This is a genomic window from Sphingomonas sp. Leaf5, assembly GCF_001421155.1.
Classification (GTDB): Bacteria; Pseudomonadota; Alphaproteobacteria; order Sphingomonadales; family Sphingomonadaceae; genus Sphingomonas.
The window spans coordinates 229,029-283,405 of the sequence record NZ_LMJZ01000001.1; the positions used below are offsets into that span (position 1 = coordinate 229,029).

The 54,377-nt window shown below is 65.2% G+C and carries 63 protein-coding genes and 2 tRNA genes (2 of these 65 cut by a window edge); 50 read left to right on the plus strand and 15 right to left on the minus strand.

The features are described from left to right. Positions 1-815 carry the 3' portion of a dienelactone hydrolase family protein gene (locus ASE50_RS00980; RefSeq protein ID WP_056394549.1) on the plus strand. Its footprint begins 64 nt before the window's first position, so 815 of the gene's 879 nt are visible here — the last part of the coding sequence; the start codon falls outside the window, past its left edge; the stop codon is at positions 813-815. 41 nt (positions 816-856) lie between these two features. Next, positions 857-1,480 (plus strand): glutathione S-transferase family protein, encoded by a 624-nt coding sequence (locus ASE50_RS00985; protein ID WP_056394552.1) that lies wholly within the window; start codon positions 857-859, stop codon positions 1,478-1,480. Between the two features lie 22 nt (positions 1,481-1,502). Here the strand turns inward: ASE50_RS00985 and ASE50_RS00990 are convergent, their stop codons facing one another. Both ASE50_RS00990 and ASE50_RS19330 read right to left on the minus strand, forming a co-directional pair. Next, a complete protein-coding gene (locus ASE50_RS00990) occupies positions 1,503-2,150 on the minus strand; it encodes a peptidylprolyl isomerase (protein WP_056394555.1) in 648 nt (215 codons plus the stop codon). A gap of 184 nt (positions 2,151-2,334) precedes the next feature. Next, complete coding sequence (locus ASE50_RS19330; RefSeq protein WP_321163357.1) at positions 2,335-2,577, minus strand: GFA family protein; 243 nt, start codon at positions 2,575-2,577, stop codon at positions 2,335-2,337. Positions 2,578-2,839: 262 nt separating this feature from the next. Here ASE50_RS19330 and ASE50_RS01000 point away from each other — a divergent pair, with 262 nt between their 5' ends. The 34 genes from ASE50_RS01000 (at position 2,840) to guaA (ending at position 27,712) form a co-directional block, all read left to right on the plus strand. Next, on the plus strand, positions 2,840-3,109 hold the full coding sequence (locus ASE50_RS01000; protein ID WP_056394558.1) for a hypothetical protein: 270 nt from the start codon (positions 2,840-2,842) through the stop codon (positions 3,107-3,109). 285 nt (positions 3,110-3,394) lie between these two features. Then, positions 3,395-3,766, plus strand: a complete 372-nt coding sequence (rpsL, locus tag ASE50_RS01005) for a 30S ribosomal protein S12 (protein WP_055757399.1) — start codon at positions 3,395-3,397, stop codon at positions 3,764-3,766. A gap of 99 nt (positions 3,767-3,865) precedes the next feature. Next, positions 3,866-4,336: a 30S ribosomal protein S7 gene (rpsG, locus tag ASE50_RS01010; RefSeq protein WP_055997235.1), complete on the plus strand. Its 471-nt coding sequence runs from the start codon at positions 3,866-3,868 to the stop codon at positions 4,334-4,336. A gap of 95 nt (positions 4,337-4,431) precedes the next feature. Continuing rightward, positions 4,432-6,525, plus strand: a complete 2,094-nt coding sequence (gene fusA, locus ASE50_RS01015; RefSeq protein WP_055996124.1) for an elongation factor G — start codon at positions 4,432-4,434, stop codon at positions 6,523-6,525. Positions 6,526-6,726: 201 nt separating this feature from the next. After that, positions 6,727-7,920: an elongation factor Tu gene (gene tuf / locus ASE50_RS01020; protein ID WP_055756924.1), complete on the plus strand. Its 1,194-nt coding sequence runs from the start codon at positions 6,727-6,729 to the stop codon at positions 7,918-7,920. A 152-nt stretch (positions 7,921-8,072) separates the two neighbouring features. Beyond that, the gene (rpsJ, locus tag ASE50_RS01025) at positions 8,073-8,381 is read left to right on the plus strand and encodes a 30S ribosomal protein S10 (protein ID WP_033921125.1); all 309 of its coding nucleotides are present in this window, start codon (positions 8,073-8,075) and stop codon (positions 8,379-8,381) included. 322 nt (positions 8,382-8,703) lie between these two features. Further along, positions 8,704-9,429, plus strand: coding sequence for a 50S ribosomal protein L3 (gene rplC / locus ASE50_RS01030; RefSeq protein WP_056395581.1), 726 nt, complete (start codon positions 8,704-8,706; stop codon positions 9,427-9,429). A 2-nt stretch (positions 9,430-9,431) separates the two neighbouring features. Then, complete coding sequence (gene rplD, locus ASE50_RS01035) at positions 9,432-10,058, plus strand: 50S ribosomal protein L4 (RefSeq protein WP_055996119.1); 627 nt, start codon at positions 9,432-9,434, stop codon at positions 10,056-10,058. Beyond that, on the plus strand, positions 10,051-10,368 hold the full coding sequence (locus ASE50_RS01040) for a 50S ribosomal protein L23 (protein ID WP_055996116.1): 318 nt from the start codon (positions 10,051-10,053) through the stop codon (positions 10,366-10,368). The genes rplD and ASE50_RS01040 overlap by 8 nt, the downstream gene beginning before the upstream one ends. A 1-nt stretch (position 10,369) precedes the next feature. Further along, positions 10,370-11,218 carry a 50S ribosomal protein L2 gene (gene rplB, locus ASE50_RS01045; protein WP_055996113.1) on the plus strand — a complete coding sequence of 283 codons (849 nt, stop codon included), beginning with the start codon at positions 10,370-10,372 and terminating at the stop codon, positions 11,216-11,218. A 3-nt stretch (positions 11,219-11,221) separates the two neighbouring features. After that, complete coding sequence (gene rpsS, locus ASE50_RS01050) at positions 11,222-11,500, plus strand: 30S ribosomal protein S19 (RefSeq protein ID WP_055996110.1); 279 nt, start codon at positions 11,222-11,224, stop codon at positions 11,498-11,500. Then, positions 11,500-11,877, plus strand: coding sequence for a 50S ribosomal protein L22 (gene rplV, locus ASE50_RS01055; RefSeq protein ID WP_055996106.1), 378 nt, complete (start codon positions 11,500-11,502; stop codon positions 11,875-11,877). Before rpsS ends, rplV begins: the two co-directional genes overlap by 1 nt. Beyond that, positions 11,877-12,587 carry a 30S ribosomal protein S3 gene (gene rpsC / locus ASE50_RS01060; RefSeq protein ID WP_055996103.1) on the plus strand — a complete coding sequence of 237 codons (711 nt, stop codon included), beginning with the start codon at positions 11,877-11,879 and terminating at the stop codon, positions 12,585-12,587. The genes rplV and rpsC overlap by 1 nt, the downstream gene beginning before the upstream one ends. A gap of 12 nt (positions 12,588-12,599) precedes the next feature. Then, positions 12,600-13,031: a 50S ribosomal protein L16 gene (gene rplP / locus ASE50_RS01065; protein WP_055756910.1), complete on the plus strand. Its 432-nt coding sequence runs from the start codon at positions 12,600-12,602 to the stop codon at positions 13,029-13,031. Positions 13,032-13,033: 2 nt separating this feature from the next. Further along, positions 13,034-13,237 (plus strand): 50S ribosomal protein L29, encoded by a 204-nt coding sequence (rpmC, locus tag ASE50_RS01070; protein ID WP_055996100.1) that lies wholly within the window; start codon positions 13,034-13,036, stop codon positions 13,235-13,237. A gap of 11 nt (positions 13,238-13,248) precedes the next feature. After that, positions 13,249-13,521, plus strand: a complete 273-nt coding sequence (rpsQ, locus tag ASE50_RS01075; protein ID WP_055763313.1) for a 30S ribosomal protein S17 — start codon at positions 13,249-13,251, stop codon at positions 13,519-13,521. A 216-nt stretch (positions 13,522-13,737) separates the two neighbouring features. Further along, positions 13,738-14,106 carry a 50S ribosomal protein L14 gene (gene rplN / locus ASE50_RS01080; RefSeq protein WP_055996097.1) on the plus strand — a complete coding sequence of 123 codons (369 nt, stop codon included), beginning with the start codon at positions 13,738-13,740 and terminating at the stop codon, positions 14,104-14,106. After that, positions 14,106-14,420, plus strand: coding sequence for a 50S ribosomal protein L24 (gene rplX, locus ASE50_RS01085; protein ID WP_055996094.1), 315 nt, complete (start codon positions 14,106-14,108; stop codon positions 14,418-14,420). Before rplN ends, rplX begins: the two co-directional genes overlap by 1 nt. Next, the gene (rplE, locus tag ASE50_RS01090) at positions 14,413-14,997 is read left to right on the plus strand and encodes a 50S ribosomal protein L5 (protein WP_055996091.1); all 585 of its coding nucleotides are present in this window, start codon (positions 14,413-14,415) and stop codon (positions 14,995-14,997) included. The genes rplX and rplE overlap by 8 nt, the downstream gene beginning before the upstream one ends. A gap of 60 nt (positions 14,998-15,057) precedes the next feature. After that, on the plus strand, positions 15,058-15,363 hold the full coding sequence (gene rpsN / locus ASE50_RS01095; RefSeq protein ID WP_055756896.1) for a 30S ribosomal protein S14: 306 nt from the start codon (positions 15,058-15,060) through the stop codon (positions 15,361-15,363). 11 nt (positions 15,364-15,374) lie between these two features. Then, the gene (rpsH, locus tag ASE50_RS01100; protein WP_033921102.1) at positions 15,375-15,770 is read left to right on the plus strand and encodes a 30S ribosomal protein S8; all 396 of its coding nucleotides are present in this window, start codon (positions 15,375-15,377) and stop codon (positions 15,768-15,770) included. Beyond that, a complete protein-coding gene (rplF, locus tag ASE50_RS01105; protein WP_056394562.1) occupies positions 15,770-16,303 on the plus strand; it encodes a 50S ribosomal protein L6 in 534 nt (177 codons plus the stop codon). Before rpsH ends, rplF begins: the two co-directional genes overlap by 1 nt. Beyond that, a complete protein-coding gene (gene rplR, locus ASE50_RS01110; protein ID WP_055996084.1) occupies positions 16,303-16,659 on the plus strand; it encodes a 50S ribosomal protein L18 in 357 nt (118 codons plus the stop codon). The genes rplF and rplR overlap by 1 nt, the downstream gene beginning before the upstream one ends. 3 nt (positions 16,660-16,662) lie before the next feature. Continuing rightward, the gene (gene rpsE, locus ASE50_RS01115; RefSeq protein ID WP_082438708.1) at positions 16,663-17,394 is read left to right on the plus strand and encodes a 30S ribosomal protein S5; all 732 of its coding nucleotides are present in this window, start codon (positions 16,663-16,665) and stop codon (positions 17,392-17,394) included. 6 nt (positions 17,395-17,400) lie between these two features. After that, positions 17,401-17,577 (plus strand): 50S ribosomal protein L30, encoded by a 177-nt coding sequence (gene rpmD / locus ASE50_RS01120; RefSeq protein WP_055996081.1) that lies wholly within the window; start codon positions 17,401-17,403, stop codon positions 17,575-17,577. 97 nt (positions 17,578-17,674) lie between these two features. Continuing rightward, a complete protein-coding gene (rplO, locus tag ASE50_RS01125) occupies positions 17,675-18,205 on the plus strand; it encodes a 50S ribosomal protein L15 (protein ID WP_055996078.1) in 531 nt (176 codons plus the stop codon). Positions 18,206-18,445: 240 nt separating this feature from the next. Next, positions 18,446-19,813 carry a preprotein translocase subunit SecY gene (secY, locus tag ASE50_RS01130; protein WP_055996075.1) on the plus strand — a complete coding sequence of 456 codons (1,368 nt, stop codon included), beginning with the start codon at positions 18,446-18,448 and terminating at the stop codon, positions 19,811-19,813. Between the two features lie 38 nt (positions 19,814-19,851). Further along, a complete protein-coding gene (locus ASE50_RS01135) occupies positions 19,852-20,496 on the plus strand; it encodes an adenylate kinase (protein ID WP_056394565.1) in 645 nt (214 codons plus the stop codon). Between the two features lie 374 nt (positions 20,497-20,870). Continuing rightward, a complete protein-coding gene (gene rpsM / locus ASE50_RS01140; protein WP_055996068.1) occupies positions 20,871-21,239 on the plus strand; it encodes a 30S ribosomal protein S13 in 369 nt (122 codons plus the stop codon). A gap of 111 nt (positions 21,240-21,350) precedes the next feature. Continuing rightward, positions 21,351-21,740, plus strand: coding sequence for a 30S ribosomal protein S11 (gene rpsK, locus ASE50_RS01145; protein ID WP_055996065.1), 390 nt, complete (start codon positions 21,351-21,353; stop codon positions 21,738-21,740). Positions 21,741-21,833: 93 nt separating this feature from the next. Continuing rightward, positions 21,834-22,898: a DNA-directed RNA polymerase subunit alpha gene (locus ASE50_RS01150; RefSeq protein WP_055996062.1), complete on the plus strand. Its 1,065-nt coding sequence runs from the start codon at positions 21,834-21,836 to the stop codon at positions 22,896-22,898. 239 nt (positions 22,899-23,137) lie between these two features. After that, positions 23,138-23,560: a 50S ribosomal protein L17 gene (rplQ, locus tag ASE50_RS01155; RefSeq protein ID WP_056394569.1), complete on the plus strand. Its 423-nt coding sequence runs from the start codon at positions 23,138-23,140 to the stop codon at positions 23,558-23,560. 191 nt (positions 23,561-23,751) lie between these two features. Next, positions 23,752-25,839 (plus strand): prolyl oligopeptidase family serine peptidase, encoded by a 2,088-nt coding sequence (locus ASE50_RS01160; protein ID WP_235512080.1) that lies wholly within the window; start codon positions 23,752-23,754, stop codon positions 25,837-25,839. A gap of 316 nt (positions 25,840-26,155) precedes the next feature. After that, positions 26,156-27,712: a glutamine-hydrolyzing GMP synthase gene (guaA, locus tag ASE50_RS01165; protein ID WP_056394575.1), complete on the plus strand. Its 1,557-nt coding sequence runs from the start codon at positions 26,156-26,158 to the stop codon at positions 27,710-27,712. 94 nt (positions 27,713-27,806) lie between these two features. On the opposite strand, the gene epsC is transcribed toward guaA, so the two are convergent. From epsC to ASE50_RS01180, 3 genes are all read right to left on the minus strand, one after another. Beyond that, positions 27,807-28,727, minus strand: a complete 921-nt coding sequence (gene epsC, locus ASE50_RS01170; protein WP_056394578.1) for a serine O-acetyltransferase EpsC — start codon at positions 28,725-28,727, stop codon at positions 27,807-27,809. A gap of 110 nt (positions 28,728-28,837) precedes the next feature. Next, a complete protein-coding gene (locus tag ASE50_RS01175; protein ID WP_056394581.1) occupies positions 28,838-29,101 on the minus strand; it encodes a hypothetical protein in 264 nt (87 codons plus the stop codon). Between the two features lie 190 nt (positions 29,102-29,291). Further along, a tRNA-Ala gene (locus ASE50_RS01180) sits at positions 29,292-29,367 on the minus strand. Between the two features lie 249 nt (positions 29,368-29,616). Here ASE50_RS01180 and ASE50_RS01185 point away from each other — a divergent pair. Together ASE50_RS01185 and ASE50_RS01190 are read left to right on the plus strand one after the other, a co-directional pair. Continuing rightward, entirely contained in the window at positions 29,617-30,876 is a 1,260-nt protein-coding gene (locus tag ASE50_RS01185) for a DUF2171 domain-containing protein (RefSeq protein WP_082438757.1), read from the plus strand. Between the two features lie 106 nt (positions 30,877-30,982). Then, positions 30,983-31,972, plus strand: coding sequence for an NADP-dependent oxidoreductase (locus tag ASE50_RS01190; RefSeq protein WP_082438709.1), 990 nt, complete (start codon positions 30,983-30,985; stop codon positions 31,970-31,972). 322 nt (positions 31,973-32,294) lie between these two features. Here the strand turns inward: ASE50_RS01190 and ASE50_RS01195 are convergent, their stop codons facing one another. From ASE50_RS01195 to ASE50_RS01210, 4 genes are all read right to left on the minus strand, one after another. Beyond that, on the minus strand, positions 32,295-32,474 hold the full coding sequence (locus tag ASE50_RS01195; protein ID WP_055996041.1) for a hypothetical protein: 180 nt from the start codon (positions 32,472-32,474) through the stop codon (positions 32,295-32,297). Positions 32,475-32,574: 100 nt separating this feature from the next. Further along, entirely contained in the window at positions 32,575-33,024 is a 450-nt protein-coding gene (locus ASE50_RS01200; RefSeq protein ID WP_082438758.1) for a YaiI/YqxD family protein, read from the minus strand. After that, positions 33,024-33,491, minus strand: coding sequence for a GreA/GreB family elongation factor (locus ASE50_RS01205; RefSeq protein ID WP_056394587.1), 468 nt, complete (start codon positions 33,489-33,491; stop codon positions 33,024-33,026). The genes ASE50_RS01200 and ASE50_RS01205 overlap by 1 nt, the downstream gene beginning before the upstream one ends. After that, a complete protein-coding gene (locus ASE50_RS01210) occupies positions 33,491-34,366 on the minus strand; it encodes a neutral zinc metallopeptidase (protein ID WP_056394590.1) in 876 nt (291 codons plus the stop codon). The genes ASE50_RS01205 and ASE50_RS01210 overlap by 1 nt, the downstream gene beginning before the upstream one ends. Positions 34,367-34,494: 128 nt before the next feature. Between ASE50_RS01210 and ASE50_RS01215 the strand changes: the two genes are divergently transcribed. From ASE50_RS01215 to ASE50_RS01225, 3 genes are read left to right on the plus strand one after another with little or no spacing between them, the layout of a single operon-like run. Then, positions 34,495-35,655: a patatin-like phospholipase family protein gene (locus ASE50_RS01215; RefSeq protein WP_056394593.1), complete on the plus strand. Its 1,161-nt coding sequence runs from the start codon at positions 34,495-34,497 to the stop codon at positions 35,653-35,655. A 3-nt stretch (positions 35,656-35,658) separates the two neighbouring features. Next, a complete protein-coding gene (locus tag ASE50_RS01220) occupies positions 35,659-36,444 on the plus strand; it encodes a 3-hydroxybutyrate dehydrogenase (RefSeq protein WP_056394594.1) in 786 nt (261 codons plus the stop codon). 7 nt (positions 36,445-36,451) lie between these two features. Next, the gene (locus ASE50_RS01225; protein WP_056394597.1) at positions 36,452-37,093 is read left to right on the plus strand and encodes a DUF4893 domain-containing protein; all 642 of its coding nucleotides are present in this window, start codon (positions 36,452-36,454) and stop codon (positions 37,091-37,093) included. 60 nt (positions 37,094-37,153) lie between these two features. Here ASE50_RS01225 and ASE50_RS01230 read toward each other — a convergent pair whose 3' ends face one another. Next, positions 37,154-37,618: a hypothetical protein gene (locus ASE50_RS01230; RefSeq protein ID WP_056394601.1), complete on the minus strand. Its 465-nt coding sequence runs from the start codon at positions 37,616-37,618 to the stop codon at positions 37,154-37,156. Between the two features lie 167 nt (positions 37,619-37,785). Here ASE50_RS01230 and ASE50_RS01235 point away from each other — a divergent pair, with 167 nt between their 5' ends. From ASE50_RS01235 to ASE50_RS01250, 4 genes are all read left to right on the plus strand, one after another. Continuing rightward, a complete protein-coding gene (locus tag ASE50_RS01235) occupies positions 37,786-39,858 on the plus strand; it encodes a M3 family metallopeptidase (RefSeq protein ID WP_235512082.1) in 2,073 nt (690 codons plus the stop codon). Positions 39,859-40,138: 280 nt separating this feature from the next. After that, positions 40,139-41,431, plus strand: coding sequence for a 3-methyl-2-oxobutanoate dehydrogenase (2-methylpropanoyl-transferring) subunit alpha (locus ASE50_RS01240; protein WP_056394607.1), 1,293 nt, complete (start codon positions 40,139-40,141; stop codon positions 41,429-41,431). Positions 41,432-41,441: 10 nt separating this feature from the next. Then, positions 41,442-42,446 (plus strand): alpha-ketoacid dehydrogenase subunit beta, encoded by a 1,005-nt coding sequence (locus ASE50_RS01245; RefSeq protein WP_055997223.1) that lies wholly within the window; start codon positions 41,442-41,444, stop codon positions 42,444-42,446. 6 nt (positions 42,447-42,452) lie between these two features. Beyond that, entirely contained in the window at positions 42,453-43,781 is a 1,329-nt protein-coding gene (locus ASE50_RS01250; protein WP_055996012.1) for a dihydrolipoamide acetyltransferase family protein, read from the plus strand. A gap of 181 nt (positions 43,782-43,962) precedes the next feature. On the opposite strand, the gene ASE50_RS01255 is transcribed toward ASE50_RS01250, so the two are convergent. Together ASE50_RS01255 and ASE50_RS01260 are read right to left on the minus strand one after the other, a co-directional pair. After that, positions 43,963-45,732, minus strand: coding sequence for a DUF885 domain-containing protein (locus ASE50_RS01255; RefSeq protein WP_056394608.1), 1,770 nt, complete (start codon positions 45,730-45,732; stop codon positions 43,963-43,965). Positions 45,733-45,797: 65 nt separating this feature from the next. Further along, positions 45,798-46,517, minus strand: a complete 720-nt coding sequence (locus tag ASE50_RS01260) for a uracil-DNA glycosylase (protein ID WP_082438710.1) — start codon at positions 46,515-46,517, stop codon at positions 45,798-45,800. Positions 46,518-46,539: 22 nt separating this feature from the next. On the opposite strand from ASE50_RS01260, the gene folK reads away from it, so the two are divergent. Both folK and ASE50_RS01270 read left to right on the plus strand, forming a co-directional pair. Next, positions 46,540-47,016 carry a 2-amino-4-hydroxy-6-hydroxymethyldihydropteridine diphosphokinase gene (gene folK / locus ASE50_RS01265; RefSeq protein ID WP_056394611.1) on the plus strand — a complete coding sequence of 159 codons (477 nt, stop codon included), beginning with the start codon at positions 46,540-46,542 and terminating at the stop codon, positions 47,014-47,016. Between the two features lie 15 nt (positions 47,017-47,031). Next, a tRNA-Lys gene (locus ASE50_RS01270) sits at positions 47,032-47,107 on the plus strand. A gap of 8 nt (positions 47,108-47,115) precedes the next feature. On the opposite strand, the gene ASE50_RS01275 is transcribed toward ASE50_RS01270, so the two are convergent. Then, positions 47,116-49,566, minus strand: a complete 2,451-nt coding sequence (locus ASE50_RS01275; RefSeq protein WP_056394614.1) for a TonB-dependent receptor domain-containing protein — start codon at positions 49,564-49,566, stop codon at positions 47,116-47,118. Between the two features lie 279 nt (positions 49,567-49,845). On the opposite strand from ASE50_RS01275, the gene ASE50_RS01280 reads away from it, so the two are divergent. From ASE50_RS01280 to ASE50_RS01290, 3 genes are all read left to right on the plus strand, one after another. Further along, positions 49,846-51,672 (plus strand): methyl-accepting chemotaxis protein, encoded by a 1,827-nt coding sequence (locus ASE50_RS01280; RefSeq protein ID WP_056394616.1) that lies wholly within the window; start codon positions 49,846-49,848, stop codon positions 51,670-51,672. A 37-nt stretch (positions 51,673-51,709) separates the two neighbouring features. Beyond that, positions 51,710-52,411, plus strand: coding sequence for a phosphatase PAP2 family protein (locus ASE50_RS01285; RefSeq protein WP_056394619.1), 702 nt, complete (start codon positions 51,710-51,712; stop codon positions 52,409-52,411). Positions 52,412-52,497: 86 nt separating this feature from the next. Then, complete coding sequence (locus ASE50_RS01290; RefSeq protein ID WP_156347241.1) at positions 52,498-52,947, plus strand: hypothetical protein; 450 nt, start codon at positions 52,498-52,500, stop codon at positions 52,945-52,947. A 45-nt stretch (positions 52,948-52,992) separates the two neighbouring features. Here the strand turns inward: ASE50_RS01290 and rnc are convergent, their stop codons facing one another. Further along, complete coding sequence (rnc, locus tag ASE50_RS01295) at positions 52,993-53,709, minus strand: ribonuclease III (protein WP_082438713.1); 717 nt, start codon at positions 53,707-53,709, stop codon at positions 52,993-52,995. Next, positions 53,658-54,377, minus strand: partial view of a signal peptidase I gene (gene lepB / locus ASE50_RS01300; protein WP_055995995.1) — the 3' portion only. Its footprint extends 102 nt past the window's final position; 720 of the gene's 822 nt are visible here — the last part of the coding sequence; the start codon falls outside the window, past its right edge; it ends in the stop codon at positions 53,658-53,660. Before lepB ends, rnc begins: the two co-directional genes overlap by 52 nt.

Sequence of the window (54,377 nt, forward strand, 5' to 3'; positions counted from 1 at the left end):
GGCGGGCCTTCATGGCCGAGATGGTGGCGCTGGCGGGGTCTGTCGCCGCTGCTGAAACGCTGATCGCGGGTATCGCCGCGTCGCCCGCCGCCGCGCAGCAGATCGAGTCGACCGATGCCCGGCTCGATACCGCCAAACGCAGCGGTACTGAGGCCGGGCAGCCGGCCACCGCCTATTTCGCGGCACCGAAGGGTATGAAGCAGCCGCTGCCGATCGTGCTGGTCATCCATGAAAATCGCGGGCTGAACGCGCATATCGAGGATGTCGCCCGTCGCGTCGCACTGGCGGGGTTCCGCGCGATCGCGCCCGATTTCCTTGCGCCACAGGGCGGCACCCCCGCCGATGAGGATCGCGCCCGTGCGCTGATCGGGACGATCGATTACGATCTTGCGCTGGCACAGGCCAAATCCTTCCTCGCAAAGGCGCGCGGCCAGCGCGGCGGGTCGCACACCGGCGCGGTCGGCTTTTGCTGGGGCGGGGCGTTCGTCAACCGGCTGGCGGTGGCCGATCCGGCGCTGACCGCCGGGGTCAGCTATTACGGCCCGGCCCCCGATCCGGCAGAGGCGACGAAGGTCCGCGCGGCGTTGCTGCTGCAACTCGCCGAAAAGGATGCGCGGGTGAATGCGACGGCGCTGCCATGGGGGGAGGCGCTGCGTAAGGCGGGCAGGAACGCGACGACCCATGTCTATCCGGGCGTCGATCATGCGTTCAACAACGACACCTCGGCGATGCGCTACGACGCGGCGGCGGCGAAGCTGGCGTGGGAACGGACCACGGCGTTCCTGCATCACGAACTTGACGCGAAACGCGGATAAGTTCCATCTTTGTTCCTGACGAATCGCAGGGGAGATGCAGCATGACCGGACTGACGCTTTACACCAACCCGATGTCGCGTGGCCGGATCGCCCGCTGGATGCTGGAGGAGGTCGGTGCCGAGTATGACGTTGAGGTGCTCGGCTATGGCGGCTCGATGAAGGCGGACGCCTATCTCGCGCTGAACCCGATGGGGAAGGTGCCGGCGATCGTCCATGACGGTCGCGTCGTCACCGAATGTGCGGCGATCTGCGCCTATCTGGCCGACGCTTTTCCGGCGGCCGGCGTCGCGCCGACGGCGGAGGAGCGCGCCGATTATTATCGCTGGATGTTCTTCGCCGCCGGGCCGCTGGAACAGGCGATCACCAACCGGTCGCTGGGGGTGACGCCGAGCGAGGATCAGCAGCGCATGGTCGGCTATGGCGATTACGACCGCGTCGTCGCGGTGCTGGAGCAGGCGGTGTCGGCGCATGACTATATCGCCGGCGACCGCTTTACCGCCGCCGATGTCTATGTCGGGTCGCATGTGATGTGGGGCACGCAGTTCGGGACGCTGCCCAAGCTGGACCCCTTCATGGCCTATATCGGGCGGCTTGCGGCTCGCCCGGCGCATGTCCGGGCCAGCGAACTGGACGATGCGGCCGTGGCCGAGATGCAGGCGGCGTAACAGGTGACGGGGCAGGTGCGATCTATCGCGGCACGTCGATCAGCCAGACCTTCGGCCCGCCGGTCGGCTTCGGCGTCCCGTCCAGCCGGCGGGCGCGCAGGATGCGGACCGGGTCGAGGATCATCTGCCCCTTCATCGCATCCGATCCGCCGCCGGTCGGCTTGGCAAGGATGCGCTTGACCGTCGCCATGCCGCCGACCACCCGCCCGAAGGCGGCATAGCCGGGGAAGTCGCCTTTCGCGTCCATGCTCGGCATCGCGCCGACCAGCAGCACGAAATTGCCGCCCGCCGAATTGGGTTCGGGCCGCCGCGCCATCGAGATCCCGCCGTCGACATGCTTGACGCCGGTCCGGTCGGTCCGTTCGTGGGGGAAGGGGGGCAGGATGCGTCGCGCATCGGTGCGGATGCCGCCCTGCACGAAACCCAGCGACGGATCGGCCTTGCGCCGCGCCGACCGGTAGAAGATCGTGCCGTCGAACCGGCCGTCATCGACATAGGCGAGGAAATTTTTCGACGTCGCGGGTGCCCGCCTGACGTCGAGCGCGACGATGATCGGCCCCGCCGAGGTGTCGAACCGGACCCGGACATAACCGGGTGTCGCACGGGTGGCGGACTGGGCGGACGCGGGCACGGCGAAGGCCAGCAGGATCAGGGCAAGCAGGATACGCATCGCCGCTACCTACCGTCCCGAACAGTCCGGTGAAAGCATGTCAGCCTGCTTGGGTCGCGGCATAATCCGCCAGCAAGGGGCCGAACGCCTCGGCCGGCGGAAACTGCGGATAGCGATGGCGGGCGGGCGTCATTGCCCATGGCAAGGCTTCATCGGTCCATGTCTCGATGAACGGGGCGAATGGTTAGGGGGTGTCGAGTGCACCGACCCGGACATTGGCAAAGCCCGGATCGGGTTCGATCCGCGTGAACAGCCAGCTTTTGCAATGGTCGCAATGGTGATGTCGGACCTGTTCGCCGTGCAGACCGCCGATGACCGGTTCGCCCTGCGTGACGATCAGCGCCGCGCTCGGCACCGCGACGTTCAGCGAGAAGGCACTCCCGCTCATCTGTTGGCACCCGCGGCAATGGCAGGCCATGGTCATCATGGGTGTCGCGTCGATGCGGAACCGAATCCGTCCGCAACGGCAACCGCTTCTATAGGGAGTAGAAAGGGCATGGTTCGCTCCGGGCTTGATCGCTGCGTCGGCTCTACGTCACCGGTTCGCCTAGGTAAATCGGGACGCTGGCAGTGCCGTGACCGGCCGCTGCGGTGGTGGCGCTGGTTTTGGCGGTCGGCGCGGTGGCGGACGCTTGCGGAACGGGCGGGAGGCTTTGACGTTGACCGGGAAATCCTGCTGGGAGAATGCCATGATCCGCTTCGCCGTCGCCACCTTGCCCGTCCTCGCGCTGCTCGGCGCCTGTGGGGGGCAGGAGATCACGACGACCAACGACAACAACGTCGTGCTGAACGACGTCTACGCCAATGCCGCCTTCCGCAACGATGGCGAGGTCGGCAACGAAATGATCGCGATCAACCCGATGGAGACCGAAGCCAATTCGGTGACGACCGCGGGCGACGCGATGATGGGCACCACCCCCGACGCGATGAACGCGACGATGGGCAACAGCGCCAACTGATCGCATCCGATCGACAGGCCTGTGGCGGGCGGCGGGGCAGCGGCCTCGCCGCCCGTTCGTACATGCGGCGGTCCGCCGCGTGCCATTGACCGATCGGGGTGCCGCCTATATAGGCCGCGCGTCCCGCTGGGTCGGCGTCGTAGCCGTCGCTGGCCTGCATGTGGGTTCAAAGAGCTGAACATTGCTGGAGACATCGGCCTCGTGGCGATTCGCACACGTGGCCTTTGCGCATTTCTGACAGGAACGGCTCCGGCAAAGTAACCGCAAGATAAGGTGAAGGGCTTCATGCCGACGATCAACCAGCTGGTCCGCAAGGGCCGCGAACCGCAGAAGGCCAAGTCGAAGGTCCCTGCGATGGACCAGAACCCGCAGAAGCGCGGTGTCTGCACCCGCGTTTATACGACGACCCCGAAGAAGCCGAACTCGGCTCTGCGCAAGGTGGCCAAGGTCCGCCTGACCAACCAGCGCGAAGTCATCAGCTACATTCCGGGTGAAGGCCACAACCTCCAGGAGCACTCGGTCGTGCTCATCCGCGGCGGTCGTGTGCGCGATCTTCCCGGCGTTCGCTACCACGTCCTGCGCGGCGTGCTCGATACGCAGGGTGTCAAGGATCGCCGCCAGTCGCGTTCGAAGTACGGCGCCAAGCGTCCGAAGTGATCCCGCGCCGCGCTGATCGCCAGCGCGGCCAGAGGTCCATCTACCCCCAGTAAGCCCCCGACGGGTTCGGGAACCGGCTGAAGATTGAAGGAATATCTGATGGCTCGTCGTCGTCGTCCCGAAAAGCGGGAAATCCTGCCTGATCCCGTATACGGGGATGAGGTTCTGACCAAGTTCATGAATTCGGTGATGCTGGACGGCAAGAAGTCCGTCGCCGAAGGCATCGTCTATTCGGCCTTCGAAACCGTCGAGAGCCGCGCGAAGCGCGATCCGCTGGGCGTGTTCCACGATGCGCTCAACAACGTGAAGCCGAACATCGAAGTGCGTTCGCGCCGCGTCGGTGGTGCGACCTATCAGGTCCCGGTCGAAGTCCGCTTCGAACGTGCCCAGGCACTGGCGATCCGCTGGCTGATCACCTCGGCCCGCAACCGCAGCGAGAACACCATGTCGGCACGCCTGTCGGGCGAGCTGATGGACGCTGCCAACAACCGCGGCAACGCGGTGAAGAAGCGCGAAGACACGCACCGCATGGCGGAAGCGAACCGCGCCTTCTCGCACTACCGCTGGTAAGTCTCGGCGGTGGCTTTTCACCGCTGATGCAACCGACTATATCGTGGGGAGCGGGCGACATGCCTCGCTCCCCACATTGCTAAGGAAGCACGATCATGGCCCGCAGCCATCCGCTCGAACGGTATCGCAACATCGGCATCATGGCGCACATCGACGCCGGCAAGACGACCACGACCGAGCGTATTCTTTACTACACCGGCAAGTCCTACAAGATCGGCGAAGTGCACGAAGGCACGGCCACCATGGACTGGATGGAGCAGGAGCAGGAACGCGGCATCACCATCACCTCGGCGGCAACCACCTGCAAGTGGCGCGCGGAGGAGGGCAAGGGTGAAGAGCACCTGATCAACATCATCGACACGCCGGGCCACGTCGACTTCACCATCGAAGTCGAACGCTCGCTGCGCGTGCTCGACGGCGCGGTCGCCTGCTTCGACGGCGTTGCCGGCGTCGAGCCGCAGTCGGAAACCGTGTGGCGTCAGGCCGACAAGTACGGCGTGCCGCGCATGTGCTTCGTCAACAAGCTCGACCGTACCGGCGCCGACTTCTATTTCTGCGTCGACTCGATCATCGAACGTCTGGGCGCACGTCCGGCGGTCCTGTATCTCCCGATCGGTATCGAAGGCGGCTTCAAGGGTCTCGTCGATCTGGTCGAGAACCGCGCGATCATCTGGCTCGAAGAGTCGCTGGGCGCGAAGTTCGAATATCAGGACATCCCGGCCGACATGGCCGAGAAGGCCGCGAAGTATCGCAGCGAACTGATCGAAATGGCTGTCGAGCAGGACGACGACCTGATGGAAGCCTATCTCGAAGGCAATGAACCGTCGGTCGCCGATCTGAAGGCGCTGATCCGCAAGGGCACGCTGGCGATGAGCTTTGTGCCGATCGTCTGCGGTTCGGCGTTCAAGAACAAGGGGGTGCAGCCGTTGCTCGACGCCGTTGTCGACTATCTGCCGTCGCCGCTGGACATTCCGGACGTGCAGGGCGTGAAGCTCGACGGCGAGACCCCGGATTCGCGTCCGCCGGCCGATGACGCGCCGATGTCGCTGCTCGCGTTCAAGATCATGAACGATCCGTTCGTCGGCACGCTGACCTTCGCCCGCATCTATTCGGGTACCCTCACCAAGGGCGGGTATCTGAACTCGGTGAAGGACAAGAAGGAAAAGATCGGCCGTATGCTCCTCATGCACGCGAATTCGCGTGAGGACATCGACGAGGCGCGTGCGGGCGACATCGTCGCGATCGCGGGTCTGAAGGAAACGACGACCGGCGACACGCTGTGCGACACGTCCAACCCGATCATCCTCGAGCGGATGGAGTTCCCGGAACCCGTCATCGAGCTGTCGGTGGAACCGAAGACCAAGGCCGACCAGGAAAAGATGGGCATCGCGCTCAATCGTCTGGCTGCCGAGGATCCCTCGTTCCGCGTGTCGACCGATCACGAATCGGGTCAGACGATCATCAAGGGCATGGGGGAACTTCACCTCGAAATCCTCGTCGATCGCATGAAGCGCGAGTTCAAGGTCGAGGCGAATGTCGGCGCGCCGCAGGTGGCGTATCGCGAATATCTCGCGAAGCCGGTCGAGCTGACCTACACCCACAAGAAGCAGTCGGGTGGTTCGGGCCAGTTCGGCGAAGTCAAAGTGAAGGTCATTCCGGGCGAGCGCGGCACCGGCTACCAGTTCTTCGACGAGATCAAGGGCGGCAACATTCCGCGCGAATATATCCCGTCGGTGGAAAAGGGCATGCGCGAGACGGCGCAGACCGGTTCGCTGATCGGCTTCCCGATCATCGACTTCGAAGTGCATCTGATCGACGGCAAGTACCACGACGTCGACTCGTCGGCACTGGCGTTCGAAATCTGCGCGCGTGGCGCGATGCGCGAAGCGGCCCAGAAGGCCGGCATCAAGCTGCTCGAGCCGATCATGAAGGTCGAGGTCGTGACCCCGGAAGATTATCTGGGCGACGTCATCGGCGACATGAACAGCCGTCGTGGCCAGATCCAGGGTACCGACAGCCGCGGCAACGCGCAGACCGTCGAAGCGATGGTCCCGCTCGCCAACATGTTCGGTTATGTGAACCAGCTCCGCTCGTTCACCCAGGGCCGCGCGCAATATTCGATGCAGTTCTCGCACTATGACGAAGTGCCGCAGAACGTTGCGGATGAAGTGAAGGCGAAGATGGCCTGAAGCGCACGCAGCTAAAGCGATTTAGCTGTGAGACGCTGAAGGCCGGCCGGCGGGGCGGCTAGTCCGCTCCGACCGACGACCGGGGATTTACTCCCCGGTCGGCCCTCCGCAACCGAGGGCTGGCATTACGAAACAACACCCGCTAAAGGGCCGCGTTCGCGTGGCCCCGGCGGCACCGAATTCGAATCAGAAGGTAGGAAAATGGCTAAGGCAAAATTCGAGCGGAACAAGCCGCACCTCAACATCGGTACCATCGGTCACGTCGACCACGGCAAGACCTCGCTGACCGCCGCGATCACGAAGGTGCTGGCTGAAACGTCGGGCGGCGTCGCCGTCGACTTCGCCAACATCGACAAGGCTCCCGAAGAGCGCGAGCGCGGCATCACCATCTCGACCGCCCACGTCGAGTATGAAACCGCCGCCCGCCACTATGCGCACGTCGATTGCCCGGGCCACGCCGACTATGTGAAGAACATGATCACCGGTGCCGCGCAGATGGACGGCGCGATCCTGGTCGTGTCGGCTACCGACGGCCCGATGCCGCAGACCAAGGAGCACATCCTGCTAGCCAAGCAGGTCGGCGTTCCCACCATGGTCGTCTTCCTGAACAAGGTCGATCTGGTCGACGACGAGGAAATCCTTGAACTCGTCGAGATGGAAATCCGCGAAGAACTGTCGAAGCGTGAATTCGACGGCGACAACATTCCGATCATCCGTGGTTCGGCCACCTGCGCGCTGTCGGGTTCGAACGACGTGTTCGGCAAGGAAGCGGTTCTCGCGCTGATGGCAGCAGTCGACGAGTCGATTCCGCAGCCGGAGCGTCCGCTGGACAAGCCGTTCATGATGCCGATCGAAGACGTGTTCTCGATCTCGGGTCGTGGCACCGTGGTAACCGGCCGCGTCGAAACCGGCATCGTTAAGGTTGGTGAAGAAGTCGAAATCGTCGGCATTCACGAATCGGTCCGCAAGACCGTCGTCACCGGCGTCGAAATGTTCCGCAAGCTGCTCGACCAGGGCCAGGCCGGCGACAACATCGGCGCGCTGATCCGCGGCGTTGCCCGTGACGAAGTCGAGCGTGGTCAGGTTCTGGCGAAGCCGGGTTCGATCACGCCGCACACCGACTTCCAGTCGTCGGTGTACGTGCTGTCGAAGGACGAGGGTGGCCGTCACACGCCGTTCTTCGCCAACTATCGTCCGCAGTTCTACTTCCGCACGACCGACGTGACCGGCACCATCGAACTGCCGGAAGGCACCGAAATGGTCATGCCGGGCGACGAAGTCGCGCTGGGCGTGAAGCTGATCGCACCGATCGCCATGGACGTCGGCCAGCGTTTCACCATCCGTGAAGGCGGTCGTACCGTCGGCGCAGGGGTTGTCAGCGGCATCGACAAGTAATATAGCGACTCGAACAGGCGGCGGTCCCCGGAGACGGGGGCCGCCGTTTGCTATTTAATGAGGGCACCCCGCTTTTTTGGCCGGGGTTTCCACCAAGCCTTTTGTTAATCAAGAGCCGTCCCAACGGCCCGCTCTTTCGCATCGGTAGGACCATGGACAACAATATCCGTATTCGCCTGAAGGCGTTCGACCATCGCGTGCTCGACCAGGCGGCCGGCGATATCGCCGACACCGCGCGTCGCACCGGCGCCCTGATCCGTGGACCAATTCCGCTGCCCACGCACATCGACAAGTTCACGGTCAACCGCGGCCCGCACATCGACAAGAAGTCGCGCGAGCAGTTCGAGACCCGGACCTACAAGCGTCTGCTCGACATCGTGCAGCCGACCCCGCAGACCGTCGACGCGCTCATGAAGCTCGACCTCGCGGCAGGGGTGGACGTAGAGATCAAGCTGGCGTAATAGCCGGCTTCCGCGATGCAGGGTGATTCCGCCCTGCGTCGCGCTTTCGCTTCCCGCTGGTTCGTTCTGAACGGCCGCGGTCGAAGCCGGGAAAGCAACCACAGGGATACCGAACGGCACGACGCTTCCGGGCAAATGCCGTTGTCCGCGTCCCCGCTATCGTCGATGCAACTCCCTCATGGAGCAATTCGGCGATGTCTGGCCCTGGCGGGGGCGTGCAGATCGCAAGGGCTGGGGCTTCGGAGGCGGGTGACCGCGCACCGGAGCCTTTTTCGTTAGGCAAGCTCGTCGTCAAGACGAGCCTCTGTTGGAGGAGTTGGTCATGCGTACTGGTGTGATCGCGAAGAAAATGGGTATGACCCGGCTGTTCCAGGACGATGGGCGCCATGTGCCCGTCACCGTCCTGCAGCTGGAAGACGTGCAGGTCGTCGCCCGTCGTGAACTGGATCGGGACGGGTACGTCGCGGTGCAGCTCGGTGCCGGCGTCGCCAAGGCGAAGAACGTCGCCAAGCCGCAGCGCGGCCATTTCGGCAAGGCCGAAGTGACCCCGAAGGCGCGCGTTGTCGAGTTCCGCGTGGCGGACGATGCGTTGCTCGATGTCGGTGCCGCCATCGGCGCCGATCACTATGTCGCCGGTCAGCTGGTCGACGTTTCGGGCCGTACGCAGGGCAAGGGTTTTGCGGGTGCCATGAAGCGCTGGAACTTCGGCGGTCTGCGCGCGACGCACGGCGTGTCGGTGTCGCACCGTTCGCACGGTTCGACCGGTCAGCGTCAGGATCCGGGCAAGGTCTTCAAGAACAAGAAGATGGCCGGCCACATGGGTGACCGTAACCGCACGCAGCAGAATTTGCAGGTCGTGTCGACGGACGTCGAGCGCGGGCTGATCTTCATCAAGGGTTCGGTTCCCGGTCACAAGGGAAGCTGGCTGACGGTCAAGGACGCGGTGAAGGTCGCGCGCCATGCCGACGCTCCGTATCCCGCCGGTCTGAAGAGCGCCAACAGCAACGACGCCGCCGCATCGGCTGCGACCGACGGCCAGGAGGGCTGATCATGAAGGTCAAGGTACAGACCCTCGATGCCGTCGAAAACGGCGATATCGAGCTGAACGACGAGGTGTTCGGCCTCGATCCGCGTGCGGACATCCTGCACCGGGTCGTGACGTGGCAGCTCGAAAAGCGTCGCGGCACCGCCCGTGGCACCCGCGAGCGTGCAGACGTTGCCCGCACCGGCAAGAAGCTGGGTCGCCAGAAGGGCGGCGGTGTCGCCCGTCACGGCGATCGCCGCGCTCCGGTGTTCGTCGGCGGCGGTAAGGCGCACGGCGCCCGCGTCCGCGACTTCAACCCGGGCCTGAACAAGAAGGTTCGCGCGCTCGGTCTGAAGATGGCGCTGTCGAGCCATGCCAAGGCAGGTTCGCTGGTCATCCTCGACGGTCTGACCGTTGCGGACGGCAAGACGCAGGTCCTGCTCGGCAGCCTTGCCAAGCTGGGCTTCGGCAAGAAGTCGCTGGTGATCGATGGCGATGCCGTCGAAAACAGCTTCGCGCTGGCCGCTCGCAACCTGCGTCAGGTCAATGTCCTGCCCGCCGGTGGCGCGAACGTCTATGACATCCTGAAGCACGACACGCTGGTGCTCACCCGCGCCGCCGTCGAAAAGCTGGAGGCCCGCTTCAATGGCTAAGCAGCAACAGTCGGCTATCGACATCCGTCATTACGACGTGGTGCTTAGCCCCCACATCACCGAAAAGTCGACGATGCTCTCCGAGCATAACGCCGTCGTCTTCAAGGTCGCGAACAAGGCGTCGAAGCCGGAGATCAAGGCAGCGGTCGAAGCGCTGTTCAACGTCACCGTCACCGGCGTGAACACGATCGTGACCAAGGGCAAGACCAAGAAGTGGAAGGGCGCGCCCTACACCCGGTCGGACTTCAAGAAGGCGATCGTGACCCTGGCCGACGGCCAGTCGATCGACATTACCGAGGGGGCCAAGTAACATGGCACTCAAGCAATATAATCCGACCACGCCGTCGCAGCGTGGCCTGGTCCTGATCGACCGTTCGGCCCTGTACAAGGGCCGTCCGGTCAAGGCGCTGACCGAAGGCAAGACCAAGTCGGGCGGCCGCAACAACAAAGGCCATGTGACCTCGCGCGGCATCGCCGGCGGTCACAAGCAGCGCTATCGCATCATCGACTTCAAGCGTCGGTTGTGGGATGTCGAAGGCACCGTGGAGCGGATCGAATATGATCCCAACCGCACCGCGTTCATCGCGCTCGTCAACTATGGCGATACCGATGGCAAGGCCAACGTCGCCTACATCATCGCGCCACAGCGTCTGAACGTCGGTGACAAGGTCGTCGCCGGCAAGAAGACCGACGTCAAGCCGGGCAACGCGATGGAACTGGGCCAGGTGCCGGTCGGCACGATCGTCCACAACGTCGAGATGAAGCCGGGCAAGGGCGGTCAGATCGCCCGTTCGGCCGGCACCTATGTGCAGGTCGTCGGTCGCGACAAGGGCATGGTCATCGTCCGCCTGAACTCGGGTGAGCAGCGCTACATCCACGCCGCCTGCATGGCGACGATCGGAGCGGTGTCGAACCCCGACAACCAGAACCAGAATCTGGGCAAGGCCGGTCGTAACCGCTGGCTCGGCAAGCGTCCGCTGACCCGCGGCGTCGCCAAGAACCCGGTCGACCACCCGCACGGCGGTGGTGAAGGTCGGACTTCGGGCGGTCGTCATCCGGTCACCCCGTGGGGCAAGCCGACCAAGGGCGCGCGCACGCGGCACAACAAGGCGACGGATAAGATGATCATCCGTAGCCGTCACGCGAAGAAGAAGGGCTAAGCGATGGCTCGTTCCGTATGGAAGGGTCCGTTCGTGGACCTCAATCTGCTGAAGAAGGCGGAAGTGGCGCAGGACGCCGGCACCCGTTCGGGTCCGATCAAGACCTGGTCGCGCCGTTCGACGATCCTGCCGCAGTTCGTTGGCCTGACGTTCAACGTTTATAACGGCCGCAAGTTCGTGCCGGTTTCGGTCAACGAGGACATGGTGGGCATGAAGCTCGGCGAATTCGCGCCGACGCGCTTCTTCCCCGGCCACGCCGCCGACAAGAAGGGCAAGCGCTGATGAGCAAGCAGGCAGCACCGCGCCGCGTCGGTGACAAGGAAGCTCTGGCGGTCGCGACTCAGGTCCGCGGCTCGGCCCAGAAGCTGAACCTCGTCGCCGCACTGATCCGCAACCGTCCGGTCGGCGATGCGATGAACATCCTCGCCTTCTCGAAGAAGGCGATGGCGATCGATGTCCGCAAGTGCCTCGCTTCGGCGATCGCGAATGCGGAAAACAACCACAACCTCGACGTTGACGCACTTGTCGTCAAGGAAGCCTCGGTCGGCAAGTCGATCACGATGAAGCGTTTCGCGACCCGTGGTCGCGGCAAGTCGACGCGCATCCTGAAGCCGTTCAGCCGCGTGCGCATCGTCGTGTCCGAGGTGGAGGAAGCGTAATGGGTCACAAATCCAATCCCATCGGTCTGCGTCTGCAGATCAACCGCACCTGGGACAGCCGTTGGTACGCCGAAGGCGCCGACTATGGCCGTCTGCTGCTGGAGGATCTGAAGATCCGCCAGTTCATCATGAAGGCGCTGCCGCAGGCGGCGATCTCCAAGGTGGTGATCGAGCGTCCGGCCAAGCTGTGCCGCATCTCGATCTTTGCAGCACGTCCCGGCGTGATCATCGGCAAGAAGGGCACCGACATTGAAAAGCTTCGCAAGAAGCTCGGTTCGATGACCTCGTCCGACGTGTCGCTGAACATCGTCGAGATCCGCAAGCCGGAAATCGACGCGAAGCTCGTCGCGCAGGGCATTGCCGATCAACTCGAGCGTCGTATCGCCTTCCGTCGCGCCATGAAGCGCGCGGTGCAGTCGGCGATGCGTCTGGGTGCCGACGGCATCCGCGTCGCTTGCGGCGGTCGTCTGGGCGGTGCGGAAATCGCCCGTTCGGAAGGCTATCGCGAAGGTCGCGTTCCGCTGCACACGCTGCGTGCCAACCTCGACTATGCCGAGGCACAGGCGCACACCGCGTATGGCGTCTGCGGCGTCAAGGTCTGGATCTTCAAGGGTGAGATCCTCGGCCATGACCCGATGGCGCAGGACCGGCTGATGATGGAGGCTCAGACCTCCGGCGTGCGCCCCGCGCGCGACGATCACCGCCGCTAAGGATAATTTGAGATGCTGCAACCAAAGCGCACCAAGTTCCGCAAGGCCTTCAAGGGCCGTATCCATGGCGATGCCAAGGGCGGTACGTCGCTGAACTTCGGGTCCTATGGCCTGAAGGCGATGGAGCCGGAGCGGATCACCGCCCGCCAGATCGAGGCGGCTCGCCGCGCGATCACGCGTCACATCAAGCGCCAGGGCCGCTTGTGGATCCGGATATTCCCGGATCTGCCGGTGTCGTCGAAGCCTGCCGAAGTCCGCATGGGCTCGGGCAAGGGTTCGCCCGAATTCTGGGTCGCCCGCGTCAAGCCGGGTCGCATCCTGTTCGAACTGGACGGCGTGCCCGGCCCGCTCGCCGCGGAGGCGTTCGAACGCGCCGCGATGAAGCTGCCGATCGCGGTCAAGGTCGTTGCCCGTCTGGGCGACACCTCGCACCTGGAGGGTTGAGAATGACGAAGGCAACCGATCTTCGCGCCAAGAGCGACGACCAGCTGGTCGATGAACTGTCGAGCCTGAAGCGTGAGGCGTTCAACCTCCGTTTCCAGGCGGCGACCAGCCAGCTGGAAAAGCCGACCCGCGTGAAGGAAGTCCGTCGCGACATCGCGCGGATCAAGACGCTGCAGGGCGAGCGTTCGCGCTCGTCCGACAAGTAAGGACGAGAGACATGCCGAAGCGCGTGCTGACCGGGATGATCGTCTCGGACAAGACCGACAAGACGGTGGTGGTCAAGGTAGAGCGGAAGGTCAAGCACCCCCTCTACGGCAAGATCATCCGCCGTTCGAAGAAGTATCATGCCCATGACGAGGGCAATGAATATCGCGAAGGCGAGACCGTGCGCATAGAAGAGACCGCGCCGATCTCGAAGCTGAAGACCTGGAAGGTGATCGAGCGGGTGAACACCCACGCGACGCCGGCGGAAGTCGCAGCCGAGGCGTAAGCCTTTGCACGGGGTGGGTGCCATCGGCTTCTCACCCCGACGCAATTCCGGGGTCAGATCCGGATATGACGGACATTCGCGGAAGGGCGCTTGCCTTTTCGGTATGGGGCGGTTATTGGGCCGCTCCCCCCGGCGCGGCGTGGTCCGCAGCCGGGGGTTCATTTTTCAAGGCGGGGTCCGGTCGGAATCGGCCCCATAGGGTAAGGAATCGCATCCATGATCCAGATGCAATCCAATCTCGACGTCGCTGACAACAGCGGCGCGAAGCGGGTGCAGTGCATCAAGGTGCTGGGCGGCTCGAAGCGTCGCACGGCCGGTGTCGGCGACGTCATCGTCGTCAGCATCAAGGAAGCCGCTCCGCGCGGCCGCGTGAAAAAGGGTGACGTGCATCGTGCCGTCATCGTCCGGACCGCCAAGGACATCCGTCGCACCGACGGTTCGGTGATCCGTTTCGACGGCAACGCCGCGGTGCTGGTCAACAAGAACGAGGAGCCGATCGGCACCCGTATTTTTGGCCCGGTGGTCCGCGAGCTGCGCTCGAAGGGCTTCATGAAGATCATCTCGCTCGCCCCAGAGGTGCTGTAATGGCTGCTGCGAAGATCAAGAAGGGCGACACCGTGATCGTCCTGTCGGGTAAGGACAAGGGCAAGACCGGCCAGGTCACCCAGTCGCTGCCCAAGGATGGCAAGGTCGTCGTGTCCGGCGTGAACATCGCCGTTCGCCACAAGAAGCCGAACCAGGCCGACCCGCAGGGTGGTCTGGTGCGTTCGGAAGCGCCGATGCACGTCAGCAAGGTCGCGCACGTCGTCGACGGCAAGCCGACCCGCGTGCGCTTCGAGGTGCGCGATGGCAAGAAGGTCCGGGTCGCCGTAAAGGGCGGGGAGGTCATCAATGGCTGATAAGTACACGCCGCGCATGAAGTCGATCTATGACGATCGCATCGTGAAGGCGATGACCGAGAAGTTCGGTTACAAGAACGTGATGGAAATCCCGCGCCTCGACAAGATCGTCCTGAACATGGGCGTTGGCGAAGCGACGCAGGACAAGAAGAAGGTCGAGCAGGCCAGCTCCGAAATGGAGCTGATCGCTGGCCAGAAGCCTGTCGTCACGAAGGCAAAGAAGTCGATCGCGCAGTTCAAGCTGCGTGAAGGCATGGCGATCGGCTGCAAGGTCACGCTGCGTCGCGAGCGGATGTACGAATTCCTCGATCGCTTCATCACCATCGCGCTTCCGCGCGTTCGCGACTTTCGTGGTCTGAACCCGAAGTCGTTCGACGGTCGCGGCAATTATGCCTGCGGCATCAAGGAACAGATCGTGTTCCCCGAAATCAACTATGACCGCATCGACAAGGTGCGCGGCATGGATGTGATCGTGACCACCACCGCCAAGACCGACGAAGAGGCTCGCGAGCTTCTGCGTCTGTTCGGTTTCCCCTTCCCGCAGGAAGAGGGCGCCGAGGAAAAGAAGGCGGCGTAACCAACACCGCTCCCCTTCGCCGGGGAGCGGTCTGCGCTTTAACGAAGAGAGCTTAAGTCCATGGCGAAACTGAGTTCCGTGAACAAGAACGAGCGCCGTCGCGCGCTCGTCAAGAAGTTCGCACCCAAATATGCGAAGCTGAAGGCGATCGCAGCCGACCAGTCGCTCGACGAGACCGAGCGTCTGATCGCGCGGCTGAAGATGGCCGAGATTCCCCGCAACGGGAATCCGACCCGCATCCGCAACCGTTGCGAGCTGACGGGTCGTCCCCGCGGCTATTATCGCAAGTTCCGTCTCGCCCGCGTCATGCTGCGTGAACTGGCCAATAAGGGCCTGATCCCCGGCGTCACGAAGTCGAGCTGGTAAGGAACACAGCAATGGCATTGACCGATCCCCTGGGTGACATGCTCACCCGCATCCGCAACGGCCAGCGCGCGCGCAAGGACTCCGTCCTGACGCCTGCCAGCAAGTTGCGGGCCCGTGTCCTCGACGTGCTTCAGCGCGAGGGCTATATCCGTGGTTACAGCGAAGAGCAGATGGGCCCCGCGGCCGGCATCCGCATCGAGCTGAAGTATTTCGAGGGCCAGCCGGCGATCAAGCACGTCGCGCGCGTCTCGAAGCCCGGCCGTCGCGTCTATTCGGGTTCGCAGGAACTGCCGAAGGTCCGCAACGGCCTCGGCATCACCATCGTTTCGACGCCGCGTGGCGTTCTGTCCGACGCCGAAGCGCGCGAACAGAATGTCGGTGGCGAAGTGCTCGCGGAGGTCTTCTGATGAGCCGCATCGGTAAGAAGGCAGTCCCGGTTCCGGCCGGCGTCACCGCCAACATCGCAGGGCGCGAGCTGAGCGTCAAAGGTCCGAAGGGCACGCTCACGCTGCCGCTGGCCGATGACATCGCCTATGCCGTCGAAGGCGACACCATTTCGGTGCAGCCGGCGAACGAAACCAAGCGCGCTCGCGCGTTCTGGGGCATGCAGCGTACGCTCGTGCAGAACCTGATCACCGGCGTGACCACCGGCTTCACCAAGAAGCTGTTGATCACCGGCGTCGGCTATCGCGCCGCGGCCCAGGGCAAGAACCTGAAGCTGCAGCTCGGCTACAGCCACGACGTCAACATCGACGTGCCGGAAGGCATCGAGATCAAGACGCCCGATCAGACCACGATCGAAATCAGCGGGATCGACAAGCAGAAGGTCGGTCAGATCGCTGCCGAGATCCGTCGTTGGCGTAAGCCCGAGCCGTACAAGGGCAAGGGCATCAAGTACGACGGCGAGTTCATCTTCCGCAAGGAAGGGAAGAAGAAGTAATGACCAAGGGTCTCTCCCTCTTCGAGAAGCGCCGTCGGCGCAATCGCACCGCGCTGAAGGCGCGTTCGGGCGGCCGTGCGCGGCTGTCGATCCATCGTTCGGGCAAGCACATCTATGCCCAGGTCATCGACGATGCAGCCGGCCACACGGTCGCTGCCGCCTCGACCCTGGAAAAGGACGTGCGCAGTGCGTCGGGCGCGAACATCGATGCCGCCAAGGGCGTCGGTACCCGCGTTGCGGAAGCGGCGAAGGCCGCCGGCGTGACACAGGTCGTGTTCGACCGTGGCGGCTTCCTGTTCCACGGCCGCGTCAAGGCGCTGGCCGAGGCCGCCCGCGAAGCCGGATTGGAGTTCTAAGACATGGCTGACGAAAACAATCAGGCCGAAACCCCCGCCGCCGACGTGTCGGCAGCGCCGGGTGGCGAGCAGCCGCAGGGCCGTGGTCCCCGCGGCGGTCGCGGTCGCGGCGGTCCGGGTGGTCCCGGCGGTGGCGGTCGTGGTGGCCGCGACGGCAATCGTGGCGGTCGTCGCGACGACCGTCGCGGCGGTCCGGACGATGGTGGCGAAGAGCTGATCGAAAAGCTCGTCCACATCAACCGCGTGTCGAAGACCGTCAAGGGCGGCAAGCGCTTCGGTTTCGCCGCACTCGTCGTCGTCGGCGACGGCAAGGGCCGCGTCGGTTTCGGCCATGGCAAGGCGCGCGAAGTGCCGGAAGCCATTTCGAAGGCGACCGCCGCTGCCAAGAAGGCGATGGTCCGCGTGCCGCTGAAGGACGGTCGCACGCTGCACCATGACGGCAACGGTCACTTCGGTGCCGGTCGCGTGACGCTGCGGTCGGCTCCGGCCGGTACCGGCATCATCGCGGGTGGCCCGATGCGCGCCATCTTCGAATCGCTCGGCGTTGCCGATGTCGTGACGAAGTCGGTGGGCACGTCCAATCCGTACAACATGATCCGTGCGACCTTCGAAGCCCTGAACGATCAGTCGTCGCCGAAGTCGGTGGCGCAGCGTCGCGGCAAGAAGATCGCCGACCTGCTGGGTCGTGGTGGATCGCAGACCGCCGAGGCTGACGCCGCGGCGATCGTGGAGTAACGAGCGATGGCAACCGTCAAGATCACCCAGACCGGGTCGCCGATCCGCCGGACCAAGGATCAGCGCGCAACGCTGATCGGTCTCGGCCTCAACAAGATGCACAAGACCGTGGAACTGACCGACACCCCCGAGGTGCGTGGCATGATCCGCAAGGTGCACCACATGGTATCGGTCGAAGGCTAAGGCCTTTCATCTTTACCGGTGACAAGCATGGGGAAGGGGGCTAAGCGGCCCCCTTCCTCTTTTATCAAGCGCGAACATAGCGAAAGCGAGTGCACACATGAAACTCAACGAAATCCGCGATAATGACGGCGCCCGCAAGAGCAAGATGCGCGTCGGACGCGGCATCGGCTCGGGCAAGGGCAAGACCGCCGGTCGCGGCCAGAAGGGCCAGAAGAGCCGCGAAGGCGTCTCGATCGCCGGGTTCGAGGGCGGTCAGATGCCGCTCCACATGCGCATCCCGAAGCGCGGCTTCAACAACATCTTCGCCAAGGACTATGCCGAAGTGAACCTCGGCGCGATCCAGAAGGCGATCGACGCCGGCAAGATCGAAGCCGGTGCGGCGCTCGACCATGCGGCGCTGAAGGCGGCCAACCTCGCCCGTGGTGGCAAGGACGGCGTCCGCCTGCTCGGCAAGGGCGAACTGACCGCCAAGCTTACCTTCACCGTTGCCGGTGCGTCGAAGTCGGCGATCGAAGCGGTCGAAAAGGTCGGTGGTTCGGTGTCGGTGATCGAAGTCGTGCCTGCGCATGAAAAGGCCGCTGCCAAGAAGGGCAAGACGCTCGCCGCCAAGAAGGCCGCGCACGCGTAACGTTCCCACCCGTTTGGTTCGAGCAGCTTCGAGCTTGTCGAGAAGCGATAGTCGAGAACTCCCGCCCAGCGGAACCACGTTCTCGATACGCGCTCTCGACAAGCTCGATCGCTACTCGAACCGAACGGGATGAACTAAAAGGGGTAGGGTAAACCACCCCTTAGACTTCCCGGCCGCAACCCCTATATGGTCGCCCGGGGGGTGGGCCGATGGCCCGCCAGCATCATTCGGGACATTTCCATGGCAGCCGCCTCAGACGGTCTTGCGACCAATCTCAATCTGTCGAAATTCGGTAAGGCGACCGAACTCAAGAAGCGCCTGTGGTTTACGCTCGGGGCGCTGATCGTGTTCCGCATGCTGAGCTATGTGCCGCTGCCGGGCATCGACCCGACGCAGCTGGGCCTGCTCGCCAACCAGACGCAGGGCGGCGTCCTCGACTTCTTCAACACCTTTTCGGGCGGTGCGCTGACGCGGATGTCGGTCGTCGCGCTGGGCGTCATGCCCTACATCACCGCATCGATCGTCGTGCAGCTCGCGACCTCGCTCAGCCCGCAGCTCGCCGCCATCAAGAAGGAAGGCGAGTCGGGCCGCAAGAAGCTGAACCAATATACCCGCTACGGCACGGTCGCGCTGACCGCGATCCAGGGCTATACCATCGCGGTCGGTCTCGAAGCGTTCGGGGCGTCGGCCGGGGCGCAGGCGGTGATCGAGCCGGGGATGGCCTTCCGCATCGCGGCGGTCATCTCGCTGATCGGCGGCACGATGTTCCTGATGTGGCTGGGTGAGCAGATCACCAGCCGCGGCATCGGCAACGGCATCTCGCTCATCATCATGGCCGGCATCGTCGCGCATCTGCCGACGACGCTGTTGCAGCTGTTCGAGGGCAGCCGTTCGGGCACGATGAACCCGCTGACGCTGATCGGCATCATCGCCGCCGTTGCCGGCCTCGTCCTGTTCATCTGCTTCATGGAGCGCGCCCAGCGCCGCATCCTGATCCAGTATCCCAAGCGTCAGACGGCGCGTGGCGTGCAGGCCGATCGCAGCCACCTGCCGCTCAAGATCAACACCGCCGGCGTCATCCCGCCGATCTTCGCATCGTCGCTGCTGCTGATGCCGGTGACGATCACCCAGTTCGCCGGACAGGCGACGGCGGGCGAGAGCCGGTGGGGCGACTTCATCATCACGCTCAACCAGTATCTGGCGCATGGTCAGCCACTCTACATGCTGCTGTACGGCGCGGGCATCGTGTTCTTCTCGTTCTTCTACACCGCGATCGTCTTCAATCCCGAAGAGACCGCCGACAATCTGAAGCGCTATGGCGGGTTCATCCCCGGCATCCGTCCGGGCAAGAATACCGAGAATTACTTCGATTATGTCCTGACCCGCATCACGGTCATCGGCGCGGCCTATCTGGTCATCATCTGCCTGTTGCCCGAATATCTGGTGTCGGCGCTGTCGATTCCCTTCTATCTCGGTGGCACCAGCTTGCTCATCGTGGTCAACGTCACGATGGACACGGTAACGCAGATCCAGTCGCATTTGCTGGCGCACCAGTATGGCGACCTGATCAAGAAGGCGAAGCTGAAGGGTGGACGCCTGCGCGGGTAAGCGCATTACGGATGCATCAGGGTTAATTGGGGGCAGCTATGGACATCATCCTTCTCGGACCGCCGGGGGCGGGCAAGGGCACCCAGGCCGCGCGGCTCGAAACGGCGCGCGGCATGGTGCAGCTGTCGACCGGCGACATGCTGCGGGCAGCGGTCAAGGCGGGCAGCCCGGTAGGGTTGCAGGCCAAGGCGGTGATGGATGCCGGCGAACTGGTGTCCGACGCGATCGTATCGGCGCTGATCGGTGAACGCCTCGATCAGCTGGGCGACCAAGGCGCGATCTTCGACGGCTATCCGCGCACCGCGGCGCAGGCCGATGCGCTCGACCTGCTGCTCGAACATCGCGGCCGCAAGCTGACCCACGTGATCGAGCTGGTCGTCGACGAGGATGCCCTGGTCGAACGCATCGTCGGCCGCTTCACCTGCGGCAATTGCGGTGCGGGCTATCACGACCGCTTCAAGCAGCCTGCCGTCGCCGGCGTGTGCGACGTTTGCGGCGCGACCGACTTCAAGCGCCGTCCCGACGACAATGAAGCGACGGTGCGGACCCGCATGGTCGAATATCGCGCCAAGACCGCGCCGATCCTGCCGCTCTACGAATCGCGCGGGATCGTCCACCGCGTCGACGGCATGGCCGACATGGACGACGTGGCCGCTGAGATCGCGTCGATCCTCGTCGCGTAACGCCCGTCCTGCTGCGCAGCGTCCTCTCGACGGCGCGCATAACCGATTTCTTGCGTCAACCCGGGCTCGACCCGGGGTCCGGCTTCTTCCTCTACTTCCACGCCGGTAAGAAAGCGGGACACCGGGGCAATCCCGGGGCGACGGTGGAGGAAGGCGCTCGTCGGCCCGCGACCCCGCACACGCCCGCCCCCGATTTTGGTTCCCCGCAGCGGTTGACACTATCCGAATCGGTCCGTATCAGCGCTCTACCCCGACATACTGGTTTACGGCGACGCTTTTGCGCGTTCGCCGCGATCATGCGTGAAGGGGCGCAACGCTACGAGATGGAGGGTCGCTGCCATGCGACACTCCGTGGAGCTGGGAGAATTTAATTCATGGCACGTATCGCGGGTGTTAATATCCCGACCAACAAGCGCGTGATCATCGCGCTGCAGTATATCCACGGCATCGGTCCGGCCAAGGCCAAGCAGCTGACCGATCAGCTCGGCATCGCGTCGGAACGCCGCGTGCAGGATCTGAGCGATCAGGAAGTGCTTCAGATCCGTGAAGCGATCGACGCCAGCCACACCGTGGAAGGCGATCTGCGTCGTCAGACCGCGATGAACATCAAGCGTCTGATGGATCTGGCCTGCTATCGTGGCCTGCGTCACCGCAAGGGCCTGCCGGTCCGCGGCCAGCGCACGCACACCAACGCGCGCACCCGCAAGGGCAAGGCGAAGCCGATCGCGGGTAAGAAGAAGTAAAAAACAGTCCGGGGGACTTTTTTTAACTTCTTCTCCGTCGGGGACAGGTTCGAGGCTGACCGCCTCCCGATCTCCGTACCACGCACGATATACAGGTCAGGATTACCAACAATGGCACGTGAACCGCAGCGCATTCGCCGTCGCGAGCGCAAGAATATCACCGCCGGCGTCGCGCATGTGAACGCCAGCTTCAACAACACCATGATCACGATCACCGATGCGCAGGGCAATGCGATCTCGTGGTCGTCGGCCGGTGCGATGGGCTTCAAGGGCTCGCGCAAGTCGACCCCGTACGCCGCGCAGGTCGCCGCCGAGGACGCGGGCCGCAAGGCCGCAGACCACGGCGTGCGCACGCTCGAAGTCGAAGTGAAGGGTCCGGGTTCGGGTCGTGAATCGGCGCTGCGCGCGCTGCAGGCGGTCGGTTTCCAGATCACGTCGATCCGCGACGTGACCTCGATCCCGCACAACGGCGTCCGTCCGTCGAAGCGTCGCCGCGTCTGATCCGTGCCTGCCGCCTCGCCGGGGTCGTCCGGCGGGGCTGTTCTTTCATGGCGCGGACCCGTCCTTTCCGCGCCGCCAAGCTAGGGGAAGCCCGTGTCCGTCAACGCTAAGAACTGGCAGGAACTCAAGAAGCCGAGCGGCCTCGAGAAGAAGCCGGGCGGCGATCCCAAGCGCCGTTCGACCTTCGTCGCGGAGCCGCTGGAACGTGGGTTCGGCCTGACGCTCGGCAACGCGCTGCGTCGCGTGCTGCTGTCGTCGCTGCAGGGCGCCGCCGTAACCTCGATCAAGATCGAGAACGTCCTTCACGAATTCTCGAGCCTTGCCGGCGTCCGTGAGGACGTGACCGACATGGTGCTGAACGTGAAGCAGATCGCGCTGCGGATGCAGGGCGAAGGCCCGAAGCGCCTCCAGCTGTCCGTCACCGGCCCGGCCGAGGTGAAGGCCGGCGACATCGCCGTCACCGGCGATATCGAGGTGATGAACCCCGATCTGGTGCTGTGCCATCTCGACGATGGTGCGACGCTCAACATGGAACTGACCGCGGATGTCGGTAAGGGCTATGTGCCTGCCGCCGGCAACCGTCCGGCCGATGCGCCGATCGGTCTGATCCCGGTCGACGCGCTGTATTCGCCGGTCCGTCAGGTCAGCTACAAGGTCGAGAACACCCGCGTCGGGCAGGAACTCGATTACGACAAGCTGACGCTGACCGTCGAAACCGATGGCACCGTGACCCCGGAAGACGCGCTGGCCTATGCCGGTCGCATTCTTCAGGACCAGCTGGCGCTGTTCGTTCACTTCGACGATTCGGCACTGCCGCGCGCTGCCGCTGTCGGCACGCAGGTGGCAGCACCGGCGAGCGAAGGTCAGGGCGATACCGCGCAGATCAACCGCTACCTGCTCAAGAAGGTCGACGAGCTCGAACTGTCGGTCCGTTCGGCCAACTGCCTCAAGAACGACAACATCATCTACATCGGCGATCTGGTCCAGAAGACCGAAGCCGAGATGCTGCGCACTCCGAATTTCGGCCGCAAGTCGCTGAACGAAATCAAGGAAGTGCTGTCGTCGATGGGCCTTCGCCTCGGCATGGACATCCCTGGATGGCCGCCCGAGAACATCGAAGAGATGGCGAAGAAGCTCGAGCAGGAAATTATGGGATAATTTCGCACCAGGCCAAGCCAGCTTGGCCCGGGGACGAAATAATCCCGGCCGGCGGGCCGGCTTTCAGCCGTCCCGACCGACGACACGGGCTTCGCCCGTGTCCGACCCGGCAAACGAAACCGCGGCAAGTTTGACTTTTGTGACCTTTGCCGCGAACAGGCGAACCGGTGGCGGCCTCCAACAGCCACCTGCTCTGGGGATTCCGTGACACGGCCCCTTAACGAACGAAGGAAATAAACATGCGTCATCGCGTCGGCGGCCGTAAGCTGCAACGTACCTCGGCTCATCGTATTGCGCTGTTCCGCAACATGTCGGCCGCGCTCATCAAGCATGAGCAGATCACCACTACCGTCGCCAAGGCGAAGGAACTGCGGCCCTACGTCGAAAAGCTCATCACGCTGGCGAAGAAGGGTGGCCTGTCGAACCGTCGTCTGGCCCATGCCCGGCTGCTCGACGATGCGCAGCTGACCAAGCTGTTCGACGTGCTGGCGAGCCGCTATGCCGATCGCAACGGCGGCTATACCCGCATCATCAAGGCCGGCATCCGCGCGTCGGACGCCTCGCCGATGGCGATCATCGAATTCGTCGACCGCGACGTGTCAGCGAAGGGCCAGGATTCGGGTCCGGTCCTGAACGACGAGGATTTCGACGAAGCCGCCTGATCGGCCTTCGATCGAACGACAGGGGAGGGCGGTCGTACATCGGTACGGCCGCCCTTTTCCGTTGGGGCGTTCCGCGGGGTTGCGTGGAGAGCGGCAGGGCCTATCGTGGTCGGTAACACCGGATACCGGTCCGGCCGCCTGTCCATGGAGCAACGATGTACCGCCATGCCCTTGTCGCGATTGCCTGCCTGATGACCAGCACGACCGCCCTTGCCCAGAGCATCGCCTATCCGCAGACCCGCACCGTCGATCAGGTCGACGAGCAGTTCGGGGTGAAGGTCGCCGATCCGTATCGCTGGCTCGAAAACGACGTCCGCAACGACCCCGAGGTCGCGGCATGGGTCGCGGCGCAGAACAAGGTCACCGACGCCTATCTGGCGACGCTGCCCGGCCGCGATATCTTCAAGCAGCGGCTGACGAAGCTGTTCGACTATGAACGCTTCGGCGTGCCGAACCGCGAAGGCGGCCGCTATTTCTACAGCCGCAATTCGGGGTTGCAGAATCAGTCGGTGCTGTATGTCCGCGACAGCGTGAACGGGCAGGGGCGGGTGCTGATCGACCCCAATGGCTGGTCGAAGGACGGCGCGACCGCGCTTGCGGAATGGGCCCCGTCGAAGGACGGCAAGCGGCTGCTCTATTCGATCCAGGACGGCGGCAGCGACTGGCGCAAGCTGCGCGTGCTCGACGTCGATACCGGCAAGACGCTCGACGACCAGATCGACTGGGTGAAATACGGCCTGACCGCGTCTTGGGTGAAGGACGGATCGGGCTTCTATTATGCCCGCTTCCCGACCCCGGAAAAGGGGCAGGAGTTTCAGAGTCAGAACCTGAACGCGCAGGTCTATTTCCACAAGCTCGGCACGCCGCAGACCGCCGACCGGCTGATCTATGAGCGGCCCGATCAGCCGCGCTACACCTTCTATCCCGGTATCACCGACGATGGCCGCTGGCTGATCATCTCGACCAGCGGTCCCGGCGACCATACCGAGATCGCGGTCCTCGACCTGACCAGGCCGAACGACAAGCCGCGCACCATCGTCAACACCGACAATGTCGACTGGTCGTCGATCGGGTCGAAGGACAGCACCCTGTACCTGACCACGACGCAGGGCGCGCCGCGCCTGCGCATCGTCACGCTCGACATGGCCGCCGCGAACCCGACGCCGAAGGAAGTGGTGGCCGAGGACAAGGCGGTGCTGAACGGCGCGTCGCTGGTCGGCGGGCGGATCATGGCCGCTTATCTGGTCGATGCGAAGACCGAGGTGAAGCGCTTCACCCTTGACGGCAAGCCCGATGGCAGCATTGCGCTGCCCGGCATCGGCACGGTCGGCGGCGTCGGCGGTGAACTCGACAACAACGAAGGCTTCTTCGCCTTTTCGAGCTTCGCGACGCCGACGACGATCTATCGCTACGACGTCGCGACCCGCGCGGTGACCCCCTGGGCTAGCCCGAAGGTCGCGTTCGATCCCGCGCAGTACGACGTCCGCCAACGCTTCTACGCATCGAAGGACGGGACGAAGGTTCCGATGTTCATCGTCAAGCGCAAGGACGTAAAGGGCCCGGCACCGACGCTGCTCTATGCCTATGGCGGGTTCAACGTGCCGATCCTGCCGGGCTTCTCCGCCGGGCGTATCGCGTGGCTGGAACAGGGCGGGGTGCTCGCCGTCGCCAATATTCGCGGCGGCAGCGAATATGGCAAGGAATGGCATGACGGCGGCAAGCTGCTGAACAAGCAGAACGTCTTCGACGATTTCATCGGTGCCGGTGAGGATCTGATCGCGCAAGGGATCACGTCGAAGGGGCAGCTGGCGATCCAGGGCGGATCGAATGGCGGCCTGCTGGTCGGTGCCGTCGTCAACCAGCGGCCCGATCTGTTCGCGGCGGCGCTGCCGGCGGTCGGCGTGATGGACATGCTGCGCTTCGACCGCTTCACCGCCGGGCGCTACTGGGTCGACGATTACGGCGTGCCCGCCAGGGAAGCCGATTTCCGCAACCTGCTTGGCTATTCGCCCTATCACAATGTGAAGGCGGGCGTGACCTATCCGGCGATCCTCGCGACCACCGCCGACACCGACGACCGCGTGGTACCCGGCCATACCTTCAAATACACCGCGATGATCCAGTCGAAGGACATCGGCCCGAAGCCGCATCTGGTCCGCATCGAAACCCGCGCCGGCCACGGCTCGGGCAAGCCGACCGACAAGGTGATCGAGGAGACCGCCGATCTGTGGGCGTTCATCGCCAAATGGACGGGCATGCAGGTGAAGCCGATCGGGTAGGGGAAGGCTTGTTTTCACGCGAAGGCGCGAAGGGAAGAAGGGTTGGTTCGCGCAGAGGCGCGGAGGCGCAGAGGAGCCCGATCCGGGCGATCGATCTGCGATCGGGAGAGGCTTCCGCCCGTTGCGACGGCGTTGAAGGCCGCTGGTGCGGCCGAGCGATCCGCCCCGGGCGCAACCCCTCTGCGCCTCCGCGCCTCTGCGCGAAAACCCTCTCCTTCTTCTCTCCGCGTCTTCGCGTGAACCCGACCCCATTCTTCACCCCAGGCACGAGCCCCAAAGGGCTGGCACACCCCCGAAGCTCTGCTATCGGGTGCGGATGAACGAGACCCCCGACTCCATCCTGATCGTCGACTTCGGCAGCCAGGTGACGCAGCTGATCGCGCGTCGCGTGCGCGAGGCCGGCGTCTATTCCGAAATCGCTCCGTTCCAGAAGGCCGGCGAAGCGTTCGAACGGATGCAGCCGAAGGGCGTGATCCTGTCGGGCGGTCCCGCATCGGTCTGCGACGACGGCAGCCCGCGTGCGCCGCAGGCGATCTTCGATTCGGGCGTGCCGGTGTTCGGCATCTGCTACGGCCAGCAGGTCATGACCGAACAGCTGGGCGGCAAGGTCGAGAAGGGCCATTCGGGCGAGTTCGGCGAGGCCTATGTCGAAGTGGCCGAGACCTGCGGCCTGTTCGACGGCCTCTGGGCCACGGGCGAGCGGCATCAGGTGTGGATGAGCCATGGCGACAAGGTCGCGGCGATCGCGCCCGGTTTCCACGTCGTCGCGACCAGCCCCGGCGCGCCGTTCGCGATCATCGCCGACGACGCCCGGCGCTATTATGGCGTGCAGTTTCACCCGGAGGTATTCCACACGCCCGATGGCGCGAAGCTGATCGCCAATTTCGCGCGCCATGTCTGCGGGCTGTCGGGCGACTGGACGATGGCCGAGTTCCGCGACCTCAAAATCACCGAAATCCGCGAACAGGTCGGTTCGGCCAAGGTCATTTGCGGCCTGTCGGGCGGCGTCGACAGCTCGGTCGCCGCGCTGCTGTTGCATGAGGCGATCGGCGACCAACTCACCTGCGTGTTCGTCGACGGCGGGATCCTCCGCGCGGGCGAGGCCGAACAGGTCGTCAGCCTCTTCCGCGGCCATTACAACATCCCGCTGGTCCATGTGGATGCGCAGGACCTGTTCATGGACGGTCTGGCCGGCGTCACCGATCCGGAGGCCAAGCGCAAGTTCATCGGCAAGACGTTCATCGACGTGTTCGAGGCCGAAGCGAACAAGCTCGGCGGCGCGCAGTTCCTCGCACAGGGAACGCTCTACCCCGACGTGATCGAAAGCGTCAGCTTTACCGGCGGCCCGTCGGTGACGATCAAGAGCCACCACAATGTCGGCGGCCTGCCCGAGCGCATGAACATGGCGCTGGTCGAGCCGTTGCGCGAACTGTTCAAGGACGAGGTCCGCGCGCTGGGTCGCGAACTGGGCCTGCCCGACATCTTCGTCGGCCGCCACCCGTTCCCCGGACCCGGCCTCGCCATCCGTATTCCGGGTGAAGTGACGCGTGAACGCTGCGACATTCTGCGCAAGGCCGATGCGATCTATCTCGAGGAGATCCGCAAGGCCGGGCTGTACGACACGATCTGGCAGGCGTTCGCAGTGCTGCTGCCGGTGCGCAGCGTCGGGGTGATGGGCGACGGCCGGACCTATGACAATGTGCTCGCCCTGCGCGCGGTGACCTCGACCGACGGCATGACCGCGCAGGCGTTCCAGTTCCCCGGCGACTTTCTGCCGCGCGTGGCGACCCGCATTATCAACGAGGTGAAGGGCATCAACCGCGTCACCTACGACTATACCAGCAAGCCGCCCGGCACGATCGAGTGGGAATGATCCGGACTCAAATCGTCCGGGGGACGATTTGTGCCGGATCATTCGCCCCGCGATAGCGGGGTGTCGGAGCTAGGCAAGGAGGTCAGGTCGGTCCTCAAACCCCTGCCGGCACCGCCTCCGGCTGCATGATGACGCTGTTCGCCGCCACGTCCTGCAACAGCCAGACATTGCCACCGATCACCGCCCGGTCACCGATCGTGACCCGGCCAAGGATCGTCGCTCCGGCATAGATCACGACATCGTCCCCCACGATCGGATGCCGTACCACGCGCTGCGCGAACGGACCACTGCCGGAACGGGGTTGCGATCGATGCGGGGTTCGCGCGCCGAGTGTGACATGCTGGTACAGCCGCACCCGCGCGCCGATGACGGCGGTTTCGCCGATCACCACGCCGGTGCCATGATCGATGAAGAAGCCGGGACCGATCGTCGCACCGGGATGAATGTCGATGCCGGTACGTTCGTTGGCGATCTCCGACACGATCCGCGCGACGATCGGCACGCCCAGTGAATCGAGTTCGTGCGCCAGGCGATGGTGCAGGATCGCGACCGCGCCGGGATAGCAGATCAGGATTTCATCGACGCTGCGTGCCGCCGGATCGCCGCGGAAGATCGCGGCGACGTCGGTATCGATCAGCGCCCGCACGCGCGACAGCGTGCCGGCGAACAGCCGCAATATCTCCGCCGGCCGTTCGGGCGCGAAGTCGATCGCCGAAACATCCTGCCAATAGGCGAATTCGGCGCGGATCGCGTCGTCGAGCAACGCAAAGGCGGCGTCGAGTCGCTCGGCAACGAACCGGTCTTCCCCGGTCGCGTCGCCCGCAAAGCCGCCGATCCGGCCGGGGAACAGGGCGTGCGACAGATACTCGACCGACTGTGTCAGCATGGTTCGCGACGGAAAGATCGCCGGTTGCTGCCGGCTCGGTTGCGCCCGCCGCCATGCCATGCGCGCGGTCGACAGCGCACGGGTGGCGTGGTCAATGATCTGGCGGCGGTCTTCGTCGGGCTGGGACATGCGGATCGCTTCGAAACAAAAAAGGTCGGGCGGTTTGACGACGCCCGACCAAGGTTACGCTTAGGGAGCTACCAAAGCGTCGCGGACACCACGCCGAAGCGCGGCGAAACTCAAAGGCCGGTGGCGTTGCCGGTCGTGGTCGGCGTCGGATCGACGACCGTCGCGTTCAGTGCCGGGTCGGTCGCAAGCGTGGTGTCGTTCGACACGATGGCCGCGTTGCCGACCGCAATATCGTTCGCCAGCGGTTCGTCGACCGACGTCAGGTTCGTTTCGATCGATGCGTTGGCGTCGATGCTGTTGGCCGGTTCGTTACCCGAACACCCGCCAAGCCCGACCAGCGCGATTGCCGCCAGCGGTGCGATGAATTTCGTCAAACCCGATCTCCCTGTTCGCCGCCGCCGAGGCGGCCGTTACAGCGGCCATAGTAGGGAGCGACGCTAGGGAGACTATAATCCCATTACTTTAGTAGGGTAATGCCGGGCTATCAATCGGCATGTCGGAACATGCAGGCCACCAAGGGGGAAGCCGTCGTTCGAAGATAGCTGTGATGTAAGCCGAGCGGGGTGGTGGAGCTGAGGGGAATCGAACCCCTGACCTCTGCAGTGCGATTGCAGCGCTCTCCCATCTGAGCTACAGCCCCGCCCCTCATCCGGCCATGCCGGGGCCGTTTCTGTAGCGGGCGGTTTTGGCGGATGCAACGGGTCTCGCGCGGTCGCCGCGACAAAATCCGACCGCCCGTTCGCATTGCGATCGATCGCTCGCGCGGCGCTCTTCGTCGCGGCCCATTATCCCGATTGGAACCAACCGCAGGGTCGGCGCTTGTTCGCATACGACATGGCAGCCCGCGCTGCTGCGCCGCGATAACATGAAACATCTGCAGGAGATTTCCATGGGTTATGATCGCTATCCGCGCAACGAAGACTCATCGTGGAACGACCGGTCGGGCGACGACGGACGCTGGCGCGACCGCGACGATCGTTCGCGCAACAGCTATGGTGGTTCGCAGGGTTATGGCAGCGCACAGGGCTCGCGCGGCTATGGCGAGCAAAATTATGGCGGATCGTCGTCGCAGCGCGACGACCGCGACGGCGGGCGCGGTCGGGACTATTACGGCAGTTCGTCGGGCAGCCGTCCCTCGGGTTCGGCCTATGGTGCCGACCGGAACCGTGGCTATGCCAGCCGCGACTTCGACCATAATGACCGCGGGTCCAGCAGCTATGCATCGCAGGGTGACCACTATCAGGGCGGCTATGGCAATGACGGAAACCGCTACGGTACCGACAACCGTTATGGCGAACGGAACCGCGGCGACAACCGCTACGGCGCGGACCGCAACCAAGATCGCAATCGCAGCGATCGGGACTATGATGCCGAAGACCGCGGCTTCCTTGCACGGGCCGGCGACGAAGTCCGGTCGTGGTTCGGCGACGAAGACGCAGAACGTCGGCGCGAGCGCGACCAGCGCTATGACGAGCAGATGTCGCGCTATGACGACCGACACAGCGACCATGCCTATCGCTCGTGGCGCGACACGCAGGTCAGCGCCTTCGACCGCGACTATGACGAATATCGCCAGGAAAACGCGACCCGCTTCCAGAACGAATTTACCGCGTTCCGGACCGAGCGCCAAACGCAGCGCGACAGCCTGACCCGGGTTACCGAGCATATGGAAGTGCTCGGCTCCGATGGCGAGCATGTCGGCGTCGTCGACAAGGTGCGCGGCGATCGTATCATCCTGACCAAGAGCGACGCCGACGCGGGTGGCCATCATCACTCGATCCCGTCGCGCTGGGTCGAATCGATCGATGACAAGGTGAAGCTGCGCAAGACCGCCAGCGAAGCCAAGAAGGCATGGCGCGACGAGGAAGAGCAGCAGGCAATGTTCGGCGGCCAGTCGTCGCAGCAGCGCGGCTATGGCAATGACCGCTTCGGCAACGACCGCAACACCGACAACAACCGCACGACCGGCCAATATGGCAGCGGGTCGACCGCGACCACCGGTCAGGCGCTCGGTTCGGGCACGTCGACCACGGCCGGCACCGGCATCGGTGGCACGACCGATACCGGCACGACCGGCCCCGGCACGTCCGCTACGTCGTCGAGCGACAGTGAAACGAACCTCAATCGCAGCTTCCCCGGAACCTACTGATCGGTTCGCAGCGGCGACAGGCGAAGGGGGTCGGGAAACCGGCCCCCTTTGTTTTGGGCGTGCTGCACCTTACGTAGCGGATCGAAACTGATATGGAGACGTGAGCATGGCGAAGGCTTGGCATCTGGTGCGACGGCCGAACGGAATGCCGGTAGCGGAGGATTTCGCACTGCGCGACCTGCCGACGCGCGAACTGGCGGACGGAGAGGTGCGCGTCGCCAATCGCTGGCTGTCGGTCGATCCCTATATGCGCGGGCGGATGAACGACGGGAAAAGCTATGTGCCGCCCTTTGCGCTGGATGCGCCGATGGACGGGGGCGCGGTCGGTAAGGTGATCGAGAGCCGTGCGGCGGAGTTGCCGGTCGGTACGCGGGTCCAGCACATGGCGGGATGGCGGGACGAGGCGATCGTCGCGGCCAAGGGTGTGCAGAAGCTGCCCGACCTCGGCATTCCCGATCAGGCGTTTCTGGGCGCGCTCGGCATGCCCGGCATGACCGCATGGTTCGGGCTGCTGGCGGTTGCGGAGGCCAAGGCCGGCGACACGGTGTTCGTCTCGGCGGCGGCCGGTGCGGTCGGATCGACCGTGGTGCAGATCGCCAAGGCGAAGGGCATGACCGTCATCGGTTCGGCCGGCGGTACCGACAAGACCGACTGGGTCCGCTCGCTCGGGGCCGACCACGTCCTCGATTACAAGGGCGACGTCCCGCTGGTGAAGGCGCTGGGCGCTGCCGCACCGGACGGTATCGACGTCTATTTCGACAATGTCGGCGGCGACCATCTCGACGCGGCGCTGGCCCATGCGAAGCAGGGCGCACGCTTCGCGATCTGCGGCATGATCGACGGCTATAACGCGTCGCAGCCGACCAGCCTGCGCTATCTAATGCGCGTGATCGCCGCGCGTATCCGCGTGCAGGGCTTCATCGTCAGCGATTTTCTGAACCGCATCGGCGAATTCCATCAGGGAATGGGCGAGATCGTCGCGAGCGGCAAGTTCCAGCGCGAAGAGACGGTGGTCGACGGGTTGGAAGCGACGCCCGACGCGTTCCTTGGCCTGTTCAGTGGCAAGAACAAGGGCAAGATGCTGGTTAAGCTATAAATTCTTCCCCGCTTTGCGGGGAGGGGGACCGCCGCGAAACGGTGGTGGAGGGGGTCCGCCTTGGCACGCAACGGTTCCGTATGCGGACACCCTCTTCCACCAGCCTGCGGCCGATCCTCCTTCGTACCGGGAGGATCTAGGCGGGATCGACATTCGGTTCGCTGGACGCGGGAGTAGCGGTCGATCCCCGTTCGTCACTCCCGCGCAGGCGGGAGTCCATATACGCCAGCGTCGCGGATCGAGCCGAACCGTCGGTGTGTATGGATTCCCGCCTGCGCGGGAATGACGAAATTCCGCGATTATCGGCGAATTTCGATCGGTCCTAATGCAGCTTGGTGATCTTCAACCCGTCTTCCTTCGCGCGCTGCTTGATCGATTCCTCGCTGCGCGTCAGCGCCTTGGCGAGCGCCTTCAACGCCATGCCCTTGCCGGCAAGCTGGTGAAGCTTCTGGATTTCATCGGGTCGCCAGGGCTGGCGATGACGTTCGAATTTTTCGGCCATGGCGTTGCTCCTACGAGTCCGTTTGAAAATGCGCCGTGGCGCATTTTGCGGGCCGGCACCGCCTGCGAAACTCGCTCTATCGCGAGTTTTCAAACAGCCTCTAACGACCCCGCGCCAGCCGGACCAGCGCGGCGTCAAGCGATTGCAGGAAGCGCGATCGATCGGTCTTGCCGAACGGCGGCGGCCCGCCCAGTTGCTCGCCGCCCGCGCGCAGGTCAGCCATGATCGCCCGCGTCGCGATCGCGCCGCCGATCGACGCGCCGGTGAACGGCTTGCCGTTGGGCGCGATGACCGTGGCTCCGGCCTTCAGACAGCGATCGGCGAGCAGGATGTCGGCCGTCACCACGACGCAGTTCCTGTCGGCCGCCTCGGCGATCCAGTCGTCGGCGGCGTCGAACCCGTCCGATACCACCACCCGTTCGACCCATGGCACCAACGGCACGCGCAACTGGCTGTTGCTGACGATCGCCACGCGTGCGCCGAGCCGCTCGGCGACGCGGTACACCTCGTCCTTGACCGGACAGGCATCGGCGTCGACCAGAATACGGATCACGGTTCGATCGGGCCCGTCTCGATCACCTCGATCGCATCGCTCCGCCCGCCGAAATCGGCCGTTTCGCCGGCCATCAGCCCGGTGAGCGCGACGGCGAGCGGCGCGGTGAACGGGATACGCCCCGCCGCCGGATCGGCTTCGTCGCTGCCGACGAGTTCGATCGTCTTGCGCTGCCCGTTCAACCGATAGGTCACCCGCGATCCGAACGCGACCTCATCCTCGGGGATCGGCGCGATCTCGGCCGTCGAATGCCGCGTCCGCCAATAGCGCAAATCGCGCTTGATCGCCGTCGTCCGCTCGGCATCGCCATCGGCCCCCGCCAGTTCGGCCTCCAGCCGTTCGACCTGATTGGCGATCGCCTGCAACCCGCGCCGCGTCACCAGATTGGGGCCGGGCGGCAACGGCAGTTCGAAGCGCGGCTCCTTATGTTCGTCGTCATCCTCCCGCCGGAACGCAACGCTCATCAGATCGCACCCGAAAAGGTGTCGCACTGCGCGGGATCGCCGCTCTGCAGCCCACGCTGCAACCACTTCATCCGCTGCGCCGACGTGCCATGGGTGAAGGTCTCAGGGGATGCACTGTTGCCTTGCAGCGTGTCGTCGCCGATCGCCTGGGCAGCGCGCAGCCCTTCTTCGATATCACCCGGTTCTAGGCGGTTGCGGTTTCGTGCCGCCCAGACGCCGGCATAGCAATCGGCCTGCAACTCCAGCCGTACCGACTGGGCGTTGCCCTGCGCCTTTGGCAGCGTCTGCTGGGCACGGCTGACGGTCTCGGCTTGTCCGGTCAGGTTCTGGATATGATGGCCGACCTCATGCGCGATGACATAGGCCTGCGCGAAGTCGCCCGCCGCGCCGAACCGTTGCGACAACTCCCGGAAGAAGCTGGTGTCGAGGTATACGCCACGATCCGGCGGGCAATAGAAGGGACCCATTGCCGACTGCGCCGCGCCGCATCCCGACTGCGCGCCCTGCTGGTAGAAGCGCATCGTCGGCAGGGGGTATTGTTGCGCCTGTTCGCGGAAAATCGCCGTCCACGTCTGGTTGGTCGATTGCAGGACGCGGCAGGCGAACAGCTCTTCGGCCGTGTCGCACGGAACATTGCCTTGCTGCGAACCCTGTTGCGTCGTCGGGGCCTGCCCGCCGGTCAGCAGGCCACCGCCACCCGAGAACATGAGGAATGCGATGGCGACGACGGCAAGAATGCCGATCGTCCCGCAGCCGAGCCCACGTCCCAGCAACAATGGCAGCAAACCCAGCAGGTTGAAACCGCCGCCGCCGCCGCCACCACCCCGGCCGAGATCCTCTACATTGCTGGCGGGATCGAGATCGTCGAGGCGCATGGGCGGCGGTCCGTTCGTTAAAGGTCCGTACTGAAATGCGCGAAACGGCACCTGCGTTGCAACCGCCGTCCACGAAATCGGTTGTAGGGGCGTTACAACCGATTCGTATAACCCACAAAGTGTCCCCGATGGCCGAAGCCGATCCCCGCCTGCGCCGACAATCCCCGCCCGGCCTGCCGCTCCCCGACTGCGTCGCGCTGGTGCTGCAGGGCGGTGGCGCGCTCGGAAGCTATCAGGCGGGGGTGATCGAGCGGCTGGACGAGACCGGGATCGAGGTCGACTGGGTCGCCGGGATTTCGATCGGTGCGATCAACGCCGCGATCTTTGCCGGCAACCCGCCCGAACATCGCGTCGCGCGGCTGCGCGATTTCTGGACGCAGGCGGCGGGCGTGCTGCCATGGTTCCCGATCCTGCCCGACGACCGGGTGCGCGAATGGGTGCATGAATGGTCGGCGGGCGTGGTGCTGGCGACCGGCGTACCCGGCTTCTTCCGCCCGCGCGGGCTGCCCCCGCAATTCGCCGCCCCCGGCACGTCCGCCGCGCTCAGCTATTATGATACGACGCCGTTACGTGAAACGCTCGACCGGCTGGTCGACTGGGATCGGGTCAATGACGGACCGGTGCGGCTGTCGATCGGGGCGGTCGATATCGAAAGCGGCAACTTCGTCTATTTCGACAGCGCGCGCGAACGGCTGGATGCGCGGCATGTCATGGCGTCGGGCGCGTTGCCGCCGGGCCTGCCGCCGGTCGAGATCGACGGGCGCTGGTATTGGGACGGCGGGCTGGTATCCAACACCCCGCTGACCCACATTCTGGACCATCAGCGCGACCCGATGCTGGTGTTTCAGGTCGATCTGTTTCCTGCCGAAGCACTCTTGCCGCGCACGATCGGCGATGTCGTCGCCCGGGAAAAGGAAATCCGTTTTTCCAGCCGGACGCGACAGGTGACCGCCGACCGGCTGCGCCTGCGGCAGGAGCGCGAACTGATCCGGCGCATGGCCGCCAAGCTGCCGGTCGAACTGCGCGACGATGCCGATGTCCGCGCGCTCGAGGCGATGGCCGACGAACACCCCTTGAGCCTCGTCCACCTGATCTATCGCGCCAATCGGTGGGAAGGCGGGGCGCGCGACTTCGAATTTTCGGCACGCGCGATGGAGGAACATTGGGCGGCGGGCAGGGCGGCGATCGCCGACACGCTCGCCAATGCCCGCGTCGTCGCCGAAAACATCCTCGACGGTCGGACCGCCGCGTTCGACCTCACCCCGCATCCTCATCAACGCCAAGGATAATCCATGTTCCTGAAGGGCAAGACCGCGATCGTCACCGGCTCCACCTCCGGCATCGGCCTCGCCTATGCGAAGGCATTTGCCGCGGCGGGCGCGACCGTCGTCATCAACGGCTTCGGCGACGAGGACAAGATCGAGGCCGAACGCGCCGGACTGGCGCAGGCAAGCGGTGCCGAGGCGCGCTATGACAAAGCCGACATGACCAAGCCGGACCAGATCGCGGCGATGGTCGACAAGGCGGCGGCGGAGTTCGGATCGGTCGACATCGTCGTCAACAATGCCGGTATCCAGCACGTCGCGAAGATCGAAGAGTTTCCGATCGACAAATGGGACGCGATCCTCGCGATCAACCTGTCATCGGCCTTCCACATGATCCGGGCCGCCGTGCCCCATATGAAGAAGGGCGGATGGGGCCGGATCATCAACACCGCGTCGGCGCACAGCCTGGTCGCCAGCCCCAACAAGTCGGCCTATGTCACCGCCAAACACGGGCTGGCCGGGCTGACCAAGACCGTCGCGCTGGAAGTCGCGACCTTCGGCATCACTGCCAACTGCATCTCGCCCGGCTATGTCTGGACCCCGCTGGTCGAACAACAAATTCCCGATACCATGGCCTCGCGCGGCCTGACCCGCGAACAGGTGATGAACGACGTGCTGCTGGCGGCACAGCCGACCAAGGAGTTCGTCACGTCCGAACAGGTGGCAAGCCTGGCGCTCTATCTGTGCCGGGACGAGGCGAAGGCGATCACCGGTACCAACCTGTCGATCGACGGCGGCTGGACCGCGGCATGATCGCGGCATGAAGCGGAGCGCGTGCATCGCCGGGCTGATGCTCGGCCTGTCGACCGGCGGTTGTGGCGGCGGGGCAGGGGCGGCATCGGCCGGCACCGCCCCGTCGGAGCGTCCAGCCGCCGGCGACGACTGGCGGCGCGTGGGGACGCCGGCCGATCGCGATCGGCTGCGGCGGTGGCGCGAGGCGTGGATGGCAGCCTTGCCGCGCGCCCGTGCGGCCGATCCGGCGGCGATCGCCGAGCAGGGCGCGTTGTTTCAGCCCGACCTGGCGCTGACCGGCACGGCCCCGTCCGGACGCTATCGTTGCCGGGTGTTCAAACTGGGCGCGGCGGGCAGCGCGATGCGCGATTTTACCGCCTATCCGCCGTTCGACTGCCGGATCGCCGACGAAGGGCGGGTGCGTAGTTTCTACAAGGAAACCGGTTCGCAGCGCCCGGTCGGGCTGTTGTTCGCCGATGGCGACCGGACGATCTTCCTCGGCACGCTGTCGCTCGGCGACGAACGGGCGGCGCTGCAATATGGGCAGGACCGCGACCGCGACATGGCGGGCGTGCTGGAACGCATCGGCGAAGGGCGCTGGCGGCTGGTGCTGCCCTATCCGCGGTTCGAATCGCTGCTGGACGTGATCGAACTGGTGCCGGCGGACTGATTCTCCCGACGCACGCTGTTCGTCATTCCCGTCCGCGCGGGAATGACGAACACGACTGCACTACGCCGGCAGCGTCCGCCGCACCGTCTCGTAGCAATCGTCGATATGCGAATTGCCGACCAGCTTCATCGCCCCGAAACTGATGCCCGCCGCCGCGATCTGCCCGGCGAACGGCACGAACCGCAACAACGACTTGCTGGCATAGCGCGCCCCGACCCGGCGGATCAGCATCGTCACCACCCGCCGCGTGATCGACCGGCCGATGACGCCGTTGCCCAGATTGGCGGCGATCAACAGCACCTGCTTGGCCCGATCGGGTTCGAGCGCCTGAACCTGTTTCTCGCTCAGCCCGAACCGGTCGCTGATGTCGGGCAGCAATTTCGTCAGGATATTGGCGTCGACGATCAGGTCCGCGCCGGGCACCGGCACCGCCGAAGCGCCCGCCGATACCAGCGCCCGCTTGGTCACCAGCTTGCGCGCATCGTCACGGACGCGGTCGAGTTCGGCGATGGTCGTGATGTGCATGCTGGCTCCGTATCGTTTCGTTGCCGCATCAACGCCGTTCTTGCCAAGCGGCTCCCGATCTTTCAGTTTGCCGATATTCGATATTTAGGACGGACCTGTTGATGATCGTACGTCTCGGCGCGTTGCTTGCCACGACCGCTTTCGCGCTTCCGGCGAATGGAGCCGCCATGCCGCAAACCCCGACTGCCGCCGCCGCCATCGACGCCACCCCGCTGACCGCGAAATGGAGCGGCCCGTATCAGGGGGTGCCGCCATGGGACAAGGTGACGCCGGCGATGTTTCCGGCCGCCTTCCCGGTGGCGATGGCCGAAATGCGCCGCGAGATCCACGCGATCCGGGACGACAAGCGACCGGCGACGTTCAGGACGGTGATCGAACCGCTGCAACTGGCCGGTGACATGATGGACCGGGTCGGGTCGATGTGGGGCGTCTATACCAGCAACCTCGCGACGAAGGACGTACAGGCGATCGACCGCGAATGGTCGCCCAAACTGTCGGCGTTCAACGACGAACTGTTCCTCGACCCGAAACTGTTCGCCCGGATCAAGGCGGCGTACGACAGCCGCGCCAAACAGAATCTGAACCCCCAGCAATTGCGCCTGCTGGAGCGGACCTATCGCAGCTTCGTCCGGCGCGGCAGCCTGCTGACCGATGCGCAGCGTCAGCAGGTCAGCGGCCTGAACCAGCAACTGTCGGTCGCCTATAACGACTTCAGCCAGAAGGTCCTTGCCGACGAGGAGACGTGGATCGTCGTCGACGATGCACAGCAGTTGGCGGGCCTGCCCGACAGCTTTGTCGCCTCGCTGAAGGCGGCGGCCGACGAACGCGGCCTTGCCGGCAAATGGGCGATCGTGAACACGCGGTCGTCGGTCGCGCCGGTGCTGACCTACGCCACCGACCGGGGTTTACGGGAGAAGGTCTGGCGTGCGTTCACCATGCGCGGCGACAATGGCGGCGCGAACGATACCAAGGCGACGATCGCCACGATCCTGAAGCTGCGGCAGGAGCGGGCGAAACTGCTCGGTTTCCGCAACCACGCCTATCTCCGCATGGACGATACGATGGCGGGCACGCCTGCCAATGCGAAGGCGCTGATGATGCGTGTATGGCCCGCCGCCGTCGCGCGCGTGCGGGAGGAAGTGGCGGACATGCAGGCGCTTGCCGTCAAGGACGGTGCGACCATCACCATCGCGCCATGGGATTATCGCTTCTATGCCGAGAAGGTCCGCAAGGCGAAATACGACCTCGATGAAAGCGAGGTGAAGCCGTATCTGCAACTCGACAACATCCTCGCCGGTGCTTTTTATGCAGCGGGGCGGCTCTACGACCTGAAGTTCACCGAGAATACCGGGCAGATTCCGGTGTTCGAAAAGAATGTCCGGACCTTCGTCGTGACCGACGCGCGGACGGGCAAGAATGTCGGTGTGTTCTATTTCGATGCGTTCGCGCGGTCGGGCAAGCGATCGGGGGCATGGGCGACCCGGTATCGCGGTCAGCAGAAGCTGGGCGGCGAGACCAACGTGCTGGCGTCGAACAACAACAATTTCGTAAAGGGCGCGGCCGGCGAGCCGACGCTCATCAGCCTCGACGATGCGACGACGCTGTTCCACGAATTCGGTCATGCGATCCATTCGCTGTTGCAGGACGTTACCTATCCGGGTCTTGCCGGCACGCCGCGCGACTTCGTCGAATATCCCAGCCAGGTGAACGAAAACTGGTTGCTGACCCGCGACGTGCTCGACCGCTATGCCAAACATTACCAGACCGGCCAGCCGATGCCGCAGGCGCTGGTCGACAAGATCGAGAAGTCGTCGACCTTCAACCAGGGTTTCTCGACGGTCGAGTATCTGTCGTCGGCGATCGTCGACATGGCGTTGCATGATCGCGAGACGCCGGTGACCGACCCGGCGGCGTTCGAGCGCGACACGCTGGCACAGATCGGCATGCCCAAGCAGATCGTGATGCGGCACCGCCTGCCGCAGTTCAATCACCTGTTCTCGTCCGATGCCTATTCGGCGGGCTATTATTCCTATCTGTGGTCGGAAACGATGGACGCCGACACCTGGGCCGCGTTCGAGGCGACCGGCAATGTCTGGGACAAGGCAACGGCGGATCGTTTCCGCAAGACGCTGCTGTCGACCGGCAACGAAACCGACCGCAAGGAAGCCTATCGTGCCTTCCGTGGACGCGACCCGGACGTGACCGCGTTGTTCAAGCGCCGCGGTTTCCCGGTCCAATAAATTCCTCCCCGGCACGGGGAGGGGGACCAGCGACGCTGGTGGAGGGGGGCGTCCGCATACGGACCCGTTGCGCGTGCGGACACCCCCCTCCACCGTCCTGCGGACGACCCCGTCCCGCATGAATGGGGGAGAATTTTCGGTCGCCGCCTCGCCCCATTTCGACGAAAGCATCCGCCGGACCCATCCTCCCTCTCGCCAAGCGCGTTGAAATTATATAACAAGCGCTTGTAACGAGTCTGCGCGACCGAAACCGGCGACGTGGAAGCGACATGGAGAGTGCATGACCGGCGATAGCCGCACGAATCTGCCGCGCCTCGCGCTGCATGTGCCTGAACCCAAATTCCGTCCCGGCGACGCGGTGGACTTCGCCGACGTGGCCGTGCCCGCCGCCGGTGCGCAGCCACGTCCCGATACGACCGCTGCGCCCGACAGCTTCCACGACCTGTCCTACACGCTGGTCCGGGTGCTGGATGCGCAGGGGCAGGCGGTCGGCCCGTGGAACCCGCGCCTCGACCCGGACGTGTTGCGCCGGATGCTGCGCCACATGGCGACGGTCCGCGCCTTTGACGAGCGCATGTTCCGCGCGCAGCGGCAGGGCAAGACCAGCTTCTATATGAAATGCACCGGCGAAGAGGCGATCGCCATCGCCGGCACGATGGCGCTCGACCGCGACGACATGACCTTTCCCAGCTATCGGCAACAGGGCATCCTGATCGCGCGCGATTACTCGATGGTCGAGATGATGAACCAGATCTACTCGAACCGCGGCGACAAGTTACAGGGCAAGCAGTTGCCGATCATGTATTCGTCGAAGGACTATGGCTTCTTCTCGATCTCGGGCAACCTGACGACGCAATATCCACAGGCGGTCGGCTGGGCGATGGCGTCGGCCTCGAAGGGCGATACCCGCATCGCGGCGACGTGGTGCGGGGAGGGGAGCACCGCCGAGGGCGACTTCCACTCCGCACTGACCTTCGCCACCGTCTATCGCGCGCCGGTGATCTTCAATGTCGTCAACAACCAGTGGGCGATCAGCAGCTTTTCGGGGTTCGCGGGGGCGGAGGCGACGACCTTTGCCGCGCGGGCGATCGGCTATGGCATCGCCGGCCTGCGGGTCGACGGCAATGACGCGCTGGCGGTCTATGCCGCGACGGCATGGGCGGCCGAGCGGGCACGGACCAATGCCGGTCCGACGCTGATCGAGCATTTCACCTATCGTGCCGAGGGCCATTCGACCTCCGATGACCCGTCGCAATATCGATCGGCGGGCGAACCGACGGCATGGCCGCTGGGCGATCCCGTCGCGCGGCTGAAGGGGCATTTGATCGCGATCGGCGAGTGGGACGACGAGCGTCACGCGGCAATGGACCGCGACGCCGCCGAACGCGTACGCGCTGCCCAGAAGGAAGCGGAGACGAACGGCATTCTCGGTCACGGCCTGCACCAGCCGCTCGACACGCTGTTCGACGGCGTGTTCGAGGAAATGCCTTGGCACCTGCGCGAGCAGCAGGCGCAGATGATGGCCGAGGAGGAAGCCTCCGGCCGCCCCTGGGCGCGCAAGGAGGGCCACTGACATGGCGCGAATGAACATGATCCAGGCGATCAATTCCGCCATGGACGTCATGATGGATCGCGATCCGAACGTGATCGTGATGGGCGAGGATGTCGGCTATTTCGGCGGGGTGTTCCGCGCGACCGCGGGCCTGCAGAACAAATATGGCAAGACCCGCGTGTTCGACACGCCGATCACCGAATGCGGCATCATCGGCGTCGCGGTCGGCATGGGGGCCTATGGCCTGCGTCCGGTGCCCGAAATCCAGTTCGCCGATTACATTTATCCGGCGCTCGACCAGCTGGTGAGCGAGGCGGCGCGGCTGCGCTATCGCTCGGCGGGCGACTTCATCGCGCCGATCACGGTCCGCTCGCCGTTCGGCGGCGGCATCTTCGGTGGACAGACCCACAGCCAGTCGCCCGAGGGCATCTTCACCCACGTATCGGGCATCAAGACGGTGATCCCGTCGACGCCCTATGATGCCAAGGGGCTGCTGATCGCCGCGATCGAGGACAACGACCCGGTCCTCTTCTTCGAACCCAAGCGCATCTATAACGGCCCCTTCGATGGCAATTGGGACAAGCCGGCGCAGAACTGGTCGAAACACCCGCAAGGCGAGGTACCCGAGGACTATTACCGGATCGAGCTGGGCAAGGCGAAGGTCGTGCGCGAAGGTGGCGACCTGACCATTCTCGCCTATGGCACCATGGTCCATGTCGCGCAGGCGACCGTGGAAGCAGCCGGGATCGACGCCGAAATCCTCGATCTGCGCACGCTGGTGCCGCTCGATATCGAGGCGATCGAGGCGTCTGTGAAGAAGACCGGCCGCTGCATGATCGTGCACGAGGCGACCCGGACGGGCGGCTTCGGTGCCGAACTGTCGGCGCTGGTGCAGGAACGCTGCTTCCACCATCTCGAAGCGCCGATCGAGCGCGTGACCGGCTTCGACACGCCGTATCCGCATAGCCTCGAATGGGCGTATTTCCCGGGGCCGGTCCGCATCGGACAAGCGCTCAAGAAAATCATGCAGGACTGACAAGCCATGGCACGTTTCTCCTTCCGCCTGCCCGATATCGGTGAAGGCATTTCCGAGGCCGAGATCGTCGCATGGCACGTCGCCGTCGGCGACCGTGTCGAGGAAGACGGCCGTCTCGCCGACATGATGACCGACAAGGCGACGGTCGAGATGGAAAGCCCGGTCGCGGGCACCGTCGTCGAACTGGCGGGCGAGCCGGGCGACCAGGTGGCGATCGGCGCGACACTGGTCGTGATCGAGACGGCCGAAGAGGTCGTCCAGCCGGCCGAACCCGAGCGGGTCGAGGCGGAAAATCCGGGTGTGGAGGAGGTTGCAACCTCTCCCCGGAACGGGGAGGGGGACCATGCGCAGCATGGTGGAGGGGGCGCGCCGCTGGACGCAACGCCAGCTGCCGTCCCGCAAGAGGCCACCCCCCTCCACCATCCGGCTACGCCGGACGGTCCCTCTACCCATGAACGGGGAAGAGTTCTGGCCTCACCGGCCGTCCGCGCCCGCGCAGCCGACCTCGGCATCGACCTGTCCGCCGTCCACCATGACGGTCCCCACATCCGCCATGCCGATCTCGACGCGTACCTCCGCTACGGCAGCGCGCAGGGCTATCACACCCCCAACGTATCGCGCGCCCGCCCGGACGAAACCGTCAAGGTCATCGGCATGCGCCGCCGCATCGCCGAGAACATGGCGGCGGCCAAGCGCCACATCCCGCACTTCACCTATGTCGAGGAGATCGACGTCACCGCGCTGGAGGCGATGCGCGGCGACCTGAACATGGCGCGTGGGTCCCGGCCAAAGCTGACCATGCTGCCGCTGCTGATCGTCGCGATCTGCCGCACGCTGTCCGATTTCCCGATGCTCAACGCGCGCTATGACGACGAGGCTGGGGTGGTGACGCGGTTCGGGCGGGTGCATCTGGGCATGGCGGCGCAGACCGATGCCGGGCTGATGGTTCCGGTAATCCGCGACGCGCAGGACCTGAACCCGTGGCAGCTCGCGACCGAGATCGTCCGGCTGGCTGAGGCGGCACGCACCGGCAAGGCGAAGTCGGAGGAACTGTCGGGCGGCACGATCACCGTCACCTCGCTGGGGCCGCTCGGCGGCATCGCGACCACCCCGGTCATCAATCGCCCCGAAGTCGCGATCATCGGCCCGAACCGCATCGTCGAACGCCCGGTGTTCCGCGCGCGCGCCGGTGGCGGCGAGGAAATCGTCAAGGCCAAGCTGATGAACCTGTCGATCAGTTGCGATCACCGCGTCGTCGACGGTCATGACGCCGCCAGCTATGTCCAGGCGTTGAAGCGGCTGATCGAAACGCCGGTACTGCTGTTCGCCGACTGATCGCGGAGGAAGCGGGCAAGGTTGACGATCGCGGCGCACTGATCCTCCCCGGCACGGGGAGGGGAACCAGTGAAGCTGGTGGAGGGGGGCGTCCAAGCAACGCAACCGTTGCGTTGCGTTGCGTGGACGCCCCCTCCACAACCGCTTCGCGGCGGTCCCCCTCCCCGTGCCGGGGAGGACTCTAGGCGATCGGCTCGTCGAACATCAGCGCGCGGACGAACCGCACCGGCGGCGATCCGTGCGAGATCGCGCTATTGTTGTAGCGCATCAGGTCGAACCCGCCGCCCGCGCGCCGTTCGGCCTCGCGGCGCATGTCCATATGCTCGCTATAGCCGACGAAATAGCTGAGCAACTGCGTCGACCCCAGCCGCGCGCGGGTCCATTTGCCGGCAGCCTCACGCTCCTGCTGGAACGCACCTTCCATCATCAGCTTCATCGCCTGTGCTTCGGTCAGCCCCTCGGTATGGATGCCGATGTCGAGCAGCGTGTTGGTGATCGATCGCATCCGCATCTTGAGCACGGTCAGCTTGAACAGCGGATCGCCGTCGAGATAGTCGGCGTCGGCCATCAGCCGTTCGGCATAGACCGCCCAGCCTTCGACGAACGGACCCGACGACAATACCGCGCGCAGCACCGATTTGTTCTCGTTGCTGTGCGCGATCTGAAGATAATGGCCCGGCATCGCCTCATGGATCGACAGGTCGTGGAGCATATAGTCGTTATATTCGCGCAGGAACGAGGTCGTCTGCGCCTCGGTCCAGTCGGCCGGGATCGGCGACACGGCATAGAAGGTGCCGAGATTCTTTTCGAGCGGGCCGGGGCTGTCGCAATAGGCGACGGCGACGCCCTGCTGGAATTTCGGCATCTCGATGATCTGGACCGGGGTGGTCGGGACCCGCACCAGCTTCTTCTCACGCACGAATGCCGTCGCCTGTTCCAGCGTCGCGCGCGCCTTCGACATCACCTGCGACCGGGTCGGGCGGCGGGCGTAGCTCATTTCCAGCGCGGCCTCGATCGCCTTTTGTTGCTGCGCCGGGGTTGGTTTGGCGGGGGTGGCCGGGGCCTTCGGACGGCCGCGCAATACGATGCGCGCCTGTTCGTACATCTCGGCACGGGTGTCGGCGGCGGCGCGGACGGCGCGGGCCTTGATCTCGGTCCGCGACAGCGGCGACAGGAGGGCGAACTTTACCTTCTGATCGTACAGTTCGGGCGACAGGCGGAACTCGCCCTTGGCGGCGGGCACCAGCACCGTATCGAGCCAGCGCTGCTGTTCGGCGGTTGCGGCCTTCAACGTCGCGACGGCGCGATCGAACTTCGCGCGGTCGCCGCGGTTCAGCGTGGTGCGATGCGGCGCGAGCATCGTCTCGACGATCTGCAGGATGCCGTCATTCTGTTTGGCGACGGTGGTGGCGTAGATGGCGGGAACGCGTTCGGGGACGATGCTGGCGCGCATCTGCGCATACATGGCCGGTACCTGCTCCATCCGCCGCGTCGCCGATCGCAGCCGTTGCGGCCACGGCGCGAAATCGCGCGCGGCCAGCGCGTACAGGCCGCCCGAAATGGTCCCGGCCGCCCCCTGCGGGTCCCACGCAAAGGGCTGCAGGACTTCGAGCGTCCACAATTGATAGCGCAGGTCGTTGTCGAGCAGCGCGGCATCGACCTGATCGTCGCGCGACAGCGTGTCGCGGGGAATGGCGTTCAGTTCGAGCAGCGTCGCGCGCAGGAACGCCGCGTCGCGGGCGCGACCGGCGGCGGACAGGTCCTCGACCTCGCTGTCATGGGCGTGATTGCCGAGCGCGGTGGCATAGCCCGGATGCAGCTTCGCCATGCCGTCGAGATAGCGTTTCGACAGCCGCGCGAAATCGCCGGCCGGGCCGCTTTGCGCCAGCGCCGGAAAGCTGCCGGCCAGCGGCGCGAGCGCCATCAGCGCGACGAAATGGCGGCGATCCATGTGGCAATTCCCCCTATATTCTCTGCCGGCCACGCTACCGGGCCGGTGCCGCCGCACAAGCGGATTCAGCGTGCCTCGCGCAGTTCGATCGCGCGGGCGAATACCGCCGCGAACATCTCGGGCGTCAGTCGCCCGGTATTCTGGTTGTAGCGCGAGCAGTGATAGCTATCGATCAGCGTCCGCCCGCCGGGCATGGCATGTTCGGCCAGATGCGCGAACGGCGCCTTGGGCAGGCGACCGCCCAGCACCTTGACCGCCGACTGGTGCGCGATGGCACCCAGCGCGACGACGACGCGCAGCGACGGCATCGCCGCCAGATCGGCGTCGAGGAACGGGCGGCACGTGCGGATTTCCTCCGGGGACGGCTTGTTTTCGGGCGGCAGGCAGCGGACCGCGTTGATGATCGCGATCCCCTTGGGCACCGGCGCGTCCTCGACCCGGCCGGTATAGACGCCCTCGGCCAGACCGGCGGCGATCAGCGTGTCCCAAAACAGCGGCCCCGACCGGTCGCCGGTGAACGGCCGGGCGGTACGGTTGGCACCCTGCAACCCCGGCGCGAGGCCGATGATCGCCAGCCACGGATCGGGATCGGCCAGCACTGGCACCGGCGCGTTCCACCATGTCGGATGTTCGACGCGCAGCGTTTCGCGCAGCGCTACGAGGCGCGGGCAGCGCGGACAGTCGCGCGACGGCTCGGCAGCGGACGGCTCGGCGGCGGGCGCGGCTTCGAGCTGGTCATGGGCGGCGGCGTCGGGGTCGAGCGGGGCGGGGGTGGTGATTTCCATGTCCGCGCGATAGGCGCGGGCGATGACGACCTCAACCTATGCGATTGCGATCGGATCGAACCGGCGGGGGCGGCATGGCGGTCCGGCCGCGACGATCCGCGCGGCGATCGCGGCGCTGAAGGGGGTAAGCGCGGTCGCGCCGATCATCGGCAGCGCGCCGCTGGGGCCGTCGCTGCGACGCTATGCCAACACGGCGGTGCTCATCGACAGCGATCTGTCGCCAGCGGCGCTGCTGATCCGGTTGAAGGCGATCGAGCAGGCGTTCGGGCGGCGGCGCGGGCGGCGCTGGGGATCGCGCGTCCTCGACCTCGACATCGTCCTGTGGTCGGGGGGATGCTGGTCGGGGCCGGGGCTGACCGTGCCGCATATCAGCTTTCGCGAGCGCGACTTCGTGCTCGGTCCGCTCGTCCGGATCGCGGGCGACTGGCGCGATCCGGTGAGCGGACGGACGGTGCGGCACCTCCATCATCTGGTTGACCGCGCCCGTCCGCGAGATTAGGGGACGTCGCTTCGTGGGCCCGTAGCTCAGTTGGTAGAGCAACGGACTTTTAATCTGTAGGTCTCGGGTTCGAATCCCGACGGGCTCACCACCGCACCTTCAGAAATCGAACCGTGCCGTGGCTGAAATGGCGCGGCCGTTGAGCAGGCGTCCGCGCACGATGCCGCTGGTCGGGATGCGGTCCTCGTCGATGCCGGTCAGCGCCACCACGTCGAACAGGTTGGTGGCGTTCAGCGACAGCAGCAGCCGGTCGGTCGCATGGACCTGTGCAAAGGCGTTGGTGGTGACATAGCCCGGCATCTTCAGCAGGTTGACGTCCTGCGCGAAGCTGTCGGTGGTGCCGATCAACACCGCACCCACCGCGAACCGGTCGGTGCTGATCTGCGGCGTCGCCTGAAAGATCAGGCTGGCCTGGTGGCGCGGCTTGTTGCCGTTGACGGTCGGATCGACCCGGTCGCGGACGATGGTGGCGTCGGTATAGGTCGCGCCGCCGTTCAGGCTGAACAGCCCCATGCGGAACCCGCCTTCGAATTCCAGACCCTTCGCATTGTAATCGCGGGCGATCACCGCCCCGGTCGAGGTGTTGATGTTCGAATCCTGCGCATCGACATGGAAGCCGGTCAGGTTCAGCGTCAGGTTCGGCTGGCGGTATTTCACGCCGATCTCGGCCTGCTTGACCGGGTCGTAGGCGGCGGACGGAATGGCGAGCCGGCCGGTCGCATTGTCGATGACCGAACCGAAGGTGATGCGGTCGGCATTTGCCCGCGCGCCATGGCTGTAGCGGGCGAACACCGCCAGCGGCTCGGCGATGCGGAAGTTCACGCCGGTCGAATAGGACAGGTAGCGATAGGTATAATCGACCAGCCCCGGTGCCGTCGGGGTCACGCCGACCCGATGTTCGGGCGCGGAGATCACGCCGTCGCCATCGATATCGCGGGCAACCTGTCCGACCCGGCCACCGCCCAGTTCGACGCCGAACACCTGCCCCTTCGCACTGCCGACGTCGTAGCGCAGGCTGCCGCCGACCGACACGCGGCCGATCTTGTAATTGGCCGAGGCGAACGGCGCGTTGACGCTGTAGTTCAGGCGCAGGGTACGGCGCTGCGTGCCCGACAACGGGTTATGGGCATAGATGCCGCCCGCCGTGCGCGCCACGCCGGCGCTGGTGAAGACGTCGAGCAGCTCGGCATCGCCGCCGCCCTTCACCTCGGTGATCGCCGTGCCGTACAGGATCGAGGTGTCGATCGCCTGCCGCGCGGCATAGAAGCCGGCGGTGGTGGTCAGATCGCCGTCGCCGACCTTCCACACGCGGCTGGCGCGCAGGTCGTTGGTGACGTTGCCGACATCGGCCTGCCGCCGGTCGCGGATATTGTAGATGCCGATCAGCCCGTTGCCGTTGAGCGCGGTCGGATCGGCGATCGACGTGCCGGCGTTCGCGCCGCTGGCGTAGCGGAAGCTGCCGCCGGTCGCGCCGAGCCGGGCGAGGGCCGCCGCCGGCGTCAGGTACAGTGCGGTGAACGGACCGACCAGCCCGCCGCTGCGGCTCGACACGCGGAAGCGGTCGATGACCGTCCAGTCGCCGAGCGTCACCGCGGTTTCTACACCGAAAGCGAGTTGGCGGACGTGCTGGCCCTTGCGGATATCCTCGACGATCGGCTGGTTGCGTTCGTCGAGCACGACGAAGGATTGCAGCGCGCGGGTCGACAGCGTGTCGCGGGTCGGATCGAAGCCGGCGACGGCGCGCAGTTCGGGGTCGTCGTTGCTGCCCGAAATGCTCAGTGGCACCGAATCATAGGATGGCGAGCGGTCGTCGAGATATTTGCCGTACAGCCGGATATAGCCGCCGGTGAATTCGCGGGTGACGTTCGCCTTGATCTGGCCGCCGCGCTGCCCGTCGAAACCGATGCGGCGCACACCCTCGCCCTGACGATAGAAGCCACCGATATGAAAGCGGGTATTGGCGTCGATCCGGCGGCCATAGTCGAAATCGGCACGATACTGGTCGAAATCGAGTCCGGCGCTGAGTGCCACTGCGCCGCCATCGCGTTCGCCGGTTTTCGAGATGAAGTTGATGATGCCGCCCGGCGCGTTCGAGGCGAAGGTCGATGCGGAGCCGCCGCGGATCGCCTCTACCTGCGCGAGGTTCAGGTCGACGCGCAGTGCGGTGTCGGCGCTGGCCCCGACGATGTCGCCGAACTCCATCACCGGCAGGCCGTCTTCCTGCAACTGGATGAATTTCGCGCCCGAAGACGATAGCGGCAGGCCGCGAATGGTGATGTTCGAGATGCCCTCGCCGGTCGGTGCTTCGGCCAGCACACCTGGAATGTCGCGCAGCAGTTCGCCGATCGAACGCGGTGCCAGCTTGGCGATCTCGGCTTCGCGCAGGACGCTGGTCGAGGTCGCGCTGTCGAGTCGGTCGCGGCCCTTGGCAACGCCGGTCGTCACGGTATCCGCACCCGCCGGTTGCTGCGGCGGCTCCGTCGAAAGCGCCGGTGCCGCGGCCAATACCCATGCCATTGCCGTCGTCGACAGACCCAGACCCATCTTCATCCTCCCCGCAATTATCGTTGATGCGATCTGGCAGGATTTATTTGTCGTTTGGTTAAGAGCGTAATCAATGGAAAGACCGGTGGTCGAAAATCGATGACGACGACCCTGCCTGGTCTTTGCGGAACAGTTCATCGTCGCGTTAGGCGCTTGTTAGCCATCTTCGCGTATCTTGGCCGAGAAAATGGTATCGCGAGATGGGCGTCCGAAGCGGTCCGGTCGGTGGCGACGGCCAAGGGACCGGCAAAGGGGATGGGACCGTTGATGCGGGTGCAAAGAGCGATGATCCGGTTTCGGGACGGCTCCACGCGCACGAAGCTGACGATCGCGTTCGGCATCCTGCTGGCGACCGCGATCGTGATGATCGCGCTGGTCGCGCACCAGATCGATTCGATCCACCGATCGGCGGACCTCAATCAGCAAAGCGCCAAGATCATCCGCCTGTCGCACATCGCCGAAAAGGGCGTGATCCGCGTCAACTCCCAACTGCGCGGCGTGCTGCTGACCGGCAATTTCGACTATCTCGACACCTATTACGAAGGGCGTGCGCAGTTCGTCGGGTCGATGCGGACCTTGTCGACGCTGGTCGACCTGCCGGAACAGCGCGCCTTGCTGCGCGACGCGGTCACCGCCTTTGCCGACTGGAACCGGCGTTACAGCGACCCGCTGGTGACGATGGCGCGCGAGCCGGGCGGGCGGGAACGAGCAGCGCAAGTGCTGATCGCGGCCGGCGCAAAGGCGCGCGTGACCTACATCAACAGGATGATCGAAGCGGTACGCGACAGCGAGGAACGGCGCATCGCCATCCGCGAGGCGGAATTGCACCAGACCATGAACCACGCCTTCATCGCGCTGGGCGGGGGCGGGATCGGCCTGATGGCGATCGCGGCGGCGATGGGATGGTTGCTGACACAATCGATCGCGGTCCCACTGGCGCGGCTGACCGGCATCGTCGACGCGCTGGCGCGGCGCGATTTCGCGGGGAGCGTACCGCCGGAGCATCGCAAGCGGCGCGACGAGATCGGACGGATCGGCCGGTCGCTGGAAGTCTTTCGCCTCGCCGGCATCGAGAACGAACGGCTGGAAGCCGAGGCGCGGCGGTTGACCGATGCCCATGCCCGCGACGCCGAGGATGCGGCCCGGCGCGTCCGGATCGATGCCGAGCGCGACCGCGATACCATCCGCATCATCGGCGCGGGGCTGGCGGCGATCGCACGGGGCGACCTGACCTTCCGCCTGCACGCCGGACTGTCGGGCGACGCGGCGGTGCTGAAACAGGATTATGATTCGGCGCTGGCGCAATTGGGTGGCTTGCTGGCCCGGGTCGACCAGATGGTGCGGGCGGTCGACTGCGAGACGCGCAGCGTCGTCGTCGTCGCGGAACAACTGACCCAGCGGACCATCGAACAGTCGGACGCGATCGGCGTGGTCGGCGATCGGTTGACGCAGGTCACGGCCCTGATCGACCGCAACACCGTCGGGGTTCGGCGGGTCGCCGAGGTTGCGCATTCGACCGGGCAGGCCGCCGAACAGTCGCGCCGGACGGTGGCGGAGGCGGTGCGGGCGATGGCACGGATCGACGAGAGTTCGGAACAGATCGGCGCGATCGGCGGGCTGGTCCGCTCGATCGCCGAACAGACGCATCTGCTGGCCCTCAACGCGCAGATGGAGGCGGCCCGTGCCGGCGCGGCGGGCAATGGTTTCGCGGTCGTCGCACGCGAAGTCAGTCAGCTCGCCACGCGGTTGCGGGTGGCGAGCCACGACATCGCCCAGTCGCTGTCGTCCGCCCGGTCGTGCGCGGTCGAGGGCGTCGATCTGGTCGGGGCGGCCAGCGGCAAGCTGGCCTCGATCCTGCGCGATGTGAAGGAGATGTCGACGCTGGTCACCGATCTGGCGGGCGCGGCCGAGCGGCAGGCGCGCGACGTGCAGGACGTGGACGGGCGGATGCGCGACATCGCCGGCGTCACCGAACGCAATGCGGTGGCCGCGGGCGAGGCGGGCGAGACGCTGGCCCGGTTGTTGACCGGGGCCGATGCGCTTGCGCGGTCGCTGGCGCAGTTCCGTATTCCGGGCGCGATCGAACCGGCGGCGCTGCCGGCCGCTGCCTGAAGCGATTGTACGTGGCGACGGGCGTCCGTTTCGTCGCGTGCCGCGTTCGGTCGGCATGGTCGATCCGCTGCGCCCCGAACCCCGTCCGTCCCGCCGGTTGCCATGGAGCATCATCGGCATCGCGATCGCCGGATGCCTGTTGCTGGTCCTATTCTTTCTGGGGACGCGGGTCGTGGAGGGCGATACCTTCGCGCTCGACCGGCGGTTGCTGCTGGCATTGCGCGGAAGCGATGGCGCACCGCTCGGTTCGGCACGTTTCGCGTCGATGGTGCGCGACGTCACCGCGCTGGGCAGTACGACCGTGCTGACGATCGTCATCGTCTTCGTCACGCTGCTGCTGGCCAGCATGGGGCGGTGGCGCACCGGGGCGCTGGTCGCGCTGGCCTGTACCGGCGGCATGCTTGCCAATGTGGCGCTCAAGCATGGGGTGGCGCGGGCACGGCCCGATCTGGTCCCGCATCTGATGACGGAGACGTCGAACAGTTTCCCCAGCGGCCATGCCGCCAATTCGGCGATCGTCTATCTGACGCTGGCGACGCTGGCATGGCCGTTGCTGCGGCGTCCGGCGGCGCGTGCCTTTGCGATGACGGCGGCGGTGCTGCTGGTCGTCGCGATCGGCGTCAGCCGGGTCTATCTGGGCGTGCATTGGCCCAGCGACGTGCTGGCCGGGTGGCTGTTCGGCGCGCTGTGGGCGATCGGGTGGTGGCGGATCGAGTTGCGGGTACTGGGTGGCCGGTAACGACGGAAACCTTTGCCACGTCGGGCGCGTGGGCGTAGCGTTAGCGCAAACAATATCGTCCGATGCGATAGACATAGGAGAGAAGCATGACGGCAAGGTTCGCTTTGGTCGCGGCGGCGCTGATATTCGGTGCGGGCGCGGCGCAGGCCCAGACCCCCGGTGGTGCTGCCCCGTCGACCGACGGCCGGCTGGGCAACGATACGTCGCGCAGCGCCACCAGCGATCGCGATCAGCAATTCGCGCTCGACAATCTGCGCGACGAAGCGGGCACGACGACCAATGCCCGACCGACGCGGCGTAACACCAATCGCATGGTTCCGGCCGTCGCCGCCGATCTGCTGGTCGGTGCGAACGTGTATGATTCGTCGGGCGCGGCGCTCGGCACGATCGAGGCGGTGAAGCCCGAGGGTGTCCAACTGCTGTCGGGCAGTTCGCGGGCGATGATCCCGGCGGACGTGTTCGCGGTCAAGGGCAACCGGCTGATGCTGAACGTGACCAAGGCCGAATTCGACAAGCAGACCGGCGCGGCGAAATAAGGCGACAGGGCCGGGCGCTGTCCGACACCGGGCAGCGGGACCGGCCTATCCGCCGAGTTGCGCCAGCATTGCCTTTGCCGCCGCGGTCTCGGCTTCCTGCTTCGACGTGCCGGTCGCCTCGACCGCGGCGAGTTTGCCGATCGTCACACGGACGGTGAAGCGCGGGGCATGGCCGGGGCCGCTCTTGTCGACGATCGCATATTCGGGCGGGCGGCGGTTATGAGCGGCAGCCCATTCCTGCAACGCCGATTTCGGGTGGCGCGGTACGCGCAGCTGCGCATCGATCCGCGACGACCAGAGGTTGCGGACCAGCGCGCGCGCGGCATCGTGGCCGTGGTCGAGATAGAAGGCACCGATCAGCGCCTCCATCACGTCGCCCAGCACATTGTCGCTGTCGCCCGCGCCATCGTCGCGCGCCTGTTTGCCGAGTTTCAGATGGGGAACGACGCCGATCGCCCGCGCGATGTCGGCACAGACCGCGCCGGTGACCAGCGCGTTGAACCGTTTCGAGAGCGCGCCCTCGCTTTCGGCGGGAAAACGTTCGTACAGCCATTCGGCGACCGACAGGCCGAGCACGCGGTCGCCGAGAAACTCGAGCCGCTCATAGGTCGCCTGCGCGGTGCTGCCATGGGTCAGCGCCCGCTGATATTCGTCGATGCGGGTCGGGGCGCGGCCCAGCGCCTGTTCGACCCAGCGGGTCAGGGCGTCGCTCAGAAGCCTTCCCCGATCCGGCTCCACCGTGCCGCCGAAACCCACGTCCATGGCAGCAGCCACTGCGCCGAGCCGTCGGTCGAGAAGAAGTTCACGACCGCCTTGCCCTCGATATTCTGGAGCGGCACGATGCCGATCCCGCCGCCTTCGCGCGCGGGGAAGCGGCTGTCGGCGCTGTCGTCGCGATTGTCGCCCATCAGGAACGCGTGGCCGGTCGGTACGGTGAACACGCCGGTATCGTCGGCTTCGGTCGTGCCGAGGTCGAGGACGTTGTAGCTCTTTCCGCCCGGCAGCGTTTCCCGGAATTGCGGATAGGCGCAGACCGGCTTTTCGGCGACGACGCGCTGGAATTCATACGCGCAGTCGGTGTTGGGCGACACCGGCACGACGAAATCGGGCATGCGCTGCTTCGAAATCGCCTTCCCGTTCAGGAACAGCTGACCGCCGCGCATCTGCACCGTGTCGCCGGGAATGCCGATCACGCGCTTGATATAATCCTGTCTGGCGGTCGGCGGTGCCTTGAACACCACCACGTCGCCCCGCGCCGGGGTGCGCGGCAGGATGCGGCCGGGGATCAGCGGCAGGTTCCACGGCAGCGAATAACGCGAATAGCCGTAATTCCATTTGGTGATGAACAGATAGTCGCCGATCAGCAGCCGCGGCTGCATCGACCCAGACGGAATCGAAAAGGGCGAGAACAGGAACGATCGGATGATGAA

Bases quoted from the DNA above. Each gene is read 5' to 3' on its own strand.
- ASE50_RS00985 (WP_056394552.1), top strand. From the start codon at position 857: ATGACCGGACTGACGCTTTACACCAACCCGATGTCGCGTGGCCGGATC.
- ASE50_RS00990 (WP_056394555.1), bottom strand. From the start codon at position 2,150: ATGCGTATCCTGCTTGCCCTGATCCTGCTGGCCTTCGCCGTGCCCGCG.
- ASE50_RS19330 (WP_321163357.1), bottom strand. From the start codon at position 2,577: ATGATGACCATGGCCTGCCATTGCCGCGGGTGCCAACAGATGAGCGGG.
- ASE50_RS01000 (WP_056394558.1), top strand. From the start codon at position 2,840: ATGATCCGCTTCGCCGTCGCCACCTTGCCCGTCCTCGCGCTGCTCGGC.
- rpsL (WP_055757399.1), top strand. From the start codon at position 3,395: ATGCCGACGATCAACCAGCTGGTCCGCAAGGGCCGCGAACCGCAGAAG.
- rpsG (WP_055997235.1), top strand. From the start codon at position 3,866: ATGGCTCGTCGTCGTCGTCCCGAAAAGCGGGAAATCCTGCCTGATCCC.
- fusA (WP_055996124.1), top strand. From the start codon at position 4,432: ATGGCCCGCAGCCATCCGCTCGAACGGTATCGCAACATCGGCATCATG.
- tuf (WP_055756924.1), top strand. From the start codon at position 6,727: ATGGCTAAGGCAAAATTCGAGCGGAACAAGCCGCACCTCAACATCGGT.
- rpsJ (WP_033921125.1), top strand. From the start codon at position 8,073: ATGGACAACAATATCCGTATTCGCCTGAAGGCGTTCGACCATCGCGTG.
- rplC (WP_056395581.1), top strand. From the start codon at position 8,704: ATGCGTACTGGTGTGATCGCGAAGAAAATGGGTATGACCCGGCTGTTC.
- rplD (WP_055996119.1), top strand. From the start codon at position 9,432: ATGAAGGTCAAGGTACAGACCCTCGATGCCGTCGAAAACGGCGATATC.
- ASE50_RS01040 (WP_055996116.1), top strand. From the start codon at position 10,051: ATGGCTAAGCAGCAACAGTCGGCTATCGACATCCGTCATTACGACGTG.
- rplB (WP_055996113.1), top strand. From the start codon at position 10,370: ATGGCACTCAAGCAATATAATCCGACCACGCCGTCGCAGCGTGGCCTG.
- rpsS (WP_055996110.1), top strand. From the start codon at position 11,222: ATGGCTCGTTCCGTATGGAAGGGTCCGTTCGTGGACCTCAATCTGCTG.
- rplV (WP_055996106.1), top strand. From the start codon at position 11,500: ATGAGCAAGCAGGCAGCACCGCGCCGCGTCGGTGACAAGGAAGCTCTG.
- rpsC (WP_055996103.1), top strand. From the start codon at position 11,877: ATGGGTCACAAATCCAATCCCATCGGTCTGCGTCTGCAGATCAACCGC.
- rplP (WP_055756910.1), top strand. From the start codon at position 12,600: ATGCTGCAACCAAAGCGCACCAAGTTCCGCAAGGCCTTCAAGGGCCGT.
- rpmC (WP_055996100.1), top strand. From the start codon at position 13,034: ATGACGAAGGCAACCGATCTTCGCGCCAAGAGCGACGACCAGCTGGTC.
- rpsQ (WP_055763313.1), top strand. From the start codon at position 13,249: ATGCCGAAGCGCGTGCTGACCGGGATGATCGTCTCGGACAAGACCGAC.
- rplN (WP_055996097.1), top strand. From the start codon at position 13,738: ATGATCCAGATGCAATCCAATCTCGACGTCGCTGACAACAGCGGCGCG.
- rplX (WP_055996094.1), top strand. From the start codon at position 14,106: ATGGCTGCTGCGAAGATCAAGAAGGGCGACACCGTGATCGTCCTGTCG.
- rplE (WP_055996091.1), top strand. From the start codon at position 14,413: ATGGCTGATAAGTACACGCCGCGCATGAAGTCGATCTATGACGATCGC.
- rpsN (WP_055756896.1), top strand. From the start codon at position 15,058: ATGGCGAAACTGAGTTCCGTGAACAAGAACGAGCGCCGTCGCGCGCTC.
- rpsH (WP_033921102.1), top strand. From the start codon at position 15,375: ATGGCATTGACCGATCCCCTGGGTGACATGCTCACCCGCATCCGCAAC.
- rplF (WP_056394562.1), top strand. From the start codon at position 15,770: ATGAGCCGCATCGGTAAGAAGGCAGTCCCGGTTCCGGCCGGCGTCACC.
- rplR (WP_055996084.1), top strand. From the start codon at position 16,303: ATGACCAAGGGTCTCTCCCTCTTCGAGAAGCGCCGTCGGCGCAATCGC.
- rpsE (WP_082438708.1), top strand. From the start codon at position 16,663: ATGGCTGACGAAAACAATCAGGCCGAAACCCCCGCCGCCGACGTGTCG.
- rpmD (WP_055996081.1), top strand. From the start codon at position 17,401: ATGGCAACCGTCAAGATCACCCAGACCGGGTCGCCGATCCGCCGGACC.
- rplO (WP_055996078.1), top strand. From the start codon at position 17,675: ATGAAACTCAACGAAATCCGCGATAATGACGGCGCCCGCAAGAGCAAG.
- secY (WP_055996075.1), top strand. From the start codon at position 18,446: ATGGCAGCCGCCTCAGACGGTCTTGCGACCAATCTCAATCTGTCGAAA.
- ASE50_RS01135 (WP_056394565.1), top strand. From the start codon at position 19,852: ATGGACATCATCCTTCTCGGACCGCCGGGGGCGGGCAAGGGCACCCAG.
- rpsM (WP_055996068.1), top strand. From the start codon at position 20,871: ATGGCACGTATCGCGGGTGTTAATATCCCGACCAACAAGCGCGTGATC.
- rpsK (WP_055996065.1), top strand. From the start codon at position 21,351: ATGGCACGTGAACCGCAGCGCATTCGCCGTCGCGAGCGCAAGAATATC.
- rplQ (WP_056394569.1), top strand. From the start codon at position 23,138: ATGCGTCATCGCGTCGGCGGCCGTAAGCTGCAACGTACCTCGGCTCAT.
- ASE50_RS01160 (WP_235512080.1), top strand. From the start codon at position 23,752: ATGACCAGCACGACCGCCCTTGCCCAGAGCATCGCCTATCCGCAGACC.
- guaA (WP_056394575.1), top strand. From the start codon at position 26,156: ATGAACGAGACCCCCGACTCCATCCTGATCGTCGACTTCGGCAGCCAG.
- epsC (WP_056394578.1), bottom strand. From the start codon at position 28,727: ATGTCCCAGCCCGACGAAGACCGCCGCCAGATCATTGACCACGCCACC.
- ASE50_RS01185 (WP_082438757.1), top strand. From the start codon at position 29,617: ATGGGTTATGATCGCTATCCGCGCAACGAAGACTCATCGTGGAACGAC.
- ASE50_RS01190 (WP_082438709.1), top strand. From the start codon at position 30,983: ATGGCGAAGGCTTGGCATCTGGTGCGACGGCCGAACGGAATGCCGGTA.
- ASE50_RS01195 (WP_055996041.1), bottom strand. From the start codon at position 32,474: ATGGCCGAAAAATTCGAACGTCATCGCCAGCCCTGGCGACCCGATGAA.
- ASE50_RS01205 (WP_056394587.1), bottom strand. From the start codon at position 33,491: ATGAGCGTTGCGTTCCGGCGGGAGGATGACGACGAACATAAGGAGCCG.
- ASE50_RS01210 (WP_056394590.1), bottom strand. From the start codon at position 34,366: ATGCGCCTCGACGATCTCGATCCCGCCAGCAATGTAGAGGATCTCGGC.
- ASE50_RS01215 (WP_056394593.1), top strand. From the start codon at position 34,495: ATGGCCGAAGCCGATCCCCGCCTGCGCCGACAATCCCCGCCCGGCCTG.
- ASE50_RS01220 (WP_056394594.1), top strand. From the start codon at position 35,659: ATGTTCCTGAAGGGCAAGACCGCGATCGTCACCGGCTCCACCTCCGGC.
- ASE50_RS01225 (WP_056394597.1), top strand. From the start codon at position 36,452: ATGAAGCGGAGCGCGTGCATCGCCGGGCTGATGCTCGGCCTGTCGACC.
- ASE50_RS01230 (WP_056394601.1), bottom strand. From the start codon at position 37,618: ATGCACATCACGACCATCGCCGAACTCGACCGCGTCCGTGACGATGCG.
- ASE50_RS01235 (WP_235512082.1), top strand. From the start codon at position 37,786: ATGCCGCAAACCCCGACTGCCGCCGCCGCCATCGACGCCACCCCGCTG.
- ASE50_RS01240 (WP_056394607.1), top strand. From the start codon at position 40,139: ATGACCGGCGATAGCCGCACGAATCTGCCGCGCCTCGCGCTGCATGTG.
- ASE50_RS01245 (WP_055997223.1), top strand. From the start codon at position 41,442: ATGAACATGATCCAGGCGATCAATTCCGCCATGGACGTCATGATGGAT.
- ASE50_RS01250 (WP_055996012.1), top strand. From the start codon at position 42,453: ATGGCACGTTTCTCCTTCCGCCTGCCCGATATCGGTGAAGGCATTTCC.
- ASE50_RS01255 (WP_056394608.1), bottom strand. From the start codon at position 45,732: ATGGATCGCCGCCATTTCGTCGCGCTGATGGCGCTCGCGCCGCTGGCC.
- ASE50_RS01260 (WP_082438710.1), bottom strand. From the start codon at position 46,517: ATGGAAATCACCACCCCCGCCCCGCTCGACCCCGACGCCGCCGCCCAT.
- folK (WP_056394611.1), top strand. From the start codon at position 46,540: ATGACGACCTCAACCTATGCGATTGCGATCGGATCGAACCGGCGGGGG.
- ASE50_RS01275 (WP_056394614.1), bottom strand. From the start codon at position 49,566: ATGAAGATGGGTCTGGGTCTGTCGACGACGGCAATGGCATGGGTATTG.
- ASE50_RS01280 (WP_056394616.1), top strand. From the start codon at position 49,846: ATGATCCGGTTTCGGGACGGCTCCACGCGCACGAAGCTGACGATCGCG.
- ASE50_RS01290 (WP_156347241.1), top strand. From the start codon at position 52,498: ATGACGGCAAGGTTCGCTTTGGTCGCGGCGGCGCTGATATTCGGTGCG.
- rnc (WP_082438713.1), bottom strand. From the start codon at position 53,709: ATGGACGTGGGTTTCGGCGGCACGGTGGAGCCGGATCGGGGAAGGCTT.